Below are 56019 nucleotides of genomic sequence, written 5' to 3'. Positions count from 1 at the left end.
CCTTCCGGCTGCTCGCTGTCCGCACGACAGAAGCCGGAAGGAGCCCACGTTGGCGAAACCGCACCGGAACCGTCCCGCTCACCCGCCCGCCCGGGGAGCGGGCCGGGTCTCCCGAGCCGTCGCACTGGCCGCAGCGATCACCGCGTCGCTGCTCCACGCGCCGCACACGGCGGTTGCCGCCGCTCCGGCCGCCCCGGCGACGAACACCTCCACCGAGCCGTGCGCGGTCGATCCGCAGGCCCCGCCCAAGCGGCAGATGCGCGCCGAGTGGATCGCCTCGGTGGTCAACATCGACTGGCCCAGCGAGCAGGGCCTCCCGCCCGAGGCCCAGCGGGCTGAGCTGACCGACCTGTACGACCGGGCCGAGGCCGACGGGCTCAACGCCGTGTTCGTGCAGATCCGGCCGACCGCCGACGCGTTCTGGCCCTCGCCGCACGAGCCGTGGTCGGAGTGGCTCACCGGCACGCAGGGCACCGACCCCGGCTACGACCCGCTGGCGTTCGCGGTCGAGGAGGCGCACGCCCGCAACCTGGAGTTCCACGGCTGGTTCAACCCCTACCGGGTGGCCATGCACGACGACCCCTCGCGCCTGGTGGCCGACCACCCGGCGCGGGTCAACCCGGACTGGGTGTTCGCCTACGGCGGCAAGCTCTACTACGACCCGGGCATCCCCGAGGTACGCTCGTTCGTCGTCGAGGCGATGATGCACGCGGTCGAGAACTACGACCTGGACGGCGTCCACTTCGACGACTACTTCTACCCCTACCCGGTGGCGGGCGAGACGGTGCCCGACCAGGACACGTTCGCCGAGTACGGCGGAGAGTTCGGCGGCATCGGGGACTGGCGGCGCGACAACGTCAACCGCATGGTCCGGGAGATGGACGAGGCGGTGCACGCCGCCAAGCCGCACGTGAAGTTCGGCATCAGCCCGTTCGGGATCTGGCGCAACGACACCAGCGACCCGAACGGCTCCGACACCGGCGGGTTCGAGTCCTACAGCCAGATCTACGCCGACAGCCGCAGGTGGGTGCGCGAGGGCTGGGTGGACTACATCAACCCGCAGGTCTACTGGGAGATCGGCCTGCCCGTGGCCGACTACGCGGTGCTCGTCCCCTGGTGGGAACAGGTCACCGATGGCACCGACGTACACCTCTACATCGGCCAGGCCGCCTACAAGGCCGGCAACGCGGGCGCCTGGTCCGACCCGGACGAACTCTCCCGGCACCTGGACCTGAACCGCGAGTACCCGGGCGTGGACGGGGACGTCTACTTCAGCGCGAACTCGCTGCGCACCAACGCCAGGGACGCCATGGACGTCGTGGTCGAACAGCACTACGCCAACCCCGCCCTGATCCCGGTCAAGGAGGACCTGGGCGGGGCCGCTCCCGCGCCGCCGGTGGTCACCGCCGCCGCCCGGGCCGACGGCGGCACCGAGCTGACCATCCGCCCCGGACGCGGCGGCAGGCCCGCCTACTACGCGGTCTACGAGCTGGCGGGCGCACCCGGACGGCAGGAGGTCCCGTGCGGAGTGCAGGACGCGCGCGCACTCATCGGCACGGTGCGCGCGGCCGAGGACGGCGGCGAGACGGTCTTCACCGCGCCCGGCGGCGGTGACGTGACCTACTACGTGACCGCCCTGGACCGGCTGCACCACGAGAGCACGACGAGCAACCCGAGGCACGTGCCCCGGGGCTGACCGGTGAACCGCGGGGCCCGGCGCGCGTGCGCCGGGCCCCGGCCTCTTCCCCCGACCCCGAGTCCCGCGCCGCCCCGGTCCGTACCGTGGTCGGTCCGTGACACCACGGCGACGGACCGGCGAAGAACGCGCCAACTCCGCCGCCAGGAACTGGCCACGGCGCGCACCGCTGGGCCAGACTCGCCGGGACCGTCCGCTCCCCCGCTAAGGACCTCAGAGGATGACCCTCCCTCCACGTTCCCCCCGACTCCTATCTCCGATCCTCGCCCTCGCCGTCGGCGCCGCCCTGCTCTCCCCCGCCCCGGTGGCCTCCGCGTCGCCGCTCCCGGCCGAGACGGCCCGGGCCGTGGCCTCGCCCGCCGATTACGTGGACCCGTTCATCGGCTCCACGAACGGCGGCAACACCTACCCCGGCGCGGTCCGGCCGTTCGGGATGATCTCCTGGAGCCCGACCACGACCCGCGGCGACCAGACCGACACCGGGGCGGCCAACGGCTACTCCTACGACGTCACGCGGGTGCGGGGCTTCGCCCTGACCCACGTCAACGGCGCCGGGTGCCACCCCGGGGCCGCCGGGGACGTGCCGATCATGCCGGTCACCGTGCCTGTGGACTCCTCGCCCAGCGCCGACACCCGCGACGAGGTGTACGCGAGCGACTTCGACCACGCCGACGAGTCCGCCTCCCCCGGCCGCTACACCGTGGCCCTGGAGAACGGGGTGCGCACGGACCTGAGCGTCACCGACCGGGCCGGTGCCGGGGAGTTCGACTTCCCCGAGGGCGACCCCGCCAGCCTGCTCTTCCGCACCTCCAACTCGCTCAACGGCAGCGAGGACGCCGACGTCCGCATCGACGCGGAGGCCCGCACGGTGAGCGGTTCGGTGCTCACCGGCGCCTTCTGCGGACAGCGCGCCAACGGCGGTGAGAACAACCGGAACTCCTACTACCGGCTGCACTTCACCGCGCGCTTCGACACCCCCTTCACCGAGGTGGGCACGTGGGAGGACGGAGAGCTGAAGCCGGGGGCCACCACCGCCTCCGGGGGTGAGGGCTACGTCCGCGACCAGCGGCGGGGCCGGGGCTCGGGCGGCTACGTCTCCTTCCCCGAGGGCTCCGACGTGGGCGTGCGCGTGGGCGTCTCCTACGTCAGCGCGGAGAACGCCGAGGCCAACCTCGCCGCCGAGATCGCCCCCGGGCAGAGCGTGGACGCGGTGGCCGCGTCGGCGCGCGAGGCCTGGGACCGGCGCCTGCGCGCGATCAGGGTCGGCGGCGGCACCGGGGACCAGCGCACCGCCTTCTACACGGCGCTGTACCACTCCCTGCTCCAGCCCAACCTGGTGAGCGACGTCGACGGCCGCTACCCGGGCATGGACGGCGAGGCGCACCGCGTGGCGGACGGACAGGGCGCCCAGTACACGAACTTCTCCGGCTGGGACCAGTACCGCGCGCAGGTCCAGCTGCTCGCGCTGCTGGAACCCGGGGTGGCCGGGGACTTCGCGCAGTCCCTGCTCAACTTCTCCGAGCAGAACGGGGGCGTGTGGGACCGCTGGGTGCACATCAACGGGCCCACGCACGTGATGACGGGTGACCCCTCGGCCGCGACGCTGGCGACGTTCGCCGCGATGGGCGTGGACGGTTTCGACGCCGAGGCCGCCTACGCGTCCCTGCGGACCCAGGCCACCGAGCCGCACCCCGACGGCCTGTCCGACGCCGGGTGCCCGGGCCAGTGCGAGGGTCAGCGCCCGAACCTGGAGCGCTACCTCGAACTCCGCTACGCGCCGCAGGACGACTGCCACTGCTGGGGCGGAGCCGCGGAGACGCTGGAGGCCTCCGTGGCCGACAACGCGCTCGCCCAGTGGGCGGGGCGCCTGGGGCGCGGGGACGACACCGAGATGTTCTCCGAGCGCGGCGGGTACTGGCGCAACGTCTACAACCCGGAGGCCACGCCGGAGGCGGGCTACGCGCAGGCGCGCGACGCCGACGGGTCCTGGGTGACGCCCTTCGACCCCGGGCGCGACACCGGGTTCGCGCAGGGCACGAGCGCGACCTACACGTGGATGGTGCCGCACGACGTCGGCGGCCTGGCCGAGGCGATGGGCGGCCGGGAGACCGCGGCCGAGCGCCTGGACGGGTTCTTCCGCACCCCCGACGGCGCGTGGTCGGTGGGCGGCGGCGACCCGCTGCGCTACGACCCCACGAACGAGCCGGGCATCCACGCGCCGTGGATGTACAACGCGCTCGGGCAGCCGTGGAAGACGCAGGAGACGGTACGCGAGATCGTGGACACCCAGTACGGGACGGGGCCGGGCGGTCTGCCCGGCAACGACGACCTGGGCACGATGTCGGCCTGGTACGTGTTCTCGGCCCTGGGGCTGTTCCCGCAGGCGCCGGGGCGCGGCGAGCTGCTGCTGTCGGCTCCGGTGTTCTCCTACGCCAGGATCGCGCCGAGCGGACGCGAGCCGATCACCGTCGTCGCCCCGAACGCCGGGCCGGACGCGACCTACATCGGTTCGGTGCGCCTGGACGGGCGGGAGCACACGCGTTCCTGGCTGCCGGAGTCCTTCCTCAGCGGGGGCGGGCGCGTCACGCACGTGCTGGTCGGCGAGCCGAACACGGAGTGGGCGACCGCTCCGCAGGACCTGCCGGTCGACCGCTGAGGCCGTGGGCGGGCGCCGCGCTCCCGGGTGCGGCGCCCGCCCATGACCGTCGCGGGGCCCGGTGAGCGCCGGGCCCCGCTGCCGCTCACCCGGCGGCGTGCAGCGGGCGGGCGCGCAGGGCCGCGACGGCCGGGACCAGGCTCGCGAGCAGCCCGATGCCCACGACGGCGCCGGCCAGCGGCAAGTACTGGTCCAGAGGGACGGCGAGCACCACCGCCCCGCCGCCGACGAGGGCGTGCCCCACGGCGGCCACCCCGGTCAGCGCCGTGGCGGTGCCCAGCGCCACCCCCGCCAGCGACACCGCCAGGGCCTCCCCCGCGACCATCCCGGCGACCTGGGCCCGCGAGGCCCCCACCAGGCGCAGCAGGGCGAAGCTCCGCGCGCGGGCCGACACGGAGACGACGAGGGCGTTGACCGCGCTCACCCCGGCGAAGCCCGCCAACAGGGCCACCATGAGGTGGGTGATCCACGCGTCCTCCTGGCCGATCCGGGCCTGGTCCGCGATGTGCCCGGCGCGGTCGGCGACCCGGAGTTCGGGCCCGGCGTCGATCGCCTCCTCCAACAGGGAGGCCGTCCTCCCGGCGTCGGCCGAGGGGTCGAGCAACACGTACAGGCCGTTGTGCAGGGTGTCGAGCATCCGGGGCGCGACGGCCTCCTCGGGCAGCAGGACGTCGGGGAAGTCGAGTCCCGCCCGGTACAGGACCGACACCCTGGCCGTGAACCCGGTGCCGTCGGGGCCGAGCAGCTCCACGGTCCGCCCCGCGCGCCACCCCCGGCTCAGGGCGGTGTCGGCGCGCACGGCGACGCCGCCGGTGCCGAAGTCCTCCCACGCGCCGTCCTCCACCGCCAGGTCGTGGATCCGCGGCACCGTACCGGGTTCGACCAGGTGGGTGGTCAGGTACGGCCCGCCCGCGGAGGTGACCGTCTGCCGGTAACCCCCGGCCGCGGCGACCCCGGGCACGTCCTCGGCGGCCTCGGCCGCGGACGCGGGCAGTCCCACGCCCAAGGCCCCGGACACCACCAGGTCGGCGGCCAGACGCTCACCGTAGGCGCGCAGGCGGGCCTCGGTGGTGGTCGTCTCCTGGAAGAGCAGCAGGCACGCGACCGCCGTCGTCACCAGCAGGGGAGTCATGACGCCCGCCACCCGGCGGACGTCGGCGCGCGCCTCCCGGTCGGCGACCAGGAAGGCGGCGCTCCCGCGGGTGACCGGGCGCAGCAGGGGCAGCGCCGCGTGGACCAGCACCGGCGAGAGCAGGACCGCTGCGGCGACGAGGACCAGCGCGGCGGAGACGGCGGCGGTCACCGCCACCACGGTTCCGGCCAGGCCCCAGGCCGTCGCGAACAGGGCCGCCGCACCGCACAGGGCCACGGCCCCGAGCACCGGGCGGGCACGGGAGAAGGGGACGGGTTCGGCCTGCGCCGCGCGCATCGCCTCCACGGGCGCGATCCGGCCCGCGGTGAGCGCGGGGCGCAAGGAGGCCGCCAGCGGCACGGCAAGGGCCAGCGCCGCGCCCGCCGCGAGCGCGGGCCGGCCCAGGAGCAGTTCGAACCCGTCCGGCAGCGTCCCCAGCGCCGTGAAGATCCTGGTCAGGAGCAGCGCCAGCGCCGAACCCACGAAGCAGGAGAGCGCGGCGGCCACGCACCCCAGGACCAGGGCCTCCCCGACGACGAGTCGGCGCACGAGCCCCGGCCGGGCCCCGGCCAGACGCAGGAGGGCGAACTCCCGGGCACGGTCGCGCACGGTCAGGGAGAGCAGGCCCGCGACCGTGACGGCGGCCACCGCCAGCGCCAGTGCGGCCATGGTGCCCAGGAACCGGCCCATGCCCGAGGCCAGGTCCCGGTTGTGCCCGTCCAGCGCGAGCGCCGTGGCGCGTTCGTCCCCGGTGAGGACCCGGACGCCGGGCGCGGCCTCCTCGACCGCCCCGGCCAGCCGTTCGGGGTCGGTTCCCTCCCCGGGCCAGAGCGCGGCCACGACCGGGTCGCCGCCCCGCCGCGCGGCCTCGGCGGCTGGGAAGAACAGGGCCCGGTCCGGGGCGCCGCCGCGCTCGACGGTTCCGGTGACCAGGACCTCGGCGATCCCGTCGGAGGTCAGGACCCGCGCGCGGTCGCCGGGGGTGAGCCCGGCGTCGGCGGCGGTGCGGGTGTCGATGACCACCTCGCCCCCGTTCTCGGGGGCCCGCCCGGTGGCCGGGGTGAGCCCCTCGGCCTCGGCCAGCGCCCAGGAGTGGCCGAAGGAGCGGTCGGAGTGGCCGCCGAGCGTGCGGTCGGAGGTGACCACGTAGGCGGAGAAGGGGGCCTCGACCGCCGTCCGGCGCACGCCGGGGAGGCGTTCCAGTTCCGCCACGGTCCGCGGGTCCAGCCGGGGCGGTTCCCCCAGCGGTGAGGCGGTGATCCCGGCCGCCGCCTCCTCGGGGACGGCCGTCACCACGACCGGCGCCCGCGACAGCGTCCAGGACGCCCCGGCCCCTTCGGCGGCCACCCGTTCGGCCGAGTCCTGGAGGGCGAGGACGGCTGTGGCCAGCCCGGCGCCCAGGGCCACGGTCAGGACCGACAGGGCCAGCTGGCGCGCCCGGTCGGCGGCGCCGCGCAGAACCATCCGCATCACGCGGCACCGCCTCCCCCGTCGCCGGGGGCCGCCTCGTGGTGGCGCGGGTCCTCTTCGAGGTGGTCCGGGTAGGACGTCCGACCGGTCGGCGCCCCGGGTGACGTGGTGGGTGGGGTCACGGCTACCGCCCCGGGCGGCGCACCATGGTGCGTCGCGCGGTTCACAGCTCCTCCAGACGCCGGATCCAGGCCAGGACGGAGTCCGCGGTGGGGTCGGCCAGCTCCCCTTGGACCAGGCCGTCGCGCAGCATGAGCACGCGGTCGGCGCGGGCGGCGGCTACGGGGTCGTGGGTGACCATGACGACGGTCTGCCCGTGGTCGGATGCCGCCCGGCGCAGCGCCTCCAGGACACCGGCCCCGGAGTGTGAGTCGAGGTTGCCGGTGGGTTCGTCGGCCAGGAGCACGCTCGGCCGGTGCACCAGGGCGCGGGCGACGGCGACGCGCTGCTGCTGGCCCCCGGAGAGTTCGAAGGGCCGATGGTCGAGGCGGTCCGCCAGGCCGAGCGAGTTCACGAGGTGGTCGTGCCACGCCTCGTCCCGGGCCAGGCCGGACAGGCGCTGGCCGATGGTGATGTTCTCCCCCGCGGTCAGCGACGGGAGGAGGTTGAATGACTGGAAGACGAACCCGAACGCCCGTGCGCGCAGCCGGGTCAGGGCCGGTTCGGCGAGTCCGGTGATCGGTCGGCCCTCCACCGTCACCGTGCCCGCGTCGGGGCGTTCCAGTCCCGCCAGGCAGTGCAGGAGGGTGCTCTTGCCCGAGCCGGAGGGACCCATGACCGCCGTGAACCCTCCCCGGGGGAAGGCCGCGTCCACCCCGGCCAGCGCGTGGACGGGAACGCCGCCCCGCCTGTGGGTCCTGGTCAGCCCGGTCGCCCGCAGCGCGTGGGGGGCGGCGTCGGCTCCGGTCCGGTCCCGGACGTGCCCGTCCATGGCGAACTCCGCTCGTCTCGTCGTGTGGAGGGGGTTCGGCGCCCTGTCCGGCCCCCGAGCAAGAGCCAAACACGGGGGCCGGTCCGCGTCACGGGGTCTGGACGGAGGTCCGGTGGTGGGGCGGCCCCCACCTCCCGGGGCCCGGGCGACGGGTCGCGTTGGGCGGCGGGGCGCGGCGCGACGTAGCGTGACCCCATGGAAATCGATCTGCGTACACGCACGGCCCTGGTGACCGGTTCGACCCAGGGCATCGGCCTGGCCATCGCCACGGCGCTGGCTCGCGCCGGGGCGACGGTGGCGGTCAACGGGCGCAGCGGGGAGAAGGTGGCCCGCGCGGTGGAGGCGATCGCCGAGCGGGTGCCCGGGGCCGCGCCGGTGGCCGCGACCGCCGACGTGACCACAGAGGAGGGCGTCGACCGGCTCCGCGAGCTGCTCCCCCGGCTCGACGTGCTGGTCAACAACCTCGGGATCTTCGGGGCGCGGGACGCGCTCGACATCTCCGACGAGGAGTGGCGGCGCTACTTCGAGGTCAACGTGCTCTCCGCCGTGCGCCTGACCCGGGAGTTCCTGCCCGGGATGACGGAACGCGGGTGGGGCCGGGTGCTCAACATCGCCAGCGACTCGGCGGTGGTGATCCCGGCCGAGATGATCCACTACGGCATGTCCAAGACGGCACTGCTCGCGGTCTCGCGGGGGTTCGCCAAGGAGGCAGCGGGCACGGGGGTGACCGTCAACTCGGTGATCGCCGGTCCCACCCACACCGGCGGCGTGGAGGACTTCGTCTACCAGCTCGTCGACCGGAACCTGCCCTGGGAGGAGGCGCAGCGGGAGTTCATGCGCCTGCACCGGCCGCAGTCGCTCCTGCAGCGGCTGATCGAACCCGAGGAGATCGCCAACATGGTCGCCTACCTGAGTTCGCCGCTGGCCTCGGCCACCACGGGGGCCGCCGTGCGGGTGGACGGCGGGTACGTCGACTCCATCGTCCCCTGAGAACGCCCCCGGACGCCGGGCGCCCGGCGTCCGGGCACGGCGCGGCTCTCAGCCGGTTCCACCCACGGACCGGTGGAGGCGGTCGGCGAGCGCCGCGGTGTGACGGGCGAACTCCGGCGGGCCCTCGACCGTGAAGGGCAGGCCGGTGAGCGCGAGGACGACCGCGAGCCACTCGTGGGAGTCCACGCGGGCGGTGTAGCGCGCCCGGCCGGGGCCGACCGCCTCCAGGCCGCCGTCGATCCGGGAGATCCGCGCCGCCACCTCCCCGGCCGACGCGTCGAACAGGACCGACACCGTGTGCCGGGCCTCCCCCGTACCGAAGCCCCGCTCCAGGTGGTCGGCCAGCGGTTCCCCGGGCAGCTCCCGGCGGGTGAAGGGCGCCCTGGCGGGGGTGACCGCGGTGATCCGGTCGAGTCGGAAGGTCCGCCAGTCGTCGCGCTCGCGGTCCCAGGCGAACAGGTACCAGCGCCGTCCGGTCAGGACCAGCCGGTACGGGTCCACCTTGCGGCGCATCTCGCGGCCGTCGCCGCCGCGGTGGAGCATCCGGACCCAGTGGCCGTCCGCGACGGCCTCGCCCAGGTCGGTGAGGACCCGTGTCCGCACGCCCGGCCACACCCGCTGCTCCGGTTCGACCGCCGCCGCCAGCGCTTTCGCCCTGCGGGCCAGGTGTGAGGGCAGCACCCGGGCGAACCGGGCCAGGGCCCGTTCCGCGCTCTCCTCCACGTCCTCCACCCCGCCGAGCCCGGCGGCGACGATCCGCAGCCCCAGGGCGGCGGCCACGACCTCGTCTTCCTCCAGGAGCAGGGGCGGCACCGCGCGGCCCGCGACCAGCCGGTAGTGGCCGCCGGGGCCGCGGAGGCCCTCCACCGCGTAGCCCAGTTCGCGCAGCCGGTCGATGTCGCGGCGCAGCGATCGCGGGCTGACCTCCAGGGCGGCGGCCAGGTCCGCGCCGGGCCAGGCCCTGCCGGTCTGGAGCAGGGAGAGCAGGCGCAGCATCCGCGCACTCGTGTCGGCCATACGGCCCATTCTCCGGCGGAATGCGGCCGGAATCCGACCGCAATCCCCGGTGTGGCGTGGTCGCCGCTCTGGCCGGGAGTTCCGGCAGTCCGGAAAGCGGATTTGCGCACGATCACCGGGGTGACAGAAGAGTACCGGTGGTGTGATCGTGGACACCAGCGGCGTTCTTGTGGAATCGCCCCCGTCGCTTCGGACGGAGGCCTCACCCGCTGACCAGCGGTTCCCGGGCAAGGGAACGGCGCACGAGTCGCATTGTGACCCCGTGGGATCACTCTGCGCGTCCGTCCCTTACTGAGAGTTTACCCGGGCCGGGTAGACATAGACGGATCGGCCCCCACGGACCTGAGATAAGGATGTGCGCGACGTGATGGACTGGTTGAGCAACCTCTTCGGCGGAGCAGCCGAGGAAACAGCCCAGGGAGTGTCCGACGCCGTGGGCGGGGTCGGTGAGACCCTGGGCGGCGCCGGAGAGGCCGCACAGGCCTACGGTGAGGGGGCCGTCGGCGGCTTCGCCGAAGGCGCCCAGGCCTACGGCGAGGAGGCCGTGGGCGGTTTCACCGAGGGTGCCCAGGCCTACGGCGAGGAGGCCGTGGGCGGCTTCCAGGACAGCGCCGCCGAGGCGGTGGGCGGCTTCCAGGACCAGGCGGACACCGTGAGCGGCATCGCGGAGGACCCGGGCGGCGCCGCCGCCGACCACTTCTTCGGCAACAACTGACCTACCACCCTCCCGGCCCCGGCAGGGAGGGAGCGGCCCGCCCGGAGCACTCAGTGCTCCGGGCGGGCCGCTCGTGCGCCGCTCCCCGTCAGCCGGGGAACAGCCGGTCCGGGCGGTCGTCCGGAGCCCGTTTCCGGTGCCCGGCCGGGAACCGCCTGCGGGTCCGCGCACGAGCGCCAGGACCGCGGTCGCCCTCTCGGGCCCGGGACCCTCGGCTCACTCCCGGCGCGGCCGGGCCGCCGAGAGCACGGCGAGCGCGGTCAGGGCGGCGACGCACGTCCAGGCGAAGGCGTCCCCGATCCGTGAGTAGACCGTGGTCACCCCCTCCCGGGGCACCATGGCGACCATGGTCTGCTGCCCGGTGGTGAAGTAGTCGGTCGTCGCCAGCACCCGCCCCTGGTGGTCGGTGGCGTTGGCGCGGCCGCGGCTCGCCTGCCGGAACAGGGCCGAGCCGTTCTCCACCGCGCGGAACACCGCGTTGCGCGCGTGCATCTCCTTGATCCCCTCCCAGGTGTTGGCGCCGACCAGCAGGACGTCCACGCCCCGCGCGCCCGCCTGGCGGACCAGTCCCGGGAAGTCGGCGTCGTAGCAGATGGCCACGGCCAGTCTCCCCGCCGGCGTGTCCGCGACGGGCACCGTGCCGGTCCCCGGCTCGTAGGGCTCCAGGACGGGCACCGGCCTGCTCTTGTCGTAGGTCCACACGACCTCGCCGTCCGGGGCGACCATGAGCATCTGGTTGCGGATGTGGGGAGCCCGCCCGGTGTAGACCGACATACCGGCGTTGACGTACAACCCGTGGTCCCGGGCCACCTCCCGGATGTCGGCCACCAGCAGGTCGCGGTCCTCCTCCAGGGTGAAGGCCGCCGACTCGGGCCACACCACGACCTCGGCGCCCGCCGCCGCCTCCCTCGCGGTGATGGCGAGGAGTTCGTCGTTGACGAAGCCGAAGCGTTCACGCAGCACGGCCGGATCGGCGGCCCGCAGCGCCTCGAGCGAGTCGTACTCCCGGAAGGTCGGCACCAGCTCCTCCCACGCGCCCTGCGAGGTGGTGACCCCCGCGACGCGCACGGTGTCGCCCGAGGGCGCGGCGAATACCAGGCGCGCGCCGCCCGCGACCGCGACCAGCGCGACCGTCCCGGCGCAGGCCGCCGCCACCGTGCGGGCCGCGCGGTCGGTCAGGCCGCGTGCCCACAGCAGCGCCGCCGCCGAGCACGCCCAGGCCACCAGGAAGCTCACTCCGTACACACCGGCCACCGAGGCCACCTGGATCAGCGGGAGGTTGTCGGCCTGGGTGGCGCCGAGAACCCCGTGGATGGTTCCGAAGGGGGTCACCGAGGCCACCGTGAACTCCACGGCCACGGTGGCGAGCGGGAAGACCAGGCTGACCCGCCACGGGGCGCGCTCCCCCAGTCGGCGGTGCAGGAGGCGGTCGGCGGCGTAGGGGGCCGCGTCGGCCAGGGCCAGGGCCAGCGCGAGCAGCACCAGCGGCGGGGAGAGCAGGTCGGCCAGCCACAGCCAGACCAGCACGGCCGTCGTGCTGGCGGCGAGGACGCCCGACAGGGCGGGCAGCGGTCGGCTGGCGCGTGCGAAGCGCAGCAGCAGGACCGGATAGACCCACGCGAGCAGCGCGATGTCCCAGGCGGCCTGCATCGCGAAGAGGGACAGGGCGGTACCGGCGAGGAGCCAGGCGTAGCGCGGGAGGGTCGGGGGCTCGGTCATGGTTCGGCCTTCGTCTCGGGGAACGGGGGTGCGGGCCGGCCGGCACGGCCACAACGCTAGGGAGCCGCGGCCCCCGCGCCCATGGGGAGTCCCGCCCTGTTCGGGACGCGGCTCCCCACCCCGGAATGCGGTGTTCCGCAGTACCCGCGCACCCGGGCGATGGCTAGTGTCGACGCTGACGCCGACCGCGGCCTCCCCGTTTTCCGCGAGCGCGGATTCCGAGGGCACGGGCCCGCGCGCGGGCGGCCGAAGGCGGGCGCCGGGCACGCACCAGCGGACTCGGGCACCGGACACGGACAGCCGGGTACCGGGCCCGGGCAGCCGGGACCGGGTGCCCAGCGCGGGATACCGGAGGCGGCGGCGATAGGACGGGTGGAGAGGACGGACGTGACGACGCACGGGGACGCGCATCCGGCGGCAGCGGTGGCGCGCGCATGGGGCCGGGCCGTGACGGGCGCCGCCGCCGGAGCGGTGACCGCGCTGGCCGAGGCCCTCTTCCTCGCGGCGGCCCTCGCGGCCGCCGTTCCCGCGCTGCCGCTCCTGCTCCGTCCCGCCTCGCGCGCGTCCCTGCGCCGGGCGCTGGACGGGGCCGCCGGGCCTCTGGTCTCCCTGGAGCGCGGCCGCCTGTCCGCCCTGTTCGGCGTCGACATCACCGTGCGCCCCGGGACGGCCCGGCCGCTGGCCTACCTCGCGGTGCGCTGCCCGGTGGGGCTCTTCGGCGGGCTGGTGCTGGCCTTCTTCGCCGCCGGGCTCTACCTGGCGCTGTCACCGCTGGAGGTGCTCGACGGCAACGACCCCGCCATCGTGCCGATCGGCCTGGCCCTGATGTACCTGAGTGCCCAGGGAACCGTGGGCCTGGTGGGAACGGAACGCTGGCTGGCCCGGAGGTTCCTCGGCCCCAGCCGCCAGGACCTCATGGAGGAGCGGATCGGGGTCCTGGTCGCGACCCGCGCGGGGGTGGTCGCCGCCGTGGACGAGGAGCGCCGCCGGATCGAACGCGATCTGCACGACGGCGTCCAGCAGCGCCTGGTGCTGCTGGGGATGGCGCTGGGCCGGGCCCGCCGCGACCCGGGTTCGGAGCGGGGGCGCGCACTGGTCGAGCAGGCCTACGAGGAGTCCCGCGACGCCCTGCGCGACCTGAAGGAGGTCGCCTGGCGGGTCTACCCGGCCGCGCTGGCCGGGTCGGGGCTGCGGGCCGCGCTGCACGACCTGGTCGGCCGGTCGAGCCTGCCGATCGACCTGGAGTACGGCCTGGAGGACGCGTGCCCGCCGACCGTGGAGACGGCGGCCTACTTCGTGGTCGCCGAGTCGGTGACCAACGCTGTCAAGCACGCGCGCGCCGAACGGGTCAGCGTGCTGGTCGGCGCGCGGGGCGAGGAGGGAGCGAGGTCCGTGGTGGTGCGGGTACGGGACGACGGGGTGGGCGGGGCCGACCCCGCGGGAACGGGGCTGGCCGGTCTGGCCAGCAGGGTCGAGGCGCTCGACGGTCGGCTGTCGGTGGACAGCCCCGCGGGCGGCCCGACCACGGTCAGGGCGCAGCTGCCGTGCGGGTGATGTTGGCCGAGGACTCGGCGCTGCTACGTGAGGGGCTGGTGCGGCTCCTGGAGGACGAGGGGCATCAGGTGCTCGCCTCGGTCGGGGACGCCGACGCCCTGTTGGCGGCCGTCCGCGAGGAGGCGCCCGACGTGGCCGTGGTGGACGTGCGCATGCCGCCCACGCACACCGACGAGGGGTTGCGCGCCGCGCTGCGGATCCGACGGGAGCAGCCCGGAGTGGGTGTGCTGGTGCTGTCCCAGTACGTGGAGAAGCGGTACGCCACGCGGTTGTTCGGTGAGAACACCACCGGTGTGGGCTACCTGCTCAAGGACCGGGTGGTGGAGGTCGACGAGTTCCTGGAAGCCCTGGTCAGGGTGGGGAGGGGAGGCGCGGCCTTCGACCCGGAGGTGGTGCGCCAACTGCTCGCGGGCAGCAGCCGCAGGGACCCGCTGGGGCGCCTGACCGAGCGTGAGCGCGACGTCATGGCCCTGATGGCGCAGGGGCACATCAACTCGGCGATCGCGGCGCGGCTGTTCGTGTCGCAGAGCGCGGTGGAGAAGCACGCCAACGCCATCTTCGACAAGCTGGAACTGGGCGACACCAAGGGGTACAGCCGTCGCGTGCTGGCGGTGCTGCGCTACATGGAGGCCTGAGCGCGGGCGGAGCCGGGCACGGGGGCGCCGCGCGGCGGTGAGCGGTGTCCGCCGTGCGGCCGTCGGCCGCGGGTCCGCCGGGGGTGGAGGTCCCGGCGGACCCTGCCCGGAGGAGGGGTCCGGACGGCCGGTCGGTTGGTCGTGGGGATCAGGTGAAGTTCACGTCACTGCACAGGTAGTAGACCTGGTCCATGTGGGAGGCCTGCCAGATCGTGAACACGATGTGGTGGCCGGACCTGCCCGAGGTGCTGACGTCGATGTAGCTGTCCAGCGCGGGCGCGTAGGGACCGGTCTCCTCGACCAGTTCGAGGTCGTCCCAGCCCAGGGCCTGGGTGGTCGGGTCGAAGCCCTGCTCGGTGACGTAGACGCGGAAGTAGTCCGCGCCGTGCTGGGCCTGGTCGTACAGGTGGAGGGTGAAGTCGTCGCCGACGTCGGTGGTCTTCCACGCGCCGACCGCGTCCATCGAGTCGTAGCGGCCGCCCTCGGTGTTGCCGCCGCTGCACAGGGTCCCGTCGGGGATCTGGCCCTGGTGGTTGCCGCCCACGTTGTCGCGGTACAGGCCGTTCCAGTTCCACATGGCGTTGGGGTTGTCCTGCCACGCCTGCCAGCACATGGGGTCTTCCTGCGCCATGTCCGGGTTGAGGTGGTCGCCGCCCCAGCGCTCCCAGCAGCCGTAGTTGCGGCTGGCGGGGTCCACGATCGAGCCGTGCGCGGAGGCGGGGGCGGCCATCGTGGTCAGGGCGACCAGGGGCACGGAGGCCAGGACGAGCGCGCGTGCGGCCCAGGTCCGGCGGGTGGTCCCGGTGTTCTCGGTGGTCTCGACGGCTTGGGGGGTCGTGCTTTCCATTGCGTTCTCCATCGTTCTCGGCTTGGTCAGCCGATCGACGGGAGCGCTCCCATAGCACATGTTACCCCTCGGAGCCGAACCGAAACAGAGCGCGCGGGAAATCCTCGGCGCGCCCTCCGGAGCGGAGCCGCCGCCCGCCCGCGCCGCCGCCCGCGCCGCCGCGGCGCGGCGGCCGGGCCGCGGCCGCCGCAGCGGGACTGCTCACCGTGTCCACCCGGCGACCACCGGTTATTACTGACCGGTTGTGAATCAGGTCACCACCTGCGCATTTCCCTCATGTGAACCGCGTACCAGAAATACTCCGGTCATATGGTGTTTACATATCACCATTGCCGGGCTACCGTTCAGGAAAGCGTTCCGGATCCGTAACACTCCGTCGCGGAATCCGGCAACGCCCTCGCACACACTGTTCACACCCATCCCCCTGCACCCCCGCTCACCCCGACTGGGAGCGCTCCCAACCCTTCCGGTCCTTTTTCGCTCAGCTTTACCCCGGATCTAAGGCATGCGAATGCAGCGCTCACCTCCATAAACGCAGGGAATTGTCCGTGTCTTCCGTCTGCCGGGCCCGAACTTCCCGGCCCGGCACTTCCCAAGGCTCCTTCTGGCAACCCGCTTCCACGAGGAAAGAAGAGATGAGCACACCCCCCCGTGCCACGAACCCGCGTTCGTGGACACGACGCGGCCTGGCCGCGACCTCCGCCCTGGTGCTCGGCAGCACCCTGGCGGTCGCCTCCTCCGTACCCGCCAGTGCCGCGGCCGGTTGCGAGGTCGACTACCAACTCAACGACTGGGGCTCCGGCTTCACCGCGAGCGTGGAGATCACCAACCTCGGCGACGCGCTCAACGGCTGGACCCTGGAATGGGACTTCGCCGGAAACCAGCAGGTCACCAACTCCTGGAACGGCACCGTCACCCAGAGCGGACAGAGCGTCTCGGCCACCAACGCCGGGCACAACGCCTCCCTCTCCACCGACGGCACGGCCACTTTCGGCTTCCAGGGAACCTACTCCGGAAGCAACGCCGCGCCCACGGCCTTCGAACTCAACGGCGTGCTGTGCAGCGGTGACGTCGGGGAACCCGAGGAACCGGAAGAGCCGGAGGAGCCGGAGGAGCCGGAGGAGCCCGGCAACGACGGTCGGGTGGACAACCCGTACGTGGGCGCTGACGTCTACGTCAACCCGATCTGGTCGGCCAACGCCGCCGCCGAGCCCGGCGGGGACGCCGTGGCCGACGAGCCCACCGGGGTGTGGCTGGACCGCATCAGCGCCATCGAGGGCAACGACAGCCCCACCACCGGCAGCATGGGCCTGCGCGACCACCTGGACGAGGCCCTGGCCCAGGCCGACGGTGAGCCCCTGGTCTTCCAGGTGGTCATCTACAACCTGCCCGGCCGCGACTGCTCCGCGCTGGCCTCCAACGGCGAGCTGGGCCCCGACGAGATCGACCGGTACAAGAACGACTACATCGACCCCATCGCCGAGATCCTGGCCGACTACCAGGACACCGAGCTGCGGATCGTGACCACGGTCGAGATCGACTCGCTGCCCAACCTGGTCACCAACGTCTCCCCGCGCGAGACCGCGACCGAGAACTGCGACGAGATGCTGGCCAACGGCAACTACGTCGAGGGGGTGGGCTACGCGCTGGCGCAGTTGGGCGCGATCGCCAACGTCTACAACTACGTGGACGCCGGCCACCACGGGTGGATCGGCTGGCAGGACAACTTCACCGCGTCGGCGGCGCTGTTCTACGAGGCGGCCAACGCCGCCGGGGCCAGCCCCGACGACGTGCACGGGTTCATCGCCAACACCGCGAACTACTCGGCGCTGGTGGAGGAGAACTTCTCCATCGACCAGACGGTGGCGGGCACGCCGGTGCGCCAGTCGGACTGGGTGGACTGGAACCAGTTCACCGATGAGTTGTCCTACGCCCAGGCGCTGCGTGAGGAGCTGGTGGGCCAGGGCTTCGACTCCGGGATCGGGATGCTCATCGACACCTCCCGCAACGGGTGGGGCGGACCGGACCGGCCGGACGGGCCGGGGCCGAGCACGGACGTGAACGCCTACGTGGACGGGGGCCGCTACGACCGCCGCATCCAGTCCGGGAACTGGTGCAACCAGTCCGGGGCCGGGTTGGGCGAGCGCCCCCAGACCGCTCCGGAGGCGGGGATCGACGCCTACGTGTGGATGAAGCCCCCGGGTGAGTCCGACGGGTCGAGTGAGTTGATCGACAACGACGAGGGCAAGGGTTTCGACCGGATGTGCGACCCGACCTATGAGGGCAACCCGCGCAACGGCTACAACATGAGCGGCGCGCTGCCCGACGCGCCGGTCTCGGGTCACTGGTTCTCCGCGCAGTTCCAGGAGCTGTTGGCCAACGCCTACCCGCCCGTCCAGTAACTCCCCCCAGATCTCGGCTCCCTTCCGAGACCGGGCGCCCGTCCACCCCCGGGGGTGGGCGGGCGCCCGCCATGCGCGGGCCCTGGGATCATGGGACGGGGCTCCGGTCGGCGCGGCCCCGGACACCGGACCCGGGAGGAAGCTCGTGGCGGCACCGCTGGAGACCGACACCGTCGTGGTCGGACTGGGAGCCATGGGGGCGCAGGCCCTGTGGCGCCTGGCCCGGCGCGGTGTGGACGTGATCGGGGTCGAGCAGTTCACGCCCGGGCACGACCGGGGCTCCAGCCACGGCGAGTCACGCATCATCCGCACCGCCTACATGGAGGGCGCCGCCTACGTGCCGTTAGTGCGGTCGGCCTGGCGCGCGTGGTCGGAGCTGGAGGAGGCCTCCGGGACCAGGCTCGTGGTGCGCACCGGCGCCCTCATGCTCGGCGCGCCGGACAGCCCCGCCGTCACCGGGTCGGTCACCGCCGCCGAACACCACGGCCTCCCCCACCAGGTGCTCTCCCGCGACCAGGTCGCCGAGCGCTTCCCCCAGCACGTGCTGCGCCCGGGTGAGGTGGGCGTCTTCGAGGAGGACGCCGGTGTGGTCCTGCCCGAGGCCGCGATCACGGCGGCCGTGCGGCTCGCGCGGGAAGCGGGCGCGCGGGTGCTCACCGGAGCCCGGGCGACCCGCGTCGTCCCCGACCCGGACCGGCCCCGTGTGGTGGTCGGGGACACCGTGGTCCGGGCCCGCCGGGTGGTCGTCACCGCCGGGTCCTGGCTGCCGCGGCTGGTGCCCGAGGTGGCGGAGCTGGGCGGCGGCCTGCGGGTGGAGCGGCGGGTGCTGGGCTGGTTCCGCACCACGCGGGATCCGTCCCCGCACGCGCACGGCCCGGTGTTCGCCCGGGACGGAAACGACTGCACGTGGTACGGGTTCCCCAGCATGGACGGCGGGCGGACCGTCAAGATCGGCGTGCACGCCGAGGCCCCGGGGAACAGGGGCGAGGGCGTCCAGTGGGGCGAGCCGGTCGACCCCGACGCGGGGCCGCGGGAGCCCGACGCCGCCGACGCACGGCGGCTCGGACGGCTGGCCGCCGGACTGAGCGGTGTGGCCCCGCTCCCCGAGCGGATGGCGTCGTGCATGTACACGATGACCCCGGACGAGCACTTCGTGATCGGGCAGCGCCGCGAACTGCCCGGGCTGGTGCTGGCGGGGGGCTTCTCGGGGCACGGCTACAAGTTCGCCTCCGCGGTCGGGGAGGCGCTGGCCGACCTCGCACAGCACGGGCGCACGGAGCTGGCCGTGGACCTGTTCGACCCGCACCGCTGGGACTGAACCGGGCGGTTCGCGGGCGGCCGGGGCCCCGGGGCGGGGTGCGCCCGGCGCGCACGGGCGTGCGATCATCGCTTCCACGCGCGGCGCGAGCGCGGCCTCACCGCACCTCCCCCGGAAGGACCGCCATGAACAGTCCCACCGTCCCGCGGACCGCGCTCGTCACGGGCGCGTCGTCGGGGATCGGCGGCGCCGTCGCCGCCGAGCTGGTCCGCCGCGGCTACCGCGTGTACGGGACCAGCCGCGACCCCGGAGCGGTGGCCGAGCCGGTCCCGGGTGTGGAGTACCTGGCCCTGGACCTGGCCGACGGGGCTTCGGTCGAGGCGTGCGCGGCCGCCGCGGGCGACGTGGACGTGCTGGTCAACAATGCCGGGGAGAGCCAGAGCGGGCCCTTCGAGGAGCTGCCGCCGGAGGCGGTGGAGCGGTTGTTCCGGATCAACGTGTTCGGCGCGGTGCGGCTCACGCAGCTGTTGCTGCCCGGGATGCGCGCCCGAGGGTACGGGCGCGTGGTGATGGTGGGTTCGATGCTGGCGAGCTTCCCGCTGGCCTACCGGTCCTCCTACGTGGCCTCCAAGGCGGCGCTCAAGGGGTTCGCGAACGCGCTGCGCCGCGAGGTGTCCCCGTACGGGGTGGGGGTGGCCACGGTCGAGCCGGGGTCGGTCAACACCGGTATCAGTGAGCGGCGGACCCAGTACCTGCGGGAGGGGTCGCCGTTCGCGGCCGAGTACCGCACCATGCTCAGGGCGCTCAACGCCAACGAGGCGTCGGGGATCGCTCCGGGGGCGGTGGCGCGGACGGTCGTGCGCGCCGTCGAGGCGGACCCGCCCAGGCCGTTCTACGCGGTGGGCAGCAACGCCCCGGCGGTCTTCGCGCTGCGGCGGCTGTTCCCGCGCTCGCTCGTCCTGCGCATGGTCGCCCGCAGGCACGGGCTGTAGCCGCGGTCGGCGGGCGCCTCCGGCTGCCCGGGAGCCGGGCCGCACGCGGACCCGCCGCGCCGGAGGGGTTCCGGCGGCGTGTCACCGGTCCCGGGTAGGTTGTCCCGACCACAGGACACAGCCCGCCCCGGGCCCTTCCGGGGCGGGCACAACGACGGAGCCGTCGTGAAACAGCAGGTCCACCTCATCACCCTCGCGACGGCCGACCTGGACGCCGCCCGCGCGTTCTACCGGGACGGGCTCGGCTGGGAGCCGCTCGTGGACGTCCCCGGGGAGATCGTCTTCTTCCAGGTCGCGCCGGGGCAGGTCCTGGGCCTGTTCGACGCGGAGAAGTTCGACCGCGACCTGGGGCGGGCGTCCGGCGCGGCCGGGGTGTCGGGACTGACCCTGTCCCACAACGTCGACGGCCCGGAGGAGGTCGCGCGGACCGTGGACGCCGTGGCGAGGGCGGGCGCGAAGGTGCTCAAGGCCCCGCAACGGGGTGAGTTCGGCGGGATCTTCCACGCCCATGTGGAGGACCCAAACGGCGTGGTCTGGGAGATCGCGCACAACCCGGGCTGGCGTGTGGAGGAGGACGGCCGGGTCGTGTTCGGCTGAGGCGCGGGCGCCCGCGGGGGCCGGTTCACGGCTCCAGGGGGCGCAGGCGGATGTCGTGGCCCCCGGAGTCGGCCGCCGCGAAGCGCAGCAGCCGTGCGCCCTCCTCGGTGACCGCCTCCTCCTCGGCCGGGGTGAGCGGGGCGAACAGCCGCACGTCCAGTACGGCGGGGCCGCCGCGCCGGGTCCGCTCGATCCGCCACAGCCCGCGCACGAACCCGTCCACGGTCAGCGGCGGGTCGACCACGACGTGGGGGCGCTGGTGGTCGGCGACGACGCGGGAGCGGTCGCCGTAGGAGACGAGCACGTTGTCGAGCAGCGCCAGGAAGCGGACCGGCGCGGGCGTGTCGGGGTCGGGTCGGGGCGCGTCGGGCAGGTCGAACAGCTCGCGGCCGTCCGGGTCGCGCAGGACCCGCAGCCGCGGCCGCAGGCCCTCCACGACCGCGCGCACGCGGGTCATCCCGCTCCAGGCCTGGACGTCCTTGGCGGTGGCCGGGCCGAACGCGGCGAGGTAGCGCAGCACGAGGGTGTCCGGGGAGGGCTCGGCGGCCAGCGGCGCGCCGAGCCACTCGTCGGCGAGGGTGAGGGGTGTGGCGCCGCGCCGTCCCCACGTGCCGTCGGGCGGCGGGTGCAGGACGGGCAGGAGCCCCTGGACCGAACGGGCGAGGGCGACGGGGGCGCGTCCGGGCCAGTGCTCGGCCAGGGCCCGGCCCAGGTCGGGGCGGGAGAGCCCGCCGTCGGCGAGGAGCGCGCGTGCCACGGCGGCCAGCTCGGCGGGGTCGACACCGGGCAGGTCCCGGCCGAAGGCGCCCTTCTGCCAGCGGGTCAGCATGGGGTGCAGGGTTGGGCGCAACCACAGGTAGTCGGCGGCGGTGACCAGGTGCTGGGTGCCCCGGAGGAGGGTGGCGCGCACGACGTCGCGGCTGTGCAGGAGCCCGGTGAGGTCGTCGATCCGGAAGTCGCGGACGCGGGACCACAGGCCCACGTAGGGCGGTTCGGGGTCCTGCGCCTGGAGTCCGACGAGGTGGTGGACGACTTCTGCGGCGGTGTGGTCGCTGGTCCGGCCGAGGAGCAGTTGGCGGGACAGGGTCGCCCGGTTGAGGGCGCGGCGGTCGAGTGCGGTCATGGACGCGACCCTAGGAGGGGTGGAGGTCGTCTGCTGTCCTGCACTCGACGGCCGGGGCGGGGTTTCCGGGGAGTGTGGGGCGGGCCGTCGGGGAGGGCGCGTTCACCGAGAGGGGGCGGGGCGGCGCGGGCTGCGGCGAAGGTTGTCCTAGGTTGGGCGGAAGAACCGCAGACAACCGAGAGAGGTGCCGTGTGAGCAGCGTCGTCAAGTTCAACGTCCTGACCGTCCCCGAGGGTGCCGGGGCGACCCTGGAGGAGCGTTTCGCCAAGCGCGCCGGGCTCGTGGAGGACCAGCCCGGGTTCGAGGAGTTCCAGCTGCTGCGCCCGGTCGAGGGCACCGACAAGTACCTGGTCTACACCCGGTGGCGGTCCGAGGAGGACTTCCAGAACTGGGTGAACGGCCAGGCGTTCCGCCAGGGGCACGCCCGGGCCGCCGAGGACGCCCGGAAGGAGGGCGCACCGGCCGGGCACGGACAGGGCCAGGGCCACGGGCAGGAGCAGGGGCAGGGTCACGGCGGCCCGGCCGCGACAAACAGCGAGATCTGGGGCTTCGAGGTCGTCCAACGGGTCTCGGCCCGGTCCTGACCGCCGCGGCGGGCGCCCGCGCCCCGCGGCCCGGACGGGTCAGCGGGGCTTGCGGGCCTCGATGAGGAAGCGGGTCGTGGTGGCCCTGAACGACCCCTCGCGCTCGATGTGCTCGTGCATGTCCCGGAGCCGGTCCCGGTAGGCCTCCACGGTGAACCCGGGCACCATCCAGACCACCTTGCGCAGGAAGTACACGACCGCGCCGACGTCGAAGAACTCCGTGCGCAGCCGCTCCATGCGCAGGTCGGCCACCTCCAGCCCGGCCGCCCGCGCCCCCTCCCGCGCCCGGTCCGGGTGGCGGGAGGCGCGCGTCTCCCCGGGTTGCGGTCCCAGGAAGAACTCAACCACCTCGAAGACGCTCGCCGGGCCCACCTGCTGGGACAGGTAGGTCCCGCCCGGAGCCAGGACCCGGGCGATCTCCTCCCACCACACGGTCACCGGATGGCGGGAGACCACCAGGTCGAAGGCACCGTCCGCGAAGGGCAGCGGCGGCTCGTCCTCGTCGGCGACGACCACCACCCCCAGCGGGTGGAGCAGCCGGGTGGCCTCGGCGATGTTGGGCGGCCAGGACTCCGTCGCCGCGGTCAGGGGCGGGCGTTCGGGGACCCCCGCCAACACCTCACCGCCGCCGGTCTGGATGTCGAGCGCGGCGCTCGCGCGGGCCATGTACCCGGCCATGGTGCGCTGGTAGCCCCAGGAGGGGCGCTGTTCCGTGGCCCGGCCCTCCAGCCAGGAGAAGTCCCAGCCGTGCGTCGGCTCCGCGTCGGCCTCGGCGACGAGTGCGTCGAAATCGCGTCCCATGGCGGCATCCTCCTCCGGGTGCCGCGGCCGGGTCCAGCGGTTTTCCCTCCCCCTGCCCACGGAGCGGCTCCCGCGGCGCGCGAGGATGGTGGACCATGAGAACCCTCGCCCGTCTTGTCGGCCTCGTGGCCCCCGCGCCCGCCGTCGCGGCCGGTCTGGTCGCCGTGCTGGTCGGGGTGACCAGTTCGGCGGCGATCGTGTTCACCGCGGCCGAGGCCGCCGGTGCCTCCTCCGGACAGACCGCCTCGTGGATGCTGGCGCTGGGTGCGGGCATGGCGGTGACCTGTGTGGGACTGTCCCTGCGTCACCGGGCCCCGATCGTGACCGCCTGGTCCACGCCCGGCGCCGCGCTGCTGGCGGTGGGGCTGGACGGGGTGACGATGGCGCAGGCGGTGGGGGCGTTCCTGTTCTCGGCCGCGCTGATCACCCTGAGCGGTGTCACCGGGTGGTTCGAGAGGGTCATGGACCGCGTGCCGGTGCCGCTCGCGGCGGGGCTGCTGGCCGGGGTACTGCTCCAGTTCGGCATGGGGCTGTTCACGAGCATGGAGGACGACTTCGCGGTCGTGTTCGCCATGTTCGCGGTGTACCTGCTGAGCCGCCGGTGGCTGCCGCGCTACGCGGTCATCGTGTCCCTGGTCGCGGGCGGTGTCGCCGCGGTGCTGCGCGGGACCCTGGACCTGAGCGGGGTGACCCCGTCGCTGGCCCGGCCGGTGTTCGTGGCGCCCGAGTTCTCCTGGCAGGTGCTGGTGAGCGTGGGGCTGCCGCTGTTCGTGGTGACCATGGCCTCGCAGAACCTGCCGGGGGTCGCGGTGTTGCGGGGCGACGGCTACCGGGTGCCGATCTCGCCGGTGATCGGGTGGACCGGGGCGACCAACCTGGTACTGGCGCCGTTCGGGTGCTTCGGGATGAACCTGGCCGCGATCACCGCGGCCATCTGCACGGGACCGCAGGCGCACCCCGACCGCGAGCGCCGCTACCTGGCCGGGGTGTGGGCGGGGGTCTTCTACCTGTGCGTGGGTGTCTTCGGCGCGACGGTGGCGTCACTGCTGGCCGCGCTGCCGCCGCCGCTGATCCTGGGGATCGCCGGTCTGGGCCTGCTCGGGACGATCGGGGGTTCGCTGGCCTCGGCGCTGGGAGACGAGCGCTCACGGGAGGCCGCGGTGGTGACCTTCCTGGCGACGGCGTCGGGGTTCACCCTGTTCGGCGTGGGGTCGGCCTTCTGGGGTCTGCTGGCGGGTGTGCTGACGCTGGCGGTGACCCGTTCCTGGCAGCGGTCTCGGCGCACGGCTCCGGACGGCGGCGCCGAGCGGGGCACCGGGGACGTGCGGGAGCCCGAGGAGGCCGGGGAGGCCAGGGAAGCCGAAGAGGCGGTGAAGGCCGCAGGGGCCGCCCGGGGAAGGGACGGCGGAGCGCGGGAGGCCGCCGGAGCACCGGCGGACGAAACACGGATGGCCGACGGGACACACAGGGCAGAGGGGGCCGGGGAGTCCGGTGATCCCGGTGCGGACAGCCGGTCGGAACGCGGTTGAGGGGGCCGGGTACGCCACGCTCAGCGGGGTCGTCAACATGACCTGGTAGGGGCGCCGGAACCGGCTTTCCCCAGTCAGCACCGCGCCGTGGTCCGGGATCCGGGCCACGGCGCGGCGGTGTACGCGCCCGCCCCGAGCCTGGAACCCGCGATCGGTCCCAGCCCGGCCCATACCCGGGCACCCGGGGCCGGGTGCCCGGGCGCAGACGCTCCGGAACCCGGGACCGGACCGCGGCGGGAGGACTCAGACCGTGGCGAGGATCCGTCCGGCCTCGGCGACCGCCGAACCCAGGTCCTGGGGGTCGGCGGTCATTCCGGCGACCACGAAGTCGATCTCCTCCAGATCCGCCATGGACAGCAGTGCCTTGTCGTTGGTGACCCAGATCCCGCGCTCGGCCAGGACCGCGTGCGCGGCCTGCGAGGCGGCCTGGGCCAGGAGGCCCGCGGTCTGGGCGACCCTGCCGTAGGGGGCGTGGTTGTGCTGGGCGTAGGACAGGGTGGCCGCGGCCCTGCCCCGCCAGACGGGCGGCGCGCTCCTGCGCAGCGCCTCGGGGTAGTCGGGCCGGGGCAGGTCCCCGACGACGACCCGGCCGATGGCGAGTTCGGCGACGACCAGGTAGGTGGGGATACCCGCCAGGTGGAACATGAGCGGTTCCACCAGGAAGCGTCCCTGCCGCGCTTCGGCGATCTGGTGCTCGACCACGTCCAGGTCGCGGTAGTGCACGTCCACCGCCCGACCGTCGATCCGCAGCCAGGCGCCGCCGTTGAAGACACCGCCTCCCCAGCCGCCGATCTCCGACACCTCCCCCTCCCAGCCGAGGTCCCGCAGCGTCTGCGGGTCGAAGTCCCCCCGGTAGTAGACCGCCAGGTCCCAGTCGCTGTCGGGGCGGTGGGTGCCCTGGGCCCGGGAACCGCCGAGGGTGACCGCCTCGACGCCTGGAAGGGCGGCGAGCCGGTCGGCGGTGGCGGACAGGAAGGTCGCGTCGTCATGTGCGGAGGTGGACATGGTGGCCATCATCGCGGATGGCGTGTGCCGTCCGCCATGAGGTTTGCGCCGAGCCGGTGACCAGCGCGGACGACGGCGTCGCCGGGCGTCGCCGGGTGCGCGGTCATCTCCGCGCCGGTTCGGCCTGCGGCTGCTCCGCCCGCACGGTTCTTTGACATCCTCTTCCGCCTGAAGGCGGGAGAACCCAGCTAACGGAACCCGTTCGCCGCTGGTGGTCTACGCTTCACAGCTCGCCTGGCGGCGAGGGCTCCACGTCCTGGCACCCACAATGTCCTGGGGCGCTTGTTGCTTGGTCAGGTGCTCGATGTTGCGCGCGGCGTTGGTGTCGGCGTGCGCCGCATACCCGCACCCCGGTGCCTTGCACACGAACCGGTCCCGCGACTCGCGGCTGCCCTCGGTGATGGCCTGGCATGCCGAGCAGCGCCGCGAGGTGTACGGGGCGGGCACCCGCACCAGGTGCCCGCCCCGGTCGGCGAGCTTGTACTCCAACAACGTGACCGTGCGTCCCCACGCCTCACCGGCGATGGCCCGGTTCAACCCGGATTTTCGTGCCACGTTGGTGCCCGGGGCCTCCACCGTCCCCCGAGCCGAGCGGACCATCCCTGCGATGTGCAGGTCCTCGACCCCCACCACACCGAACTCCTCGGCCAAGGCGTGCGTGACCTTGTGCTGCCAGTCCAGGGCGCGGCGCTTGGCTTTCGCGCGCACCCGGGCGATCTGGTCATAGGTCCGCCGCAGCCGGTGCGAAGACGGCTGCCCTGGCGTGCGGTGACGGCGTTGGCGTGCGGCTGTGCGCTCCAACCGGCGCAGGCGACCGGCCTCACCCTCAGAGATCCACGGCCCGTGTTCGCGGAAGGTGTCATCGGACAGGGCGAGCGGCTGGGCGATGCCCCGGTCGATGCCCACCCCCGGGCCGACATGGGGTGCCGGTTCCTTGACCTGGGTACGTACCCTCAGCACCACGTGCCAGCCGTTAGCCTCCCGCACCAACCGCGCACCGGTAACCCTGTTCGCGGCGTCAGCGTGCTTGCCCACCGGTAGGTCCTTGGTCCACCGGAAGCGGACCACGCCGACCTTGGGGATCCTCACGGCCCCCACGTGCGGGTGAGGCGCTCGATGTTCAGGCCCCGCCCCTGGGGGACGTCCACGCACATCCGTGCACGCAACCGGGCCTTGAAGACGGGCGGCCCCGTCCGGCCCGCCCAGCAGTTCTGCCACGCCCGGAAGTAGGCCTTCAGCACCTGCTGCGCGGCCTGCGCCGGAAGAACAGCGAGCCAGGGCAGGTCTTTGCGGGCCTGACGAATCGCGGCGTCGGCGTCTTTGAGGGACACCCGCCGGTTCTCCGAAGACATCGTCCACCACGCGTGCAGGAGGTTCCACAGGGCGCGGGCGGCGTGGCCCTGGGTTTCCAACCCCGAGAGCTGGTCCTTGGTGGGGTAGAGGCGGGCTTTGTGGCCGCGTTCGCGTTTGATGTGTCACCTCCTGCCTGGTCTGGGTCGACCCTAGCGCGGGGTGTGACGTTTCGTGATGGTCGTTTCACCTACCGACTGAAGCCGGTGGCACTCTCGCGTAGGAGGGGTAGGTTCCCCAGCGCAGGAGGCGTTCGGCCGGGCCCCGGATCCCCGCGCGGCGCATGAGGTCTGCCAGGACCACGGTGGCCGACCAGACGGCGACGCCGACCAGGACGGCGGCGGTCCCGGACAGCTGTGGCGCCAGGTCCAGGGCGTAGGGCGCGAACAGCACCATCCAGCCCACGGACTGCAACAGGTAGCAGGTCATGGAGCGCTGGCCGGTGGCGACCAGGGCCCGCACGACGGGTCCTCCGCGGTCACCGAGGCGGACCGCGATCAGTGCGATGAGCGCGGCGTAGCCGAAGCCGCCAGCGTAGCCGGTCAGGACGTGCAGCCAGCCCACACCGGCCTTGAGCACGAACTCGGGTGCCCACAGACCGGTGGCCACCAGGGCCTGCGGCAGTCCGCCGGCCACCGCCACCGGGATGCCGATGAGGGCGACCCGGCGCAGCAGCCCGAGGTTGCGCTCGGGCTGTTCCATGAGGCGGCGGCGGGCCGCCCAGACCCCGACGAGGAAGGGGAACACCGAACTCGCCACGAGCATCGGGGTCATGACCGGCCAGGTGAACAGGCGTGTGATCATGTCGGCCAGCGGGTCCTGGGTAAGGACCCCGCCCGCCTCGGGGTCGGAGAGCGGGAGGCTGTTCATGACCGCGTAGAACAGCGAGCCCAGGGAGGCCCAGATGAGGGCGTGGGCGAGCAGGCGCCGGTCACCGGCGTACAGCAGCCCCGCGAACATCAGGGCTATGAGCCCGTAGACCGAGACGATGTCGCCGAAGAAGAGCAGGACCGTGTGCAGGAGCCCGATCAGCACCATCCACCGGCCGCGGCGGCGCACCAGTGAGCGCACCCACGGCTCCGGGCGCCCCTCGGCGGTGCGGCGCAGGTGGATCCAGGCGAGCCCGTAGCCGAACAGCGCCGCGAACATGGGGTACCCGCGAGCCTCGGCGAACAGCATCAGCAGGGCGGTGGAGGCGGTGTCGAGGAGGCCGCCCGTGGCGGAGCCCTGTCCCGCGGTGGCCATCACCCAGACGATGTGCGCGTGCACGACGGCGATGACCAGCAGCATCACCCCGCGTGCCAGGTCGGGCGCCGGGGAGCGCCGGTCGAGCGCCACACCCCCGGTCGAGGGCGGCGGAGAGGGGGGAAGAGACATACTGAACTCCGTTCACGCGGAAGGGGACGGCATTGGATACGGAGGCGTATCCAATCCCCCTTCTAAGATACGACACCGTAGCTTAGTTGGGAAGAGCATGGTTGACGGGGAGCGGCCGCGGGCTGGCGACGAGGCGCGGGAGACGGCGCCCGAGGCGCGGGAGGAGGCGCCCCGGGCCACGCGCAGACGCGGGCGGGAACTGCTGGACGCCATCCACGAGGCGGTCATCCTGGAGGCCGCCGACGTCGGCGTCGCCCGCCTGTCCATGGAGGGGATCGCCCGCCGGGCGGGCACGGCCAAGACCTCGCTGTACCGGCGCTGGCCCACGCCGGGGGACATCCTGCTGGACGCGATGTACCACACCTACCCGCAGGAGGTCCCCACGCCTGGCGCCGACGACCTGCGCGGGGACCTCGTCAGGGCCCTCATGCTCCTGCGCGACACCATGAGCCGGTCCCTGGGACAGGCGATGTTCTCCGTGGTCGCCGAGGCCAGGCACCACCCCGAGCTCTACGACCGGTTCGTGCGGGAGGTCTTCGACTCGCGCGGGGGGCGCTTCACCCGCACCGTCCTCGAACACTACGCCGACCACGGCAGGGTCGATCCCTCCCGCGTCACCTCCGTCACCGACGACATCGGCGAGGCCATGCTCATCAAGTACGCCATGGACCACCAGGGGCCGCCCGACGGGGAGTACGTGGAGCGGATCGTGGACGAGGTGATCCTGCCCGTCCTCGGCCTGGACCCGCGCGCCGCCTCCCCCGACGCTCCGGAGGAGGGTTCCCCCGCGTCCTCCGGCGGTTAGCGCACGCGGCGGCCCGGAGCACCGCCGAAGGGGGCGGCGCCGTCGGCGGGTCCGGACCGGGCCGTCCGGCGCGCGGACAACCGGGACGCGGGCCGTCTGCGGGTCCGGCGCGTGCTCGGCGCAAGCCGCCGGTGCCGCGGACCGCTGGGTCCGGGGCGGGCGGTGGGACAGGCCGGTGGTGCCGTCCGTGCCGTGGGCCGCCGGGAACCGGGCGGGCGGCGGGGCTAGGGTGCGAGGCATGCGCATCCCTCCGTCCGTGGACGCCGCCCGCGTCGAGGAACTCGACGTGGGGCTTTCCGGAGCCCGTGTGGCCCGGCTGTTCGACGCCCGGGACCGGCCCTTCGCGGTGCTCAAGTCGGTGGACGCCGAACGCCCCGACCTGGTGGCCGAACTCCTGGGCCAGGAGCGGCGCCTGCGCTGGCTGGCCGGGCGGGGGCTGCCGGTGCCGCGCGTGCTGGACTCGGGTTCCTGGGCGGGGCTGCGCTGGCTGGCCATGAACCACCTGGACGGGCGCGCCGCCCACGAGCCCTGGCCCGCCGGGGAGCGGTCGCGGGTGGTCGACCTGCTCGCCCGGGCCGCCCGCGCGCTGCACCGCGTTCCGGCCGCGGGGTGCCCCTTCGACATGACGCTGCCCGCCCAGCTCGAACGGGCGCGGGAGCGGGTCGCCTCCGGGCTGGTGGAACGCTCCTGGGCCGCCGCGGGCAGGGAGGGGCCGCCCGCCGCCGAGGTGCTCTCCGAGCTGGCCGGTCTGGCGCGTGCCCTGGGCCCCGGACGGACCGCACTGGTCCACGGCGACTACTGCCTGCCCAACGTGCTGCTCGACACCGGCTCCGTGCGCGGCGGTGCGGCACGCGCGCGCCGGTCCTCGGGCGGGGGCCCCGGCCCCGCGCGGGCGGACGGCTGGGCCCTGGTGGACCTGGGGCGGGCCGGGCTGGGGGACCCCCACGCGGACCTGGCCGACATGGCGGGCAGCCTGCTCAGTCCGATGAACCCGCAGTTCGGGCCGCGGGACGTCGAACGGTTCCTGGACGCCTACGGGCGGGAGGACGTCGACCCCGAGCGGCTGCGGCTGTGCGCCGGGGTCAACTCCTTCTTCTGGCCCGTGTGAGGGCCCCGGCCGGAGCGGCCGGGGCCCGTGACGGCGCTGAGCCCTCCCCCTACCGGGGGGCGCCGTCGCCGTTGCCGTTGCCGTTGCCCCCGTTGCGCTCGCCGGTGCGGGAGCCGGCCTCGCCCAGGCGCCGGTGCCGCCGCTGGATCCTGCGCGCCCTGGTGGCCAGCGGAGCCTTGCGTTCGCGCTGGAGACCCGACCCCTCCGCGAACTCGGCGTGCAGCGAGCGCACCAGCCCCACCATCATGAAGAAGCCGATCACGAAGAAGGGCAGCCCGAACACGATGATCGTCTGTTGCAGGGCGTCCAGACCGCCCACTCCGGAGGCGGTGAGCACGGTCGCGGCGACGACGCCCTCGGTGATCCCCCAGAACACCCGCTGCCGGGTGGGGTTGTCGCTCTTGCCGGAGCAGAGCATGTCCACCACCAGCGAGGCCGAGTCCGAGGACGTGGTGAAGAAGATGATGACGATGAGGATGGCCACCACCGACACGAACGTGGTCAGCGGGAAGTGCTCCAGGAAGGCGAACAGGGAACCGGGGATGTCCTCCTGCGTGACCACCTCGTCCACCAGGCCGCCGCCCTGGTTGCGCTCGATGTCGAAGGCCGACAGGCCGAACACGCTGAACCACACGACGCTGAACGCGGTGGGCGCGGCCAGCACGCCGAGGATGAACTCCCGGATGGTCCGGCCCTTGGAGATGCGCGCGATGAAGATACCGACGAAGGGCGACCAGGTGATGGTCCACGCCCAGTAGAAGACGGTCCAGGAGCCCTGCCAGCCGGTGTTGGCGAAGGTGTCGTTCCAGAACGACAGCGGGACCAGCATCTCCAGGTAGACGCCGGTGGTCTCGATGATCCCCTTGGCCAGGTAGAGCGTCGAGCCGGCGAGGAAGACGAAGACCAGCAGCCCCACGGCCATGTAGATGTTGATCGTGGACAGCCACTTGATGCCGACGTCGAGGCCGGTGGCCACGGAGATCACGGCGACGGTGGTGACGATCGCGATGAGGATGAGCTGGCTGACGCGGCTCTCCTCCAGGCCGAACAGGGTGTTGAGGCCGCTGTTCATCTGGAGGGTGCCCAGGCCGATGGTGACGGCGACGCCGAACAGCGTGCCCAGGACCGCGACGATGTCGATGGTCCGCCCGATGGGACCGTTGATCCGGTCGCCGAGGAAGGGCTGGAAGACCGAGCTGACCCGGAAGGGCAGGCCCTTGCGGTACACGAAGTAGGCGAAGGCGAGCCCCGGCAGGCAGAAGATCGTCCAGGTGTGCAGGCCGAAGTGGTAGAGCGTGAAGCCCATCGCCTCCTCGGCCGCCTCGATGGTCTGCGGGTCGACGCCCGAACGCGGGGGTTCGGCGTAGTGGCTGATGGGTTCGGCCACGCCCCAGAACATCAGGATGCTGCCGATGCCGGCGGCGAACAGCATGGCGAACCAGATGGGGTTGCTGTAGTCGGGCGTGCTCTCCGGCGGGCCCAGCCGTACGCGCCCGAACCTGCTGAACGCGATCCAGACCAGGAAGATGAGGAAGGTGGTCACACCGAGGATGTAGAGCCACCCCAGGTTGGTGAGGATCCAGCCGGATGTGGCTCCGAAGACGGCGTCCACCGTGTCGGTGAAGAAGATCGCGGACACCACGAAAACGATGGTCAACGCGGCGGACACGAAGAAGATCGCCGGGTTCGTCTCGAGCCCCAGCTTTTGCGCCAGCTTTTCGAACATGCCGATTGCTTTCTGGTGATTCGGGGACGTTCGTCGAGGGACAAGGGCCCGTCAGCCCGCACCGACCTCGGGCAAGGATACGTCCTTACGGGCGGGTTCCCTGTTTATCCTTCCTTTCGGGGAGAGTCGGGAACGTCCTTACCCGCCACCATTAGCAACACACCGAAAAATCGCTGTTTAAATATGCCGAAAGCCACATTAGGCATGTTCTTGCGGGGTTGCGTGCACTACGCACCCTTTCGCGCGCACACGTACCATCCCGTCACCGCGCACGGGAGCCGCGGAGGAGACCGGAGCACCTCAGCACGGCGAAGGGTGGGCCGGAACGGGCCGGGCGACACGCGCGGGGGCGGCGCGCTTCGCCCCCCGCGCGGAGGGGCCGGGGCGCCGGGACGGGGGCGGCCTCTCCGACTGGCTACGCCCCCGCTCGGAGGCGATCAGGCGTCGAGTTCGCCCAGCAGCTCGCGCACGCGCTCCGGCTGCTCGTACAGCGACAGGTGCCCCGCGCCCTCGATGGTGTGGACGTCGGCGTCCAGGAACCGGCGGGCCGGGCCGTGCAGGCGCGCGGGCGAGAAGAACGGGTCGTGCGACCCGGTCGCGACGGCGACCGGGGTCCGGGCCCAGGCGCGGAAGTGCTCCGCCGGCAGCGGGCTGGGGGTGGACCCCGCGCGGCAGTACCGGGCCACCAGGGTCAGCCACTCGGCCTCGGCCCGGTGCTTGTCGCACTCGGTGGAGGGGCCGCTGAGGAACTCCACCAGGCGTCCGCTGGTCTGCTCGTTGGGGTGGATCATCCACGGCAGGGTGGCGCGCATGGACTCGGAGCTGACCCCGGCCGCGGTCAGCCCGGCCGGGTTGAGCAGCAGGATCCCGGCGACCAGCGGGGACGGCGTGGAGGCGAGCGCGATGGCGGCGCCGCGCGAGTGCCCGAGCACGAGGACGGGCCCGTCGGTGATCTGGGGCAGGAGCTCGTCGAGCCACGCGCCGTAGGTCTCGATCCTGGCGCCGCCGACCCTCTGGTTGCAGCTCAGGCCCGGCTGCCCGGGCAGGTCGACCAGCAGCACCGGCCGGTCCGCGGACAGCGCGCGGGCCGCGGGCACCGTGGCGGCCGCGTTGAAGTTGGTGCCCGAGAGCACCAGCACCGGGGTGCCGGGGCCGCCCGCGGAGCGGAAGGCCTGCGTGCTGCCCAGACGGGTCTCCACGGGCGGGAGGGGTCCGAGTTCGGGCCACTGGCTCAGGGCTTTGTGGCACCAGGCGTGCACGGAGCGCTCGGCGTTGTCGGAGCGGTACACGCGCGCGGTGCGGTGCGGGACGACGGTCATGATCTGCTTCGCCTAAGAGGAGACTGGCCGCCGTCCTTGCTTGTCGGCGCGCCAAGAGAGGACTGTACGCCTCCGTTCGGCACCACGCCACTCGGGGACGCTCGGAGTGTCCCAACAGACACGCGAAAGAGATCCGCACACGGCACGGGGTGTCCCCTGTTGAGCCGTTCGCCCTGCTCTGAGGGCTTTCGTCCGCCCATTCTCGGCCGTGTCCGGCCGCGCTCCCCCGTCCCCGCGGGGGTGTTCCCGGACCGGGCGCCGGCCCGGGAACACGCCGGTCAGCCGACCGTGGCGGGGTCCGAGCCGATCCGGCCGCCCCGGTCGAGAGCCGAGACCCGGTCCATGTCCTCGGCGGACAGCTCGAAGCCGAACACGTCGAAGTTCTCGCGGATACGGGACGGGGTCACCGACTTGGGGATCACGACGTTGCCGAGCTGGAGGTGCCAGCGCAGCACGACCTGCGCCGCGGACCTGCCGTGCTTCTCGCCCAGGGCGGTCAGCTCCGGGTCCTCCAGCAGCCCCTTGCCCTGGCCCAGCGGGCTCCAGGCCTCGGTGAGGAGGCCGTGGCGGGCGTTGACGGCCCGCATTGCCTCCTGCGAGAAGTAGGGGTGCAGCTCGATCTGGTTGAGCACGGGGACGACGTCGGTCTCCGCGACCAGGCGGTCCAGGGTCTGCTCGGTGAAGTTGGACACGCCGACGGACCTGGCGCGGCCCTCGGCGTGGATGCGCTCCATCGCCTTCCAGCTCTCGACGTAGGCGTCCTGCCTGGGGCAGGGCCAGTGGATCAGGTACAGGTCCACGTAGTCCAGGCCGAGGCGGTCCAGGCTGGCGTCGAAGGCCTTGAGGGTGCTGTCGTAGCCCTGCTCGTCGTTCCACAGCTTGGTGGTGACGAACAGCTCCTCGCGGGCGATGCCCGACTCGGCCAGGGCCCGGCCCGTGCCCCGCTCGTTGTCGTAGATCCTGGCGGTGTCGATGCTGCGGTACCCGGTCTCCAGGGCGGTCGCGACCGCGGCCCGGGCCTCGTCGTCGGGAACCTGCCAGACGCCGAACCCGAGTTGGGGCATGGTGAGGCCGTTGTTCAGCGTGACGTACTGCATGAGCGCCCTTCCGTCGTGGCGGACTCGTTGTTGCTCGTGGGGTGCTCCCCCATGGTGGCCACCTGGAGTGCACTCCAGGCAAGCGGTTCAGGGTGTGAGGTGGACCAGCATCTTGCCCGTGTTGGCGCCCCGCATCATGCCGAGGAAGGCCCGCACGGCGTTGTCGATGCCGTCGACGACGGTCTGCTCGGTGCGCAGCCTGCCGTCGACGATCCACTCGGAGGCGCGCTCGGCGTACTCCTTCATCAGGTGGCCGTGGTCGCCGACGATGAACCCGCGCAGGGTGAGGCGCTTGCCGACGGCCAGGAAGAGGTTGTCGGGACCGGGCTCGGGCTCGGTGGCGTTGTACTGCGAGATCGCGCCGCACAGGGCGATCCGGCCGTGGTTGCGCATCGCGGCGATGGCGGCCCTGAGGTGGTCGCCGCCGACGTTGTCGAAGTAGACGTCGATCCCCTCGGGCGCGGCCTCGGCGAGCTGCTCCTCCAGGCGGCCCTCGCGGTAGTCGATGGCGGCGTCGAAGCCGAAGTCCTCCAGGAGGCGGCGCTTCTTCTCCGGACCGCCCGCGGAACCGACCACCCGGGACGCGCCCAGCTGACGGGCGATCTGGCCGGCGGCGGATCCGACCGCTCCCGCGGCGCCGGAGACGAACACCACGTCGCCCTCGCGCACCGGAGCGATCTCGGTCAGGCCCGCGTAGGCGGTGAGGCCGACCATGCCCAGCACGCCGAGGTAGGCCTCGGCGGGCGCCAGGGAGGCGTCCACCGCGCGCACGGACTCCGCGGGCAGCAGCGCGTACTCGCGCCATCCGGCCCCGTGCAGGACGGTGGTGCCCACGGGGACGTCGTCGCTGCCGGAGGCGGTGACCACGCCCACAGCGCCGCCGTCCATCGGCTCACCGATCCGGAACGGGGGGACGTAGGACTTGGCGTCGTTCATGCGGCCCCGCATGTACGGATCCACGGACATCCAGTCGTTGCGCACCAGGACCTGTCCGGGTCCGGGGTCGGCGACGGTGGTCTCCACGAGGGAGAAGTCGGCGGGCTCGGGCTCGCCGACGGGACGGGCCACCAGGTGGACCTCCCTGCTGGTGACGGACATGGCGTGACCTCCGTGACTTCGCTGGGTGTCGGCGCGGTGACCCGCGGACCGAACAGACACTAGTCCGACTATCCATTCACCGACCAATAAAATCGGCGAGGTGAGCTATAGGAATGTCAATGGTTCGGGCACGGCGGCCGACCCGCGGGCCGGCGGACCGCTCGATCTGCAGCAGTTGAGGACCTTCCTGGCGGTACACCGGTCGGGGTCCTTCACCGCCGCCGCGCAGCTGCTGCGGCTGTCGCAGCCCACGGTCACCACTCAAATCCGTTCCCTGGAGCGGCGGCTCGGACACCCCCTGTTCGAGCGGCTGCCCCGGGGCGTGGCTCCGACCGCCGAGGCCAACGACCTGGCCGCGCGCGTGGCCGAGCCCCTGGACGCCCTGGAGGTGGTGGCCGGACGCGGCGGGGACGGCGCGTCCGCGTCGCCCGCGCCGCTGCGCGTGGCGGGTCCCGCCGAGGCGCTGCACGCGCTGGTGCTGCCCGTGCTCGCGCCCCTGGTGCAGGGCGGCCTGCGACTGCGCGTGCGCACCGGTCCGGCCGAGGAACTGCTGGAGGAGTTGCGCCGGGACCGGCACGACCTGGTGGTGTCCGCGGTGCGGCCGCGCGGGCGGACCCTGGTCGCCGAACCCCTCGCCGACGAGGAGTTCGTGCTTGTGGCGTCGCCGGTGTGGGCGGACCGGATCGGCCGCGACCGGCTCCTGCGCCAAGGCGCCTCCGCGCTGTGCGCGGTCCCGCTGGTGGCCCACGACGACGAGCTGTCGGTCCTGCGCCGCTACTGGCGGCAGGTGTTCGGGGTGCGTCTGACGTGTGCGCCCGCGGTCACCGTGCCCGACCTGCGCGGGGTGGTGTCGGCCGTCACGGCGGGGGCGGGGGTGACGGTGCTGCCGCGCCACCTGTGCCGGGAGGCGCTGGCCGAGGGCCGCCTGGTGGCGCTCCAGGCCCCGGAGGAGCCGCCGGTCACCACGCTGTACCTGGTACGGCGCCCGGGGGTGGCGGACAACCCGTGCCTGGAGGAGGTGCACCGGCGCCTGGTGTCGGCCGCCCGCGCCTGCTGAAGGAGCCGCCCGGGGTCTCGGCGCCATCGGGCTCGGGTGCCGCGGCTGCCCCGAACCCGCGCCGCGGTGGTGTAGTCCTGACCCCGTGAAGGGCGGGCGGCGGCGTCCGCTCCGGGGAGGACGGCGATGGAACGCGTACAGGTACCGGACAGCGGCACGGAAGCGGCGGACGACGGGGGCTCCGGGCCCCCGGGCCGCTCCCCCGCGGTGACCGTCCTGGTCGCGCTGGCCGCCGCGGGGTTCGCGGTGTTCGCCCTGCTGCGGGTCCTGGGCCTGGAACGGGGCTGGCCCCTGGTGCCCGCGCTGGCCTTCACGCCCTACGCGCTGGCCGCCGCTCCGCTGGCGGCGGTGGCGGCCGGACTGCTGCGGCGCTGGGGGTCCATGGCGGTCCTGACCGCGGTGACGTTGGCGCTGGCCGCCGTGGTCGTGCCCCGCGCGGTGCCGTTCGGCGTGACCTCTGCGGGTGGTCCGGTCGTGCGGATCATGACCCTGAACATGCTCGGCGGCGGTGCCGACGCGGCGCGGGTGGTGTCGCTGGTGCGCGACCGGGAGGTGGACGTGCTCACGCTCCAGGAGGTCACCCCCGGCCTGGTGAGCGAACTGTCCGCCGCCGGGCTGGACGACCTGCTGCCGTACGCGGTCGACCGCTCCGACCCCCGGGGCGTGCACGGGAGCACCGTCCACTCGGCCTTCCCGCTCACCGACACCGGCGGCGGGGAGCCTGGCCGGGACACGTTCGCGATGCCGACCGCCGTCGTGCGGCTGCCCGAGGACGGCGACGGGGACGGGGAGGACGACGTGCTGGAGGTGACGTCGGTGCACGTCCCGCCGCCGCTGTCCCCCGCGTACACCGACTCCTGGCGCGGGGAGCTGGAGGACCTGGCCGAGGCGGGCGACCCGGACACGATGCGGATCCTGGCCGGGGACTTCAACGCCACGCTCGACCACGCGGCGCTGCGCGAGGTCCTGGACGCGGGGTACCTCAGCTCGGCCGCGGTCCTGGGCGAGGGGCTGGAGCCCACGTGGCCGGCGGGGCGGGCGGCGCCGGGCCTGGCCATCGACCACGTGCTGGTGCACCCCCGGATGGGGGTCGACGGCCTGGAGGTGGTGGAGGTGGTCGGCACCGACCACAGAGCGGTGCTGGTCGAGGTGTCCCTGCCCTCGCCCCGGTAGGCCCCCGGCGCCCCGGCTCCCCGACGAGGACGGTACGGGGACACCTGGCCCGTCCCCGGCCCTCGCACCGGTGGCAGGGTCTACCGTCGCCCCTATGAGCGAGTTGACCGAACCGATCACGGGAACCACCCTCCAGGTGGTCCTGCCCGACGAGTCCGCGCGGATGTCCCCGGGAACCCTCGTCGACCTGGGCGTTCGCGCCGAGGAGCTGGGTGTGGACGCGGTGTGGCTGCCCGACCACCTGCTGCCGCCCGCGCCGTACGGCCGCACCTTCGGCGGCGTGTACGAGCCGCTGGTGACCCTGGCCCACCTGGCGGCCCGGACCCGGCGGATCCGGCTGGGCACGTCGGTGCTGGTGGCGCCGATGCGCGACCCGTTCGTCCTGGCGAAGCAGGTGGCGACCCTGGACGCCCTGTCCGAGGGGCGCTTCGTCCTGGGCGTGGGGACCGGCTGGTCGCGCGAGGAGTTCGAGGCCGTCGGGTCGGACTTCGCCACGCGCGGCGCCCGGACCGACGAGACGCTGCGGCTGCTGCGGCACCTGTTCGAGGGCGAGGGGCCGTTCGAGGGGCGCTTCCACTCCTACGAGCGCGGGGTGTTCGCCCCCCGTCCGGCGCGGCGCGTGCCCGTGATGGTGGGCGGCGCGTCCGAGCGGGCGCTGCGGCGGGCCGCTGAGTGGGCCGACGTGTGGCAGGGCGTGGGACTGGACACGGCGGGGTTCGTGGAGGCCCGGAACCGGCTGCGGGAACTGACCTCGCGGCCGGTGCGCGCGGGAACGCGGATCGCCTGGTCCGGGGGCGAGGAGGAGTTCGAACGCGCCGTCGGGCTGTTCCGGGAGCTGACCGCCGCCGGGGCGGACGCGGTGGCGGTGTGGTTCGGCGACGCGGAGGGCTTCGGCGGCCGGATGGAGCGGTTCACGGCGGCACTGCTCTGACAGGGGGCACCGGGCCGAGCGACGGCGCCGCGCCGACCGGCGGCGGAGGGCCGGTGCGGCGTTCCTACTCCTGCGCGCCGAAGAGCCCCCGGCCGCCGTACTTCTTGTGGATGGCCTGCTTGGACACGCCGAGCACCCGGGCGATCTCGGCCCAGGTGGAGCCCCGGTTGCGGGCGCGGCGGACGAGGACGGCCTCGACCCGCTCCATCTCCCTGCGCATCCGGACGGTGGCGTCCAGACCCACCAGCGGGTCGTCGGCTCCGGTGGTGCGGGCGAGGGAGGTCAGCTGTTCGGCGTCCATGGGTCAACTGTAATTGACATACCCGTGGTGGCGCACCCGCGGCGTGTCCTCCTCGGACGGGCGGAGGAGGGCCGGACGCCGTGCCGGATCGCTTCGTTCACCGCCTCCCGAAGGTCCGGCGGGGTGCCTGCGCCGACGCCCCCGGCGGTCGCGGGTGGCACCCTGGAGTTCCCGAGGAGGCACGGACGAAGGAGTGACGTGGGCGGCTACGACGAGGCGACCGTGCTGTTCGACCTGGACGGCGTGCTGGTGGACTCCACCGCGAGCATCCGCGCGGGGCTGACCGCGTGGGCCGTGGAGCGCGGCGTGGACGTCGGCGCGGTGCTCGAACACCACCACGGGCGGACCGACGTGGACCTGGTCCGCCTCTTCGCCCCGCACCTGGACCCGCTGACCGAGGCGCCGCGGATCGAGGACCACGAGGCCGCCGCCGGGGACGGCGTCCGGGGCGTGCCCGGCGCGCGCGCACTCCTGACCGAACTCGACGCGCGCGGACGCCCCTGGGCGATCGTCACGTCCGGGAGCGACCGGATCGCGCGTTCGCGGATCGCGACGGCGGGGCTGCCCCTCCCCCGCGTGCTGGTGACCGCCGACCAGGTGACCGCGGGCAAACCCCATCCGGCCCCGTACCTGCTGGGCGCCGAGCGCCTGGGGGTCGCCCCCGCGCGGTGCGTGGTGGTGGAGGACTCGGTGAGCGGGGTCCGCTCCGGACTGGACGCGGGCATGCCCGTGGTGGCCGTGGCCTCCACGACCGGCACGGAGGATCTCGCGCACGCGACCACCGTGGTGGCGGACCTCGAAGCCGTGGCCGCGCTGCTGCTCCCGTGACCCCCGCGCCGGGCCGACCCGTTCGCGAGGAGGGGAAGCATTCCGAGCGGCCGGGCGCCCCTCTCTCGGAACCGCTCGGGGCGGGGCCCCATCGACCGCGTCCGGCGGCGCCGGAACGCCTGACGACGTACGGAGCACCCTTGGCCGTGGGAATCACCATCGACCGGGCCCGCGCCGAGGACGTGGCGGCGATCGTCGCCATGCTCGCCGACGACGAGCTGGGCGCCCGGCGCGAGGACCCCGGGGACCCGCGACCGAACGGGCACCGGCGTGCGGCTACGGCGTTCTGCGGGCCAGGTGGAGCCGCGTGACGTAGGGGACGCGCACGTTCCCGTCGGGGAAGTGCGCGTCGACGAGCCCGGTGAGGGCGGCCCGGGTGCGCTCCTCGCCGATGTTGCGGACCACGGCGGCCATCCTGCTGGAGGAAAGGGCGCTCCCGACGAAGCCTGCGGTGTCGAGTTCGCGCGTCCAGGCGGTGGTGAACCCGGTGGCGTTGGAAAGGCCGTCCCGGGCTTCCATCTCGGCGGCGGTGTCGTAGGCGCGGTAGTCGCGCCGGTAGTCGTCGCCGTACTCCTCCATCAGGCTCTCGTGGGCGTCGACGAACGCACTGGCCGTCCAGTCGCGGTCGTTGTTGAGGACCGCGACGGTGCCGCCGGGCAGGAGCAGGCGCGCGGCCTCGGCGTAGAAGGCGGGCCGGTCGAACCAGTGGACGGCCTGCGCGGCCAGCACGAGGGAGGCCGACGCGTCGGGGAAGGGGACCTCCTCGGCACGGCCGTCCACGTACTCGGCCCCGTCGGGTTCCCCGGCGGCGGTGGCCCGCATGGAACGCCCCGGCTCGACGCCGACCACACGGGGACCCGGACCGAAGACGTGGCGCAGGGCGCGGGTGGAGATGCCCGTCCCCGCGCCGACGTCGAGCAGGAGCCGGGGCCCGGGCCGGGGACTCCGCTCACCGGCGAGGACGTGGGCGCGCAACCGGTCGAGCAGGGAACGGGGGTATCCCGGCCGGAAACGGCGATAACCCTCGCTGAGCTGGTCGAACGCCTGGGTCCTGTCGGTCATCGCGCCCCCTTCCGCCGTGCCCTGGTCCCCGGGTCTCGGGAACGCCTACCCAACCACGTGGCTCGGGACCGCGTCAGGCCTCCTGCGGCACGCGTTCGGCCCGGGCGGCCCGGTACGCGGACGGGCTCGCGCCCGTGTGGTTCTTGAACGCGGAGCTGAACGCGAACGCGCTACCGTAGCCCACCCGGGCGGCCACGGCCTCCAGGCCCAGCCCCGGGCTGGCGGTGAGCAGGTCGCAGGCCACCGTCAGCCGCCAGGTGCGCAGGTAGGTCATCGGAGGGCTGCCCACGGCCCGCTGGAAGCGCGCGGCCAGGGTGGCGCGGGAGACCGCGCACTCCCCCGCCAGGGACTCCAGGGTCCAGGGGTCGGCGACGCGCTCGTGGACCAGTTCCAGCGCCCGCGCGACGACGGGGTCGCTGCGGGCGGTGAGCCAGTTGGGCGCGCTGTCGGGGTTGTCCTCCAGCCAGGCGCGCACCGCCATCACCAGCAGGCAGTCCAGGAGCCGGTCGTTGAGGCTGGTCTGGGCGACGTGGCCGGTGGTGATCTCGCGGGCGAGCAGTTCCACCAGCGCGGGGTCGACCCGGCCCTCGGGGAGCACCGCCAGCGACGGCAGCGCGGCCAGGGCGAGGCGGCCGACCTCGCTGTCGTCCAGGTAGGCGCCCACGACCATGGTGTCGGTGCCGTCGGGGTCGTTCCCCCAGGTGCCGACGCCGTGGCTCATGGACACGTGGACCTCCGCGCCGTCGCGGGCCACGCACCGCGCACCCGGCAGGGCGGTGACGGTGGGTTCCCGGCCCGGGCTGTCGGCGATCACGTAGGGCTCCGGGCCGCGCACGAGCACCAGGTCGCCGGGACCGGCCTCGGCCTCCTCCCCGCGCGCCGCCACCCAGGCGCGGCCGGAGGTGACCACGACCAGGGTGAGCGCGGCCTCGTCGCGGATGTCGATGCCCCAGGGCGGGCTCATGACGGTGCGCAGGGTGAAGGCGCCGCGCGCGCGTGGTCCGTCCAGGAGGTGCACGAGGGGGTCCATGACCTCACCCTAGTGACGCGGACGGGGCGCTCAGGGATCGGCCGCCGCCCGCGCGGGCTCCTCCGAGGGGGCCGCGTCCGAGGACAGCGGGGACCGCGCCGGACTCAGACGAACGCTTATGCACACCAGCGTTCTGGCTATGTTCCGTCCGACCCCTGGCTGGTGGACTGGGGGACATGACCACACAACACGTCCTCGTCACCGGCGGCACCGGCATGACCGGCCGCCGCGTCACCCACCTGCTGCGCGAGCGCGGCGCCGACGTCCGGGTCGGCTCCCGCTCCGGTCGGCCCCGCTTCGACTGGCACGAACCCGCCACCTGGGACGCCGTCCTGGAGGGGGTCACCTCCGTCTACCTGTGCTACCACCCCGACCTGGCCTTTCCCGGGGCCGACGAGGCCGTCGCCGCGTTCGCCTCCCGTGCCGCCCGGAGCGGTGTCCGGCGCGCGGTGCTGCTGTCGGGCCGGGGCGAGGAGGGGGCCGAGCGCGCGGAGCGCGCCGTGCGCGGCGTGTTCCCCGACCTGACCGTGCTGCGCTGCTCGGTCTTCGCGCAGGACTTCTCCGAGAGCTTCCTGCTCGGGCCGGTCCTGGAGGGCACCGTGGCCCTGCCGGTGCCGGACGTGCCCGAGCCGTTCGTGGACCTCGACGACGTCGCGGAGATCGCCGCCCGGGCGCTGACGGAGGACGGGCACGCCGGTGAGCTGTACGAGCTGACCGGGCCCCGGGCACTGACGTTCACCGAGGCCACCCGCCTGATCGGCGGGGCCGCCGGGTATCCCGTCGCCTGCCGCCGGGTCCCGCCGGAGGAGTTCGTCGCCGGGGCGGTCGCCGCGGGGCTGCCCGGGGAGGTGGCCCGGGGTCTGACCGAGCTGTTCGGCGAGATCCTGGACGGCCGCAACGCCGAGCCCGCCGACGGGGTGGAGAAGGCGCTGGGCCGCCCGGCCTCGGACTTCGCCGAGTACGTCCGCCGGGCCGGGGCCGCCGGGGCCTGGAGGCGCTGAGGGCGGGGCGCGCCCAGTACCGGTGTGCGCGGTGTGGAGGCGTCGGGTGTCCGTACGCCTCCCGTCCCTCGTACGGGCGCCGGCTCCCACCGCCCCGGACGGACCGCCGGGTCCGCCCGGGGCGGTCCGCGTCGGGGGCGGTCACTCCCTGGCCGGTCCGCGCCTCAGGTAGCGCGCCCAGTTCACCGCGACGCCGCCGACCAGGGCCGTGCACGCCGCGAGGATGAGCGAGGACAGGATCCACTCCCGGGAGCCGTCGGGACCGTAGACGCGGTTGGAGGCCCCCGCGTCCACGGAAGGTATCCGCGCGCCCTCCCGGCAGGTGTCGCGGCCGGCCGCGTGCAGGTAGACCCCGCGCGGCTCCCCTCCCCCGGCGCTGGTGAAGGTGCCGTCGCAGACGCACGACTCGTGCCCGGGGTGCTGAACGCACGTGAGGCTCGACGCGGCGAACACACCCGGCACGCCCTCACCGCGCGCCGCGCGCAGCCCCTGTTCCAGTCCGGAGGACCCCACGTAGGCCACCATGGCGGCGAGGAGCAGCAGGACGACGGAGAACTGCGGTGACGGGCGCCGGGGGCTCCGGGCGGCGCGGACCTCGCCGAACCCGCCACCGTCCGAACGGGCGTCGCCGGAACCGGTGGCGCCGTGGTCGTTGTCGGAGTTCTCGGCGCCACCGCGGGTGTCAGCGTCCCCCACACCGGTGTCCCTCGTGCCGGTCACGCCCTCTCCCGCTCGTCGTCACCCGCCACTGCGGGCCCCTCGTCCGCGAGGTCGGGGCCCGTGCCGCGCGGCAGGTTGAAGGCCAGCAGCCCGGCGACGGCGCACAGGGCGGCGGCCATCAGCCACACCGGGCCGTAGCTTCCGCCCACGTCACGCGCGAAGCCGCCGAAGACCGCCATCACCCCCGCGCCGACCTGGTGGACGGCGTTGACCCATCCGAAGACGATGGCCCCGTCCGCGCCGAAGACCCGACGGCACAGCAGGATGGTCGGGGGCACCGTCGCGACGTCGAGCAGACCGAACACCACGACGAAGGCCGCCATCGCCGCCCCGGCGTCCGGGCCCAGCAGCGCGGGCAGCGCGGCCAGGAGGGCGCCCCGCCCCGCGTAGTAGACGACCAGGAGCGCACGCGGGTCCACCCGGTCGGTGAGCCACCCGGACAGGACCGTTCCCACCAGTGAGAACACACCGACCGTCGACACCAGCGCCGCGGCGACCGTGACAGCCATCCCGTGGTCCTGCGCGGCGGGCACGAAATGGGTCCAGATGATGCCGTTGGTAGTCGCGCCGCAGACCGCGAAGGTCCCCGCCAGGAGCCAGAACCGGCGGCCGCGCACCGAGGAGGACAGGACCGCCACGGTCCGGCGCGCCGCCCCCCGGTCCGCCCGGGGCCGCTCCACGAAGACCGGGGAGCCGTAGGGGCGCTGCCCCAGGTCGGCCGGGTGGTCACGGAGCACCAGGGCGACGAGGACGGTCATCACGCCCGCCGTCAGCGCCAGGGTCACGAGGGCCGGACGCCATCCCTGGTTCTCGACGGTCCACGCCAGAGCGGGCAGGAACACCATCTGTCCGAAGGCGCTGGACCCGGTCAGGGCGCCGATGACCAGCCCGCGGCGTTCGACGAACCAGTTGTCGGTCACGGTGGCGGCGAACGTCATCGCCAGGGACCCGGTACCCGCGCCGATGAGCACCCCCCAGTAGAGGGTGAGCTGCCAGGGGGTGGTCATGACGGTGGTCAGTCCGGCGCCCGCCACGACGGCCCCCAGAGCCGCCAGGGCGACGCGGCGGATACCGAACCGGTCCATCAGCGCGGCGGCGAAGGGGGCGATCAGACCGTGGACGACCATGTTGACCGAGGCCGCCGTGCCGATCGTTCCCCGGGACCACCCGTACTCGGCGTGCAGGGGATCGGTCAGGATCCCGGGCATCGCGGCGAAGGCCGCCGCGGCCACGATGGTCAGGCACGAGACCAGTGCGATCGGCCACGCGCGGTGGAACGGGGTGCGTGCGGGCTCCTCCACGGAAGCGGTGTTCTCGACCATGGCCCCAGCCTCCTTCGCGGGCCCCCTCCCCGACAGTGTCCAGAAAGCCAACATGCGCAAGAATCGGGCCATGAGGATCTTCTCGCGTCCCGGACGCCACCGCGTGGCCGTCCTGGTCCGGCACGGTCTGCTGCCCATCGAGTCGGGCATCGTCCACCGCCTGTTCGGCCAGGCCCGGGGCGCCGGCGGGGAGGCGCTCTACGAGGTCGTCACCTGCGCGCTGGAGCCGGGGGAGGTCGGCACCGACACCGACTTCACGATCAACGTGGCCCACGGACCGGAGGCCCTCGACGAGGCGGACACGGTGATCCTGCCCGCCGCCGACGAGGACTACGGCGAACGTCCGCACTCGCCCCTCGCACCGGCTCTGGCCGCGGCCGTCGCACGCATCCCGCCGACCGCGCGCGTGGCCTCGATCTGCACCGGCGCGTTCGTGCTCGCCGCGGCCGGGCTCCTGGACGGGTGCCGCGTGACCACCCACTGGAAGTCGGCGGGCTACTTCCGCGCCATGTACCCCGGCATCGACCTGGACCCGGACGTGCTGTACACCGACAACGGGCGTGTGCTGACCGCCGCCGGGGTCGCCTCGGGCATCGACCTGGGCCTGCACATGATCCGCGTCGACCACGGCTCCGCCGTGGCCAACGAGGTGGCGCGCGGTACCGTCGTCCCGCCCCACCGCGACGGCGGCCAGGCACAGTACATCCGCCGTCCCGTGCCCGCGCCGGAGCGCGCCGCGACGGGCCGGGCGCGCGCCTGGGCCCTGGAACACCTGCACCTACAGCCGGGCCTGCGGGAGATGGCCCTCCAGGAGTCCATGAGCGTGCGCACCTTCACCCGCCGTTTCCGCGACGAGGTGGGGCTCTCGCCCGGCCGGTGGATCGCCCAGCAGCGCCTGGACCGGGCCCGTCAGCTGCTGGAGGAGTCGGACCTGCCGGTGGACGGGGTCGCGCACGAGGCCGGCTTCGGCACGGCGGCGTCGCTGCGCCAGCACATGCACGCCGCGCTGGGGGTGTCCCCCAGCGCCTACCGGCGCACCTTCCGGGGCGCACCCGACGCGGTTTGAACCCGTCCGGGTACCGGAACCCCCGACCGGGAACGCGGGCGGCGGACCTCCCCCGGTGAAGCGGCGCCCCCGGGGGCCATCGGTACGGCACACGGGACCGGGCCCGGGAGCGGGCACGGGCCAACCCTGCGGGAGGCGGCCCTGCGGGGGCCGCCGGTACGGCGTGCGATCCGCGAAGGTCACGGCCGGCGCCGGAGGCACGGGAGGGACCGCGCAAAGGCGGCGCGGGTGCGCGAACGCCCGTGGCCGCGCGGTCCGCGGCGTGAGGTGGCCCGGAACGGGTAACGGGGAACCGTGGGTCCCCCGCCCACGCCCGCCCCTCACCCCGGAAGGCCCCCGTGAAGCTCTACGCCGAGTACCCCGTGCGCGCGTTCCTCCAGTTCGCCTCCGACCTGCTCGCCGCCGCCTGGGTGTACGCGTGGGTCGGCGCGGCGCTGGCGCTGCGCGAGACCCTCATGGCCCTCAGCCGCCCCGGCGAACTCATGGTGAGCACGGGCGAGGGCTTCAGCGAGCACATGAACACCGCCGCCGAGCAGGCCCGGAAGGTGCCACTGGCCGGGGAGGCCCTGTCCACCCCGTTCACCAGCATGAGCGAGACCGGCGAGTCCCTCACCTCCGCCGGGGTCTCCTTCCAGGAGACGGTGGCCTCGCTCGCGCTGGCCCTGCCGCTGCTGACCGCCGTGCTCCCGCTGCTGCTGCTCGCCGCCACCTGGCTGCCCCTGCGCGCCCGGTGGGTGCGCCACGCCAGCGCCGCCAAGCGGCTGCGCGGGCTCACGCCCGAGGCCCGCTCCCGGCTACTGGCCCTGCGCGCCCTGACCTCGGCCTCCCCGTCCCGGCTGGCCGGTACGCACGAGGACCCGGCGGGCGCCTGGCGCTCCGGTGACCGGGGGGCCGTGGACGCGCTGGCCGCCCTGGAGCTGCGCCGCCTGGGCCTGCGCCGGCTCTGAGCCCCGCCCCGGACCCGTGCCTCCGACGGCGGGCCGCGCCTCAATCCACACGGATGATGCCGCGCTGGAGCGCGGTGGCGATCGCCGCCGTCCGGTTGTCGACCCCGAGCTTGTCGAAGACGTGCACGAGGTGGGTCTTGACGGTGGCCTCGCTGATGAACAGCTCCCGCGAGATCGCCCTGTTGGACAGACCGCGCGCCAAAAGCCCGAGGATCTCCAGCTCCCGGCCGCTGAGCGCGGGGCGGGGTGAGCGGAGCCGGTCCATCAGTCGGTTGGCCACGCCGGGGGCCAGCGCCGTCTGCCCCCGGGCCGCGGCGTGCACGGCCGCGCACAGCTGTTCGGGCGGGGCGTCCTTGAGCATGTAGCCGGTGGCACCGGCCTCCACGGCCGCGAGGATGTCGGCGTCGGTGTCGTAGGTGGTCAGCACCAGCACGGGCGGAGGGGCGTCGAGCGCGGTGATGCGCCGGATGGCGGTCACGCCGTCCATGCCCGCGCCCATCCGCAGGTCCATGAGGACCACGTCCACGCCGGAAGCGCCATCTGCGGCGGCGGAGGCGAGCGCGTCCAGGGCAGCCCGGCCGTCGGCCGCCTCGGCGGTCACGAGCATGTCGGGGCGTTCGGAGAACATCGCCTTGAGTCCGTGGCGCACGACCGGGTGGTCGTCCACGAGCAGGATGCGTAGTGGGGCCTCCCCGGAGCCCCGGGGCTCCGGGGGCGGGGTTCCGCCCGCACCGCCGGGACGGTCGGGGCGACCCGGCCCCCCGGATCCGCCGGGTCCGTCGGTGCGCTTGGAACCGCCGGGACCTCTGAACCTCTCGGAACAGCCATAGCCACCGGCACCACCGGTACCACCGCGGTCCCCGGTTTCCCCGGGCCCCTCGGGGATGTCGGTCACGGACCCTCCTTCCGGATCAGGGGCAGGCGGACAGCGACCGCGGCGCCCTCACCCGGCGCCGACTCCACGTCGAGCCGCCCGCCGAGGGCCGCCACCCGGTCGCGGAGGGCGGCCAGACCGTAACCGCTGCCGTCGCGCCGGGGCCCGGTCTCCTCCGGAGCGAACCCGACGCCGTCGTCGTACACGTCCAGGGTGACCTCACCGTCCAGGTAGCCGAGCGTGACCACGGCGTTGGCCGCCCGGGCGTGGGCGGCCACGTTGGCCAGACTGGCCTGCGCGGCGCGCAACAGGGCCACCCCGTACCCCGGGGGCAGCGCCACGGGTTCCCCGTCCAGGCGGAACCGGCAGCGCGTCCCGGACCCGGCCCCGGACCCGGTCCGGGCGCACAGCCGTTCCAGCGCCTCGGGCAGGTCGCCCCCGGCCAGTGGGGGCGGCGCGAGGTCGCGGACGAAGCGGCGGGCTTCGGCGAGGTTGTCCGAGGCGCTCCCGCGCGCCTCCGCGATCCGGGTGGCGGCCAGCTCCGGGTCCCCGGGCAGGGCGTTCTCGGCTGAGCGCAGCAGCAGCACGATGCTGGACAGGCCCTGGGCGAGGGTGTCGTGGATCTCGCGGGACAGGCGCTCGCGTTCGTCCAGGACGCCGGTGCGGCGCTGGGAGACGGCGAGTTCGTCGCGGGTGCGGGTGAGGGTGTCGATGAGTTCGCGCCGCCGTTCGCTCTCGCGGGACAGGGCCGTGTACCCGGCGCCGATGGCCACCGCGAACGCCGCCCCGAGGACCGGCCCGAGGACTCCGCCGGGGGTGAGGTCCCCGCTGTGCAGGACCCGGCCCGCGATCGCGGCCGCGGTGATCACCACGACCGCCGCCACCGCGTGCGCCCCGCGCAGCAGGTGCAGGTGCAGGAAGTAGAGGGGGAAGGCCAGCCACACGAAGTCGGGGGCGGCCCACGCCAGCAGAGCCCACAGGGCGGTGACCGAGGCCAGCCACACCAGGGCACGCGCCCGGCGCGCGCCCGGGCGGAAGCCGGAGTCGGGGCGCAGCCCCGCCGCGGGGATCCCCGCGCAGTAGACGGCGCCGAGCGACACCGCGCCGCACGGGACGGCCCACCGGGCCCAGGCGGGATGGGCGAGGGCGGGGTCGGCGGCGGAGAGCCCGTACCGGACGGCGGCGACCGCCAGCAGGAACAGGAAGCAGACGTGCAACAGCAGACGCAGTGCCCGCAGCACCTGCGCCGCCCCGGGCGGTTCGGGCGCCCGTCCTCTGCCATGACCCATTCCGGCAGCGTACGACGGGTCCGGGCTCCGGCGCGTCAACCGTTCGATGGAGTTCGCCCTCCACCTCTTGGACCCGCGCGGACGCACCGTTTCCCCGATGCGCGGAAGGGTCGGCGCACGTGAGCCTGGAACACGTCAACAACCAAGTACCTCCGGGAAGGAGGACCGCCGTGTTCGTCGCACTTCGCGACATCCGCTTCGCCAAGGGGCGGTTCGCGCTGATGGGCTCCGTGGTCGCCCTCATCACCCTGCTGGTCGTCCTGCTGTCGGGTCTGACGGCCGGGCTGGCCGACCAGTCCACCTCAGCGGTCACGAGCCTGCCCGCCAGCCACGTCGCCTTCGGCACGTCCGGGGACGGCGACCCCGAGGAGTCCTACGCCGAGAGCACCGTCACCGGTGAACAGGTCGACGCCTGGTCCGCCGCCGAGGGCGTGCGGTGGGCCGAGCCACTCGGCGTCACACAGAGCCGCCTCGAGTTCGGCAACGGGGAATCCGCCGCCGCGGCGCTGTTCGGCGTCGTGCCGGAGGGCCGCCTGGCGCCGGAGGGCCTCGAAGGGGGCGGCGGGCTGGTGGTGAGCGAGGAGGTCGCCGAGGAGTTCGGCGTCGGCCCCGGCGACACCGTCACCGTGGCCGGGTCCGCTCTGGTCGTGGACGCCGTCACCGACACCCGCCAGCACAGCCACACCCCGGCCGTGTGGGCCGGGATCGACACCTGGCGGGAGCTGGACCCGCGCGCGCGGCACGCTGAGGGCGACGACGCGCCGGCCGCGAACGTGGTCGCCGCGCAGGTGGTGTCGGACAAGGCCGCCGCCGACGCCGACGCCGCGGCGGGCACCGTCTCGACGACCCTCTCCGACAGCCGTTCCGCCATCGGCTCGTTCTCCTCGGAGAACGGTTCGCTGGTCGCCATGCAGGGGTTCCTGTACGCGATCTCCGCACTGGTCATCGGCGCGTTCCTGACCGTGTGGACCATCCAGCGCTCGGGTGACGTGGCCATCCTCAAGGCGCTCGGCGGCTCCACCCGCTACCTGCTGCGTGACGCGCTCGCCCAAGCGCTCGTGGTGCTGTCCGCGGGAGCCGTCGTCGGCGGCGCGGCCGGGGTGGCGCTGGGCGCGGCGGCCGCCGGTTCCCTGCCCTTCAGCCTGGTACCGGCGACCACGCTCGGTCCGGTGGCGGCGCTGGTCGTCCTGGGCATGCTCGGCGCGGTCCTGGCCGTGCACCGCGTAACCGCCGTCGATCCGCTGACTGCGCTGGGAGGAGTCCGATGAGCCTGGAACTGCGGAACGTGACCCTGACCTACCCCGACGGCGACGAAGCGGTGACCGCCCTGGACCGGGTGTCGGTCCGGGTCGGGCCCGGGGAGACCGCCGCCGTGGTCGGCCCCTCCGGTTCGGGCAAGTCGAGCCTGCTGGCGGTGGCCGCCACGCTGGTCCGACCGGACTCGGGCACGGTGGTGGTGGGCGGCACAGACACCCTGGGGCTGCGGCCGAGGGAGAAGGCCGAGCTGCGCCTGCGCGAGGTGGGCATCGTCTTCCAGCAGCCGAACCTGATCGGTTCCCTCACAGCGGTGGAACAGCTGGTGGTCACCGAGCACATGCGTTCCCGTCCGCCGCGACGGGCGCGGGCCGCGGCGCTGGAGACGCTGGCCGCCGTGGGCCTGTCCGGGAAGGAGCACCGGCGCCCGCACCAGCTTTCGGGCGGCGAACGCCAGCGGGTGAACATCGCCCGTGCCCTGGTGGGACGGCCGAGCGCCCTGCTGGTGGACGAGCCGACGGCCGCCCTGGACCACGAACGCGGGGCCCGGATCATGGACCTGCTCGGTGAGGCCACCCGCACGTTCCGGGTAGCGACGCTGCTGGTCACACATGACACCGAGTACCTCGGTTCGGCCGACCGGGTGCTGGAGATGCGCGACGGTAGGCTGACCGCGCCGAGCCCGGCCGGGTAGCGGAACCCGGGTACGCGACCGGCCCGGTGCGCGGCCCGGAGATGGCCCCATCCGGCCACTGCGGACCGCGCGAACGCCGTCGCCGCTTCCTAGGCTGGATGGCCACACTCCCGACCCCCGGAGCACGCATGCACCTGACAGCGCTGTTGGACTTCGACGCCGTCCCCCGGGACACCGACGACGCCGTGTCCGTCCTGGTCGACATCACCGCCCCCGAACGCCAGGAGGACACCGGGCGCCCGCCCGCGACCCTCCAGGTCGTGCTGGACCGAAGCGGGTCCATGGGCGGAGGACGCCTGGACGGCGCGGTGCGCGCGCTGCTGTCCCTGGTGGAGCGGCTCGCGCCCTCCGACAACTTCGGACTCGTGTCCTTCAACGACCAGGCCCGCGTCGAGGTGCCCTGCGGGCCGCTGGAGGACAAGGCGCGGGTGCGCCGCCTGATCTCCGGGCTGCACGCGTCGGGCGGCACCGACCTGTCCAGCGGGCTGATGCGCGGTGCGCAGGAGGCCCGCCGCGCCGGAGCCGACCGGGGCGCCACCCTGCTGCTGATCTCCGACGGGCACGCCAACCAGGGCGTCACCGACCACGACCTGCTCCGGCAGGTGGCGGCGGACGCCTACTCCCACGGGGTCGCCACCACGACCCTGGGATACGGCCTGGGCTACGACGAGGAACTGCTCGGCGCGGTGGCGGACGGCGGCGCGGGCAGCGCACTGTTCGCCGAGGACCCCGACACCGCGGGCGGCCTCATCGCCCAGGAGGCCGAGTACCTGCTGGCCAAGACCGCTCAGGCGGTGTCGCTGCGGGTTCCGTCAGGTCCGCTCCTGCGCGCCGTCTCCGTGGTGGGCGAGATGCCCTCCCACCAGCTCGCGGACGGGTCGGCGGTGGTCGAACTGGGCGACTTCCACTCCGGGGAACGGCGCCGCCTGCTGCTGTGCCTGGAGGTCTGCGGGTTGTCCGCTCCGGGAACCGTCGCCGCGCTGGAGGTCACCTACGCCGACCCGGTCACGCTGGCCAGCCGCACCGTGTCCCTGCCCGTCGAACTCGGCGTGGTCGCGCAGGACGCGGCCGACGAGCGGGTGCCCCGGCCCGAGGTGCGCGCGGAGGAGGTCCTCCAGCGGGCGCAGACCGCCAAGAGGAGGGCCAGCGAGGCCATGCGCCGGGGCGACCGCTTCGGCGCCGCGGGTCTGTTGGAGGAGGCGCGGACGGACCTGGCCGACCACATGCCGGAGGCGCCCGCCGGGGCCGCCGGGGCGCGTGCGGCGGCTCCGCCGCCGGAGGTGCTCGCGCAGATGGAGGAACTGCGGCGGATGTCGGGGATGACCCGGACCGGCGACGCATCCCGGGTCTCCAAGTCGCTGTACGCGAGCCAGGCGGGCTACTCGCGCAAGAGCGGCCGTCAGCGCCCGGGGGCCGCACGGGACGGCGGGCAGCGGTCCGGAGGGGACGGGGACGGCGCTTCCGCCCCCGGTCAGGACCGCGGTACCGAGGCCGGGAACGGCGGCCGGGGCTCCGGTCGCGATCGCCGCGGTCGCCTCATCCGGGGTCAGCAGACCGACGGCGGACGACCCACGCCCGACGGGGGCGCCCCTCCTCCGCAGGAGTCCTGAGGCGGCCCCGCCCGGCTTCCGGGCGCGGCCGGGGAAGCAGCCAGGGACGGCACACCAGGAAGATCAGCGCGATCTCCACCGGCGCACCGGCGTAGTACATGAGCTGGGCTCCGGCCTCGGCCTGTTCGGCGGGCACCCCCGGAGGCGGCGCCGCGTAGAGGGACTTGGCCAGGACGTTGTGCGCGGCGACGGCCGCGACCAGGGCGGCGGCCCGCCACGGCGGAGGGAGCCGGTGCGGCGCGGGGTCGGGTCCGCCCAGCACCGCGAAGGTGAACAGGCACCCGGCGGCGAGCACGTGGGCGTGTACCAGGGCGTGCAGGAGCGGGTCGGTGTGCGTCGCGGCGTACAGGCCGGTGCGGTACAGCGCCCACAGGCCTCCGACGCTGAGCAGGCCCGCGACGACCGGATGGGTCACGAACACGGCGGGCGCCGACCGCAGAACCCGGGAGAGCGTGCGCGCGGCGCCCAGCGGCAGGGTCCGCAGGGCCAGGGTGGCCGGTGCCGCCAGGACCAGCAGGAGCGGGCCCAGCATGCCCAGCAGGACGTGCCCCGCCATGTGGGCGGCGAAGTCGTGGTGGGCCCGCTCTGCCAGGGGGCCCACCAGGGCCGCCCCCACGGCCGCGCATCCCGCCGCCCAGGCCAGGACGCGGGTCCGGGGCCAGGCCGCGCCCCGGCGGCTCGGCGGGAGCGCCGCGACCGCGTAGACCGCCAGGGCCGCGCACACCAGCGCCAGGACGGCCCACGCGCCGGGTGCGAGGAGGCCGGGAACCGCGGTGGCGGGTTCGTGCCCGCGGTGGTCCACGGGTCAGGCCCGCCCGGGATCGGCACCCGGCGCCCCGCGTGCCCGCCCCCGGGACAGGGTCCACAGCGCGACACCCGCGACCAGCAGCGTCCCGGCGAGGATGTTCCAGGTCAGGTCGTAGGGCACCAGGTTCACGCCGTAGCGGATCTGGTGCAGGCCCATGAGTTTGTGCTGGACCAGCCCGTCGTAGAGCTGGAAGGACCCCGCCCCGGTCAGCCAGCCCGCCGTGAAGGCCAGCCCCCGGAAGCGGCGTTCCCGGCGCAGGGAGACCACCATGAGCAGGGAGGCGACCGTGGCGAACCAGCTGAAGGCGTGGAACAGCCCGTCCGACACCAGGCCGACGCCGGTGGTCGAGAGGTCGTAGAAGTGGTGCCAGTGCAGCAGCTGGTGAAAAACCACCTCGTCCACGAACGCCACCGTGCCCAGCCCGAGCAGGACGCCCGCGGCCGTGTTGCGGCCGTGCGCCGTCGGCGGTCGCGCGCCCGCGTGCGCGGATGCCGTCATCGACGCCTCCCTGGGTGTCTTGGCCTCTTCCCGAGGGTTTCCGAGGGCCCCCGTTCCCGAGGACCGGTGCGCCGCCGTCGCGAAGGCCGCGTCACCGACCGTGCGGACGCGCTGCGCCCTCCGACCGGCCGGACCCACCCCGCGCCCGGGAGGGGTCGGTCCGCGCCGCGGTCAGCGTTCGGCGTCGGCCAGCGCGGTGCGCACCGCGCCCGGGAGCCTCTGCTCCAGGAAGCGGGCCATGTCCTCCTCCTGGCGGAGGATGGCGGTCAGCTTGAGGGCGATCTGCTCCTCGCCGAGCGCGCGGGCGCCCTCGATCAGCGCCCGGTAGGAGGCGATCTCGAAGTGCTTGGCGGCGTAGTCGGAGAGGGCGTTCTTGACCATGGTGTCGCCCGCGGGCCTGTTCGCGATGCCCTGCACCGAACCCATCATCCCGGCCAGGGCGCTCTTGACCTTGGACACGCTGCCGCCCAGGGACTCGATGCACCCCTTGACCGTTTCGGCCTGCTCACGCGTCTCCTCGATGTGCCGCGTGATGCGGGCGTGGACCTCGGGGTCCTTCTCCGCGTCCTTGGCGTGGCTCTCCAGCGTCTCCTCGAGGGACCTCTCCATCGAGTAGGCGTCGTTGAGCCAGGCGATCAGTTGCTCGCGGCTGTTCACACCGTTCCCCTTCGTTCGTCGTGTCGCTCAGGCCTGGGCCCGCGACTACCCCCCGGGGTCCGGCGACAAACGTCAGGGCACCTGGTAGGAGGAGTCGCGCACGTCGGTGATCGCCATGTGCCCGGGGGCGTGGCCGATGGCGAACTCCGGGGCGGAGGCCGTCACGGCCGCCTGCGGGGTGACCCCGCACGCCCAGAAGACCGGGATCTCGCCGGGGCGCACCTCCACCGCGTCACCGTAGTCGGGGCGGTCCAGGTCCTCGATGCCCAGCGCGGCCGGATCGCCCACGTGCACGGGGGCGCCGTGGACCGCCGGGTAACGCGAGGTGATGCGCACCGCGTCGGCCACCCGGTCGGCGGGGATCGGCCGCATGGAGACCACCAGCGGACCGCTGAACCTGCCGGCGGGGCGGCAGGGCCGGTTGGTGGCGTACATGGCCACGTTGGTGCCCGCCTCGATGTGGCGCACCGGCACACCGGCCTCCCGAAGGGGCGTCTCGAAGGTGAAGCTGCACCCGATGAGGAAGGCCACCAGGTCGTCGCGCCACAGGTCGGTGACGTCGGTGCGCTCCTCGACCATCCTCCCGTCGCGGTAGACCCGGTAGGCGGGCAGGTCCGTGCGCAGGTCGCCGTCGAAGACGGAGGCGTCCACCCGCCCCGGCTCGGTGACGTCCAGGACCGGGCAGGACTTGGGGTTGCGCTGGGCGAACAGCAGGAAGTCGAAGGCCGCCTCGCGGGGCAGCGCGATGAGGTTGGCCTGCGCGTAGCCCGCGCTGTAGCCGGAGGTGGGGACGCGCAGGCCGTCGCGGAACAGCGCGCGGGCGTGGGACGGGGGGAGGTCGGCCGGAGAGGTCAACGGTTCTGCCTTTCGTTCCGGGTGCGGCGGGCGGGGTCGCACCGCGGCCCGTTCCCGGTACGGAATCCGGTCCGCGGTCGTTTCGGGCCCCGCCGCTCGGCGGGGCCCGGCCGGTCAGAGGGTGAAGCGCAGGCGGGTGCCGGGGCGCGCCTGGGCCGCCCTGGGCAGGTCCGCCGAACACACGACGGCCACCACCGGGTAGCCCCCGGTCACGGGGTGGTCGGCCAGGAACAGCACGGGCTCCCCGCCCGGCGGGATCTGGAGCGACCCCGCGACCATGCCCTCGCTGGGCAGCTCGCCGGAGCGGGCGCGTTCCAGGACCGGGCCGGACAGCCGGGCGCCGACCCTGTCGCTGCGCGGGGTGACCTCGTAGGCGGACGACAGCAGCGTGCGGACGGCCTCCTCGGTGAACCAGTCCTCGCGCGGGCCGAGGACCACCCGCAGGACCTCCTCGGGGCCGCCGACGGGCGGCGCGGGGGCGTGGTCCGCGTTCGGGAAGTCCGCGGGCG

52 protein-coding genes and 1 pseudogene (1 of these 53 running past the window's edge) are annotated in these 56019 nt (G+C 74.0%); 25 read left to right on the top strand and 28 right to left on the bottom strand.

All coding sequences use genetic code 11. The features are described 5' to 3' along the window. The first annotated feature begins 49 nt into the window (after window positions 1-49). A complete protein-coding gene (locus KGD83_RS07660; protein WP_212643166.1) occupies window positions 50-1696 on the top strand; it encodes a glycoside hydrolase family 10 protein in 1647 nt (548 codons plus the stop codon). 220 nt (window positions 1697-1916) lie between these two features. Beyond that, the gene (locus KGD83_RS07655; protein ID WP_212643165.1) at window positions 1917-4352 is read left to right on the top strand and encodes a GH92 family glycosyl hydrolase; all 2436 of its coding nucleotides are present in this window, start codon (window positions 1917-1919) and stop codon (window positions 4350-4352) included. An 85-nt stretch (window positions 4353-4437) separates the two neighbouring features. Here KGD83_RS07655 and KGD83_RS07650 read toward each other — a convergent pair whose 3' ends face one another. Both KGD83_RS07650 and KGD83_RS07645 read right to left on the bottom strand, forming a co-directional pair. Beyond that, the gene (locus KGD83_RS07650; RefSeq protein ID WP_249352415.1) at window positions 4438-6954 is read right to left on the bottom strand and encodes an ABC transporter permease; all 2517 of its coding nucleotides are present in this window, start codon (window positions 6952-6954) and stop codon (window positions 4438-4440) included. Window positions 6955-7117: 163 nt separating this feature from the next. Further along, window positions 7118-7885: an ABC transporter ATP-binding protein gene (locus tag KGD83_RS07645; RefSeq protein ID WP_212643163.1), complete on the bottom strand. Its 768-nt coding sequence runs from the start codon at window positions 7883-7885 to the stop codon at window positions 7118-7120. A gap of 195 nt (window positions 7886-8080) precedes the next feature. On the opposite strand from KGD83_RS07645, the gene KGD83_RS07640 reads away from it, so the two are divergent. Next, window positions 8081-8875: an SDR family NAD(P)-dependent oxidoreductase gene (locus KGD83_RS07640; protein ID WP_212643162.1), complete on the top strand. Its 795-nt coding sequence runs from the start codon at window positions 8081-8083 to the stop codon at window positions 8873-8875. 48 nt (window positions 8876-8923) lie between these two features. Here the strand turns inward: KGD83_RS07640 and KGD83_RS07635 are convergent, their stop codons facing one another. Further along, window positions 8924-9892, bottom strand: a complete 969-nt coding sequence (locus tag KGD83_RS07635) for a helix-turn-helix transcriptional regulator (protein ID WP_212643161.1) — start codon at window positions 9890-9892, stop codon at window positions 8924-8926. Between the two features lie 355 nt (window positions 9893-10247). Here KGD83_RS07635 and KGD83_RS07630 point away from each other — a divergent pair, with 355 nt between their 5' ends. Continuing rightward, window positions 10248-10607 (top strand): hypothetical protein, encoded by a 360-nt coding sequence (locus tag KGD83_RS07630; RefSeq protein WP_212643160.1) that lies wholly within the window; start codon window positions 10248-10250, stop codon window positions 10605-10607. 216 nt (window positions 10608-10823) lie between these two features. On the opposite strand, the gene KGD83_RS07625 is transcribed toward KGD83_RS07630, so the two are convergent. After that, entirely contained in the window at window positions 10824-12326 is a 1503-nt protein-coding gene (locus tag KGD83_RS07625) for a nitrilase-related carbon-nitrogen hydrolase (RefSeq protein ID WP_212643159.1), read from the bottom strand. A 387-nt stretch (window positions 12327-12713) separates the two neighbouring features. Here KGD83_RS07625 and KGD83_RS07620 point away from each other — a divergent pair, with 387 nt between their 5' ends. Both KGD83_RS07620 and KGD83_RS07615 read left to right on the top strand, forming a co-directional pair. After that, a complete protein-coding gene (locus KGD83_RS07620) occupies window positions 12714-13880 on the top strand; it encodes a sensor histidine kinase (protein ID WP_212643158.1) in 1167 nt (388 codons plus the stop codon). Beyond that, complete coding sequence (locus KGD83_RS07615) at window positions 13871-14515, top strand: response regulator transcription factor (RefSeq protein WP_019611223.1); 645 nt, start codon at window positions 13871-13873, stop codon at window positions 14513-14515. The genes KGD83_RS07620 and KGD83_RS07615 overlap by 10 nt, the downstream gene beginning before the upstream one ends. A 148-nt stretch (window positions 14516-14663) precedes the next feature. On the opposite strand, the gene KGD83_RS07610 is transcribed toward KGD83_RS07615, so the two are convergent. Next, entirely contained in the window at window positions 14664-15362 is a 699-nt protein-coding gene (locus tag KGD83_RS07610; protein ID WP_212643157.1) for a lytic polysaccharide monooxygenase auxiliary activity family 9 protein, read from the bottom strand. 635 nt (window positions 15363-15997) lie between these two features. On the opposite strand from KGD83_RS07610, the gene KGD83_RS07605 reads away from it, so the two are divergent. The 4 genes from KGD83_RS07605 (at window position 15998) to KGD83_RS07590 (ending at window position 20611) form a co-directional block, all read left to right on the top strand. Continuing rightward, window positions 15998-17764 carry a glycoside hydrolase family 6 protein gene (locus KGD83_RS07605; RefSeq protein WP_249352204.1) on the top strand — a complete coding sequence of 589 codons (1767 nt, stop codon included), beginning with the start codon at window positions 15998-16000 and terminating at the stop codon, window positions 17762-17764. 145 nt (window positions 17765-17909) lie between these two features. Beyond that, window positions 17910-19082 carry an N-methyl-L-tryptophan oxidase gene (gene solA / locus KGD83_RS07600; protein ID WP_212643156.1) on the top strand — a complete coding sequence of 391 codons (1173 nt, stop codon included), beginning with the start codon at window positions 17910-17912 and terminating at the stop codon, window positions 19080-19082. A 125-nt stretch (window positions 19083-19207) separates the two neighbouring features. Beyond that, the gene (locus KGD83_RS07595; RefSeq protein WP_212643155.1) at window positions 19208-20014 is read left to right on the top strand and encodes an SDR family oxidoreductase; all 807 of its coding nucleotides are present in this window, start codon (window positions 19208-19210) and stop codon (window positions 20012-20014) included. 165 nt (window positions 20015-20179) lie between these two features. Next, window positions 20180-20611 carry a VOC family protein gene (locus KGD83_RS07590; protein ID WP_212643154.1) on the top strand — a complete coding sequence of 144 codons (432 nt, stop codon included), beginning with the start codon at window positions 20180-20182 and terminating at the stop codon, window positions 20609-20611. Between the two features lie 25 nt (window positions 20612-20636). On the opposite strand, the gene KGD83_RS07585 is transcribed toward KGD83_RS07590, so the two are convergent. Then, window positions 20637-21734, bottom strand: coding sequence for a winged helix DNA-binding domain-containing protein (locus KGD83_RS07585; protein WP_212643153.1), 1098 nt, complete (start codon window positions 21732-21734; stop codon window positions 20637-20639). Between the two features lie 191 nt (window positions 21735-21925). Here KGD83_RS07585 and KGD83_RS07580 point away from each other — a divergent pair, with 191 nt between their 5' ends. After that, window positions 21926-22318, top strand: coding sequence for an antibiotic biosynthesis monooxygenase family protein (locus KGD83_RS07580; protein ID WP_212643152.1), 393 nt, complete (start codon window positions 21926-21928; stop codon window positions 22316-22318). Window positions 22319-22357: 39 nt separating this feature from the next. Here KGD83_RS07580 and KGD83_RS07575 read toward each other — a convergent pair whose 3' ends face one another. Next, a complete protein-coding gene (locus KGD83_RS07575) occupies window positions 22358-23119 on the bottom strand; it encodes a class I SAM-dependent methyltransferase (protein ID WP_212643151.1) in 762 nt (253 codons plus the stop codon). Between the two features lie 95 nt (window positions 23120-23214). On the opposite strand from KGD83_RS07575, the gene KGD83_RS07570 reads away from it, so the two are divergent. Continuing rightward, complete coding sequence (locus KGD83_RS07570) at window positions 23215-24648, top strand: benzoate/H(+) symporter BenE family transporter (protein WP_212643150.1); 1434 nt, start codon at window positions 23215-23217, stop codon at window positions 24646-24648. A gap of 243 nt (window positions 24649-24891) precedes the next feature. Here the strand turns inward: KGD83_RS07570 and KGD83_RS07565 are convergent, their stop codons facing one another. The 5 genes and pseudogenes from KGD83_RS07565 to KGD83_RS07550 all read right to left on the bottom strand — a co-directional run bounded on the left by KGD83_RS07565 (window position 24892) and on the right by KGD83_RS07550 (window position 28380). Next, a complete protein-coding gene (locus KGD83_RS07565) occupies window positions 24892-25665 on the bottom strand; it encodes a nucleotidyltransferase domain-containing protein (protein ID WP_212643149.1) in 774 nt (257 codons plus the stop codon). 204 nt (window positions 25666-25869) lie between these two features. After that, window positions 25870-26742 carry an RNA-guided endonuclease InsQ/TnpB family protein gene (locus KGD83_RS28490; protein WP_249352202.1) on the bottom strand — a complete coding sequence of 291 codons (873 nt, stop codon included), beginning with the start codon at window positions 26740-26742 and terminating at the stop codon, window positions 25870-25872. Next, complete coding sequence (locus KGD83_RS07555) at window positions 26739-27065, bottom strand: hypothetical protein (protein WP_212643148.1); 327 nt, start codon at window positions 27063-27065, stop codon at window positions 26739-26741. The genes KGD83_RS28490 and KGD83_RS07555 overlap by 4 nt, the downstream gene beginning before the upstream one ends. After that, window positions 27066-27125 (bottom strand): annotated as a pseudogene (locus tag KGD83_RS29080) (hypothetical protein); the annotation flags it as partial. 64 nt (window positions 27126-27189) lie between these two features. After that, complete coding sequence (locus KGD83_RS07550; protein ID WP_212643147.1) at window positions 27190-28380, bottom strand: DUF418 domain-containing protein; 1191 nt, start codon at window positions 28378-28380, stop codon at window positions 27190-27192. 97 nt (window positions 28381-28477) lie between these two features. Between KGD83_RS07550 and KGD83_RS07545 the strand changes: the two genes are divergently transcribed. Both KGD83_RS07545 and KGD83_RS07540 read left to right on the top strand, forming a co-directional pair. Next, entirely contained in the window at window positions 28478-29185 is a 708-nt protein-coding gene (locus KGD83_RS07545; protein ID WP_212643146.1) for a TetR/AcrR family transcriptional regulator, read from the top strand. 238 nt (window positions 29186-29423) lie between these two features. Continuing rightward, window positions 29424-30293: an aminoglycoside 3'-phosphotransferase gene (locus KGD83_RS07540; RefSeq protein WP_212643145.1), complete on the top strand. Its 870-nt coding sequence runs from the start codon at window positions 29424-29426 to the stop codon at window positions 30291-30293. 49 nt (window positions 30294-30342) lie between these two features. Here the strand turns inward: KGD83_RS07540 and KGD83_RS07535 are convergent, their stop codons facing one another. The 4 genes from KGD83_RS07535 to KGD83_RS07520 all read right to left on the bottom strand — a co-directional run bounded on the left by KGD83_RS07535 (window position 30343) and on the right by KGD83_RS07520 (window position 35533). Next, complete coding sequence (locus tag KGD83_RS07535; RefSeq protein WP_212643144.1) at window positions 30343-32019, bottom strand: BCCT family transporter; 1677 nt, start codon at window positions 32017-32019, stop codon at window positions 30343-30345. 437 nt (window positions 32020-32456) lie between these two features. Then, the gene (locus KGD83_RS07530) at window positions 32457-33338 is read right to left on the bottom strand and encodes an alpha/beta fold hydrolase (RefSeq protein WP_212643143.1); all 882 of its coding nucleotides are present in this window, start codon (window positions 33336-33338) and stop codon (window positions 32457-32459) included. Between the two features lie 278 nt (window positions 33339-33616). Further along, window positions 33617-34435: an aldo/keto reductase gene (locus KGD83_RS07525; RefSeq protein WP_212643142.1), complete on the bottom strand. Its 819-nt coding sequence runs from the start codon at window positions 34433-34435 to the stop codon at window positions 33617-33619. 87 nt (window positions 34436-34522) lie between these two features. Further along, complete coding sequence (locus KGD83_RS07520) at window positions 34523-35533, bottom strand: NADP-dependent oxidoreductase (protein WP_212643141.1); 1011 nt, start codon at window positions 35531-35533, stop codon at window positions 34523-34525. A gap of 100 nt (window positions 35534-35633) precedes the next feature. Between KGD83_RS07520 and KGD83_RS07515 the strand changes: the two genes are divergently transcribed. The 3 genes from KGD83_RS07515 to KGD83_RS07505 all read left to right on the top strand — a co-directional run bounded on the left by KGD83_RS07515 (window position 35634) and on the right by KGD83_RS07505 (window position 38694). Then, window positions 35634-36590, top strand: a complete 957-nt coding sequence (locus KGD83_RS07515; protein WP_249352200.1) for a LysR family transcriptional regulator — start codon at window positions 35634-35636, stop codon at window positions 36588-36590. Window positions 36591-36716: 126 nt separating this feature from the next. Further along, window positions 36717-37763 carry an endonuclease/exonuclease/phosphatase family protein gene (locus KGD83_RS07510; protein WP_212643140.1) on the top strand — a complete coding sequence of 349 codons (1047 nt, stop codon included), beginning with the start codon at window positions 36717-36719 and terminating at the stop codon, window positions 37761-37763. 94 nt (window positions 37764-37857) lie between these two features. Continuing rightward, window positions 37858-38694: a TIGR03619 family F420-dependent LLM class oxidoreductase gene (locus tag KGD83_RS07505; RefSeq protein WP_212643139.1), complete on the top strand. Its 837-nt coding sequence runs from the start codon at window positions 37858-37860 to the stop codon at window positions 38692-38694. Between the two features lie 64 nt (window positions 38695-38758). Here KGD83_RS07505 and KGD83_RS07500 read toward each other — a convergent pair whose 3' ends face one another. Beyond that, window positions 38759-38995 (bottom strand): hypothetical protein, encoded by a 237-nt coding sequence (locus tag KGD83_RS07500; RefSeq protein ID WP_212643138.1) that lies wholly within the window; start codon window positions 38993-38995, stop codon window positions 38759-38761. A gap of 198 nt (window positions 38996-39193) precedes the next feature. Between KGD83_RS07500 and KGD83_RS07495 the strand changes: the two genes are divergently transcribed. Both KGD83_RS07495 and KGD83_RS07490 read left to right on the top strand, forming a co-directional pair. Continuing rightward, window positions 39194-39823, top strand: coding sequence for an HAD-IA family hydrolase (locus KGD83_RS07495; protein ID WP_212643137.1), 630 nt, complete (start codon window positions 39194-39196; stop codon window positions 39821-39823). Between the two features lie 140 nt (window positions 39824-39963). After that, the gene (locus KGD83_RS07490) at window positions 39964-40134 is read left to right on the top strand and encodes a hypothetical protein (RefSeq protein ID WP_249352198.1); all 171 of its coding nucleotides are present in this window, start codon (window positions 39964-39966) and stop codon (window positions 40132-40134) included. Here KGD83_RS07490 and KGD83_RS07485 read toward each other — a convergent pair. Continuing rightward, a complete protein-coding gene (locus KGD83_RS07485) occupies window positions 40100-40885 on the bottom strand; it encodes a class I SAM-dependent methyltransferase (protein ID WP_212643136.1) in 786 nt (261 codons plus the stop codon). The genes KGD83_RS07490 and KGD83_RS07485 overlap by 35 nt on opposite strands. A gap of 73 nt (window positions 40886-40958) precedes the next feature. Further along, window positions 40959-41915 carry an AraC family transcriptional regulator gene (locus KGD83_RS07480; RefSeq protein ID WP_212643135.1) on the bottom strand — a complete coding sequence of 319 codons (957 nt, stop codon included), beginning with the start codon at window positions 41913-41915 and terminating at the stop codon, window positions 40959-40961. 176 nt (window positions 41916-42091) lie between these two features. On the opposite strand from KGD83_RS07480, the gene KGD83_RS07475 reads away from it, so the two are divergent. Beyond that, complete coding sequence (locus tag KGD83_RS07475; protein WP_212643134.1) at window positions 42092-42916, top strand: NAD-dependent epimerase/dehydratase family protein; 825 nt, start codon at window positions 42092-42094, stop codon at window positions 42914-42916. A gap of 141 nt (window positions 42917-43057) precedes the next feature. Here the strand turns inward: KGD83_RS07475 and KGD83_RS07470 are convergent, their stop codons facing one another. Next, window positions 43058-43636, bottom strand: a complete 579-nt coding sequence (locus tag KGD83_RS07470; protein ID WP_249352196.1) for a hypothetical protein — start codon at window positions 43634-43636, stop codon at window positions 43058-43060. Beyond that, the gene (locus KGD83_RS07465) at window positions 43633-44958 is read right to left on the bottom strand and encodes an MFS transporter (RefSeq protein ID WP_212643133.1); all 1326 of its coding nucleotides are present in this window, start codon (window positions 44956-44958) and stop codon (window positions 43633-43635) included. The genes KGD83_RS07470 and KGD83_RS07465 overlap by 4 nt, the downstream gene beginning before the upstream one ends. A gap of 70 nt (window positions 44959-45028) precedes the next feature. Between KGD83_RS07465 and KGD83_RS07460 the strand changes: the two genes are divergently transcribed. Both KGD83_RS07460 and KGD83_RS07455 read left to right on the top strand, forming a co-directional pair. Next, window positions 45029-46024, top strand: coding sequence for a GlxA family transcriptional regulator (locus tag KGD83_RS07460; protein WP_212643132.1), 996 nt, complete (start codon window positions 45029-45031; stop codon window positions 46022-46024). 338 nt (window positions 46025-46362) lie between these two features. After that, a complete protein-coding gene (locus KGD83_RS07455) occupies window positions 46363-46971 on the top strand; it encodes a hypothetical protein (RefSeq protein ID WP_212643131.1) in 609 nt (202 codons plus the stop codon). 40 nt (window positions 46972-47011) lie between these two features. Here the strand turns inward: KGD83_RS07455 and KGD83_RS07450 are convergent, their stop codons facing one another. Further along, window positions 47012-47638 carry a response regulator gene (locus KGD83_RS07450; RefSeq protein WP_212643130.1) on the bottom strand — a complete coding sequence of 209 codons (627 nt, stop codon included), beginning with the start codon at window positions 47636-47638 and terminating at the stop codon, window positions 47012-47014. A 224-nt stretch (window positions 47639-47862) separates the two neighbouring features. Continuing rightward, window positions 47863-49134 carry a sensor histidine kinase gene (locus tag KGD83_RS07445; protein WP_212643129.1) on the bottom strand — a complete coding sequence of 424 codons (1272 nt, stop codon included), beginning with the start codon at window positions 49132-49134 and terminating at the stop codon, window positions 47863-47865. 170 nt (window positions 49135-49304) lie between these two features. Here KGD83_RS07445 and KGD83_RS07440 point away from each other — a divergent pair, with 170 nt between their 5' ends. From KGD83_RS07440 to KGD83_RS07430, 3 genes are all read left to right on the top strand, one after another. Beyond that, window positions 49305-50402 (top strand): ABC transporter permease, encoded by a 1098-nt coding sequence (locus KGD83_RS07440; protein ID WP_212643128.1) that lies wholly within the window; start codon window positions 49305-49307, stop codon window positions 50400-50402. Next, a complete protein-coding gene (locus KGD83_RS07435; RefSeq protein WP_212643127.1) occupies window positions 50399-51082 on the top strand; it encodes an ABC transporter ATP-binding protein in 684 nt (227 codons plus the stop codon). Before KGD83_RS07440 ends, KGD83_RS07435 begins: the two co-directional genes overlap by 4 nt. Window positions 51083-51210: 128 nt before the next feature. Next, window positions 51211-52692, top strand: coding sequence for a vWA domain-containing protein (locus tag KGD83_RS07430; RefSeq protein WP_212643126.1), 1482 nt, complete (start codon window positions 51211-51213; stop codon window positions 52690-52692). Here KGD83_RS07430 and KGD83_RS07425 read toward each other — a convergent pair. The 5 genes from KGD83_RS07425 to KGD83_RS07405 all read right to left on the bottom strand — a co-directional run. Then, complete coding sequence (locus KGD83_RS07425) at window positions 52619-53494, bottom strand: cytochrome c oxidase assembly protein (RefSeq protein WP_212643125.1); 876 nt, start codon at window positions 53492-53494, stop codon at window positions 52619-52621. The genes KGD83_RS07430 and KGD83_RS07425 overlap by 74 nt on opposite strands. A 3-nt stretch (window positions 53495-53497) precedes the next feature. Continuing rightward, complete coding sequence (locus KGD83_RS07420; RefSeq protein ID WP_212643124.1) at window positions 53498-53998, bottom strand: DUF2243 domain-containing protein; 501 nt, start codon at window positions 53996-53998, stop codon at window positions 53498-53500. Between the two features lie 171 nt (window positions 53999-54169). Then, window positions 54170-54655 carry a ferritin-like domain-containing protein gene (locus KGD83_RS07415; RefSeq protein WP_212643123.1) on the bottom strand — a complete coding sequence of 162 codons (486 nt, stop codon included), beginning with the start codon at window positions 54653-54655 and terminating at the stop codon, window positions 54170-54172. A gap of 72 nt (window positions 54656-54727) precedes the next feature. Then, complete coding sequence (locus KGD83_RS07410) at window positions 54728-55510, bottom strand: putative hydro-lyase (RefSeq protein ID WP_212643122.1); 783 nt, start codon at window positions 55508-55510, stop codon at window positions 54728-54730. Between the two features lie 114 nt (window positions 55511-55624). Further along, a protein-coding gene (locus KGD83_RS07405; protein ID WP_212643121.1) for a 5-oxoprolinase subunit C family protein crosses the window boundary here: on the bottom strand, window positions 55625-56019 show its end. It continues 532 nt past the right edge of the window; the window shows 395 of its 927 coding nt (coding positions 533-927); its start codon lies beyond the right edge, outside the window; it ends in the stop codon at window positions 55625-55627.

This window comes from Nocardiopsis akebiae (genome assembly GCF_018316795.1).
Taxonomy (GTDB): Bacteria; Actinomycetota; Actinomycetes; order Streptosporangiales; family Streptosporangiaceae; genus Nocardiopsis; species Nocardiopsis dassonvillei.
Note: the sequence above shows the minus strand (reverse complement) of the source record. Positions and strands in the feature narration are given on the sequence as shown.

Bases quoted from the DNA above. Each gene is read 5' to 3' on its own strand.
- KGD83_RS07435 (WP_212643127.1), top strand. From the start codon at position 50,399: ATGAGCCTGGAACTGCGGAACGTGACCCTGACCTACCCCGACGGCGAC.
- KGD83_RS07595 (WP_212643155.1), top strand. From the start codon at position 19,208: ATGAACAGTCCCACCGTCCCGCGGACCGCGCTCGTCACGGGCGCGTCG.
- KGD83_RS07585 (WP_212643153.1), bottom strand. From the start codon at position 21,734: ATGACCGCACTCGACCGCCGCGCCCTCAACCGGGCGACCCTGTCCCGC.
- KGD83_RS07605 (WP_249352204.1), top strand. From the start codon at position 15,998: ATGAGCACACCCCCCCGTGCCACGAACCCGCGTTCGTGGACACGACGC.
- KGD83_RS07420 (WP_212643124.1), bottom strand. From the start codon at position 53,998: ATGACGGCATCCGCGCACGCGGGCGCGCGACCGCCGACGGCGCACGGC.
- KGD83_RS07575 (WP_212643151.1), bottom strand. From the start codon at position 23,119: ATGGGACGCGATTTCGACGCACTCGTCGCCGAGGCCGACGCGGAGCCG.
- KGD83_RS07570 (WP_212643150.1), top strand. From the start codon at position 23,215: ATGAGAACCCTCGCCCGTCTTGTCGGCCTCGTGGCCCCCGCGCCCGCC.
- KGD83_RS07430 (WP_212643126.1), top strand. From the start codon at position 51,211: ATGCACCTGACAGCGCTGTTGGACTTCGACGCCGTCCCCCGGGACACC.
- KGD83_RS07640 (WP_212643162.1), top strand. From the start codon at position 8,081: ATGGAAATCGATCTGCGTACACGCACGGCCCTGGTGACCGGTTCGACC.
- KGD83_RS07550 (WP_212643147.1), bottom strand. From the start codon at position 28,380: ATGTCTCTTCCCCCCTCTCCGCCGCCCTCGACCGGGGGTGTGGCGCTC.
- KGD83_RS07535 (WP_212643144.1), bottom strand. From the start codon at position 32,019: ATGTTCGAAAAGCTGGCGCAAAAGCTGGGGCTCGAGACGAACCCGGCG.
- KGD83_RS07485 (WP_212643136.1), bottom strand. From the start codon at position 40,885: ATGACCGACAGGACCCAGGCGTTCGACCAGCTCAGCGAGGGTTATCGC.
- KGD83_RS07525 (WP_212643142.1), bottom strand. From the start codon at position 34,435: ATGCAGTACGTCACGCTGAACAACGGCCTCACCATGCCCCAACTCGGG.
- KGD83_RS07610 (WP_212643157.1), bottom strand. From the start codon at position 15,362: ATGGAAAGCACGACCCCCCAAGCCGTCGAGACCACCGAGAACACCGGG.
- KGD83_RS07500 (WP_212643138.1), bottom strand. From the start codon at position 38,995: ATGGACGCCGAACAGCTGACCTCCCTCGCCCGCACCACCGGAGCCGAC.
- KGD83_RS07445 (WP_212643129.1), bottom strand. From the start codon at position 49,134: ATGGGTCATGGCAGAGGACGGGCGCCCGAACCGCCCGGGGCGGCGCAG.
- KGD83_RS07655 (WP_212643165.1), top strand. From the start codon at position 1,917: ATGACCCTCCCTCCACGTTCCCCCCGACTCCTATCTCCGATCCTCGCC.
- KGD83_RS07480 (WP_212643135.1), bottom strand. From the start codon at position 41,915: ATGGACCCCCTCGTGCACCTCCTGGACGGACCACGCGCGCGCGGCGCC.
- KGD83_RS07530 (WP_212643143.1), bottom strand. From the start codon at position 33,338: ATGACCGTCGTCCCGCACCGCACCGCGCGCGTGTACCGCTCCGACAAC.
- KGD83_RS07475 (WP_212643134.1), top strand. From the start codon at position 42,092: ATGACCACACAACACGTCCTCGTCACCGGCGGCACCGGCATGACCGGC.
- KGD83_RS07565 (WP_212643149.1), bottom strand. From the start codon at position 25,665: ATGATGGCCACCATGTCCACCTCCGCACATGACGACGCGACCTTCCTG.
- KGD83_RS07635 (WP_212643161.1), bottom strand. From the start codon at position 9,892: ATGGCCGACACGAGTGCGCGGATGCTGCGCCTGCTCTCCCTGCTCCAG.
- KGD83_RS07625 (WP_212643159.1), bottom strand. From the start codon at position 12,326: ATGACCGAGCCCCCGACCCTCCCGCGCTACGCCTGGCTCCTCGCCGGT.
- KGD83_RS07645 (WP_212643163.1), bottom strand. From the start codon at position 7,885: ATGGACGGGCACGTCCGGGACCGGACCGGAGCCGACGCCGCCCCCCAC.
- KGD83_RS07540 (WP_212643145.1), top strand. From the start codon at position 29,424: ATGCGCATCCCTCCGTCCGTGGACGCCGCCCGCGTCGAGGAACTCGAC.
- KGD83_RS07505 (WP_212643139.1), top strand. From the start codon at position 37,858: ATGAGCGAGTTGACCGAACCGATCACGGGAACCACCCTCCAGGTGGTC.
- KGD83_RS07545 (WP_212643146.1), top strand. From the start codon at position 28,478: ATGGTTGACGGGGAGCGGCCGCGGGCTGGCGACGAGGCGCGGGAGACG.
- KGD83_RS07460 (WP_212643132.1), top strand. From the start codon at position 45,029: ATGAGGATCTTCTCGCGTCCCGGACGCCACCGCGTGGCCGTCCTGGTC.
- KGD83_RS07650 (WP_249352415.1), bottom strand. From the start codon at position 6,954: ATGCGGATGGTTCTGCGCGGCGCCGCCGACCGGGCGCGCCAGCTGGCC.
- KGD83_RS07520 (WP_212643141.1), bottom strand. From the start codon at position 35,533: ATGTCCGTCACCAGCAGGGAGGTCCACCTGGTGGCCCGTCCCGTCGGC.
- KGD83_RS07510 (WP_212643140.1), top strand. From the start codon at position 36,717: ATGGAACGCGTACAGGTACCGGACAGCGGCACGGAAGCGGCGGACGAC.
- KGD83_RS07465 (WP_212643133.1), bottom strand. From the start codon at position 44,958: ATGGTCGAGAACACCGCTTCCGTGGAGGAGCCCGCACGCACCCCGTTC.